This is a genomic window from Fictibacillus nanhaiensis, from assembly GCF_023715445.1.
Taxonomy (GTDB): Bacteria; Bacillota; Bacilli; order Bacillales; family Fictibacillaceae; genus Fictibacillus; species Fictibacillus nanhaiensis_D.
The window spans coordinates 1-49065 of record NZ_JAMBOD010000012.1; the positions used below are offsets into that span (position 1 = coordinate 1).

Below are 49065 nucleotides of genomic sequence, written 5' to 3' on the forward strand. Positions count from 1 at the left end.
AAGAAAATGATGAAAGAGTGTTAGTGGAGGGATATCCCTCCACTAACACTCTACCCTACAACCATATATACGGACGAAGAGAGATGCTTTGGATATTGTTCGTTTACACAGACTATTTGACATAACCAGATTCAAGGAAAAACTCGTGAGATTATGGTAGATTCTCGTGAGAATATCTGTAAAATCCGTGAGATTAAGCCTTCACCTGGGCTCACCCATTTCGAAAAACCACCTTGAAAACGGCTCACTCGATCATGAAAACCAATAAAGAACAGCTTTGTACCAAAACTGCACCTTATCTTATAAAAAAGAGGACAACCTGGTCCGAATCCAGGTCATCCTCAGCCCCCAATAGTAGGCCAATCTTTAAACTTCCAAAGAATATTCACTGAATTTCAAGTCTATACTGCATACTATTGACTTATTCATAGAAGGAAGATTGATGCAATATGGCAGAATCACCTAGTGAGTTTCTTACTGCTGATTTAACTCAAAATTTAAGAATAATAGAAGAAATGAATCAAACAGCGGATTTAAAACGAAGAAAATTAACCTTTCATCATAAAACGATTATCCTTTTATACCTCGATACGATCACGGATAAGGAATCGATTGAGCTCCATATTATCGGTCCGATAAACAAGCAAGTCTCTGAAAGTATTGAGAATACATTAAGCACCAAACAATTTTCTATCATGACAACGTATAAGGACATCAGTGTTTCATTAACAGAGGGTAATACTGTTTTACTAATGGAAGATTGTAATATTGCCTACTCCATTCCGACATTAACGGATGAAAAACGTGCGATCAATGAATCTCTGAACGAAAAAGTAACCATGGGGTCACATGATGGATTTGTGGAAAGCGCCAGTGCAAACATATCTTTGCTACGGAAAAGGCTTAGAACACCAGAATTTAAAGTGGAATATCAAAAGTACGGAACTTTATCAAATGTTGAAGTCGCGATTTGTTATCTCGAGTCAAAAGTGGATCCGACAGTCCTCCATACGATTAAAAGCAGATTAGAAAAAATCAATGATGATGATCTCATCATGTCCCGGCAGATACAAGAAGCACTTGAAGATTATCCATATTCGCCCTTCCCCCAATCCTTAAGAACGGAAAGACCGGATCGGGCAGCCTTTAACCTATTAAATGGGAATACGGTCATTTTTCTTGAGCATGAACCTTCTGCTTTAATTACGCCTATTTCTTTTTATTCTTTTTTAAGAAGTCCTGAAGATTATAACTCCCGTTGGTTTGTTAACTTTTTTTATTATTCACTAAGAATCCTTGCATTTATCTTATCCGTAACACTACCGGCTTTTTATATCGCCGTTAATGCGTATCATTCTGCGATCTTACCGGTCAGTACCTTTTATACACTTAAACTTTCCGTTTTGAATGTCCCGTTTCATCCTTTTGTTGAAGCCGCCATGATGCAGATTGTTTTGGAATTGTTGAAGGAAGCATCGGTCAGACTCCCTTCAGCGGTTGCACAGACGATTGGTACAGTAGGGGCTATTGTGATCGGTTCAGCAATTGTTCAAACCAATTTCATTTCCAACACCATGGTTGTAGTCATTGCGATTACAGCAGTTTCATCCTTTGTGATTCCAATCGGGGAAATGAGCACCACTATGCGGCTAATGAGTTTTCCATTAATTTTCCTGGCAGCTATGTTTGGTTTTATTGGAATTGCATTCGGGTTAATGGTCTATACGACACACCTTGTTAAGCTGACTTCCGCAGGAAAAGCTTATGTTGAGGCACCTAAAATATTTCAACAATTTCTAAACAAGCAACCTAAACAAGGAAAGGGTTAGGATACGAATGCTCACAAATAAGAATTTATTTTTCTTAATTATTCAAGCCCAGATCGGTATCGGTATCCTCGGTCTGCCCTACATCCTGTATAACGATGTACAGCAAGACGGCTGGATTTCTCTTCTTGTCGCTGGAGCTTTGGCCCAAGGGATCATAATTATTCTTGTCGGATTAAGCAGAACTTCACCGAAGGAAACGTTTTATGAACTCAATCTTAGACTTTTAGGGAATTTTTTAGGAAAAATCGTAAACATAAGTTATGTACTGTATTTTATATCGTTTTCAATGCTCTTAATGATACTTGTCACAGATGTTATCAACACATGGATCCTTCATCGAACCCCAAGATGGGCGATTATCTTGATGTTGCTGATCGCAACATCTTATATTGCAAAGGAAAAAATATTAACCATATCAAGAACTTTTCTCTTTTTTTCGATCCTATTTTTCGGTCTGATTTTTTTACTCATACTTGTCTATCAGCAAGATATACATTTCGGCAGGCTGCAGCCTATTGGTTCAAAAAATTTTATGGAAATAGTAAAAGCAAGTCCAGATGCATTCGTATCACTTATTGGTTTCGAGCTCATTCTATTTATCATGCCGTTTCTAAAAAACCCAAAGAAAAGTTTAATGGTTCTCTCATTCGCAAATTTGTTTACCGTAACACTGTATATATTCTTATTCATCACTTGTGTGATTTCCTTTAGTGGCGTGCAATTCAGCCTCATACAAGAGCCTTTATTATATCTTTTCCGAGGTCTATCATTTGAATTTATCGAAAGAATCGATATTATCTTTCTTTCCTTTTGGATTGTGCCTATATCCACTACACTTGTTATTCAGCTTTTTAATGCAAGCCTTGGCATCCAGAAATTATTTTCGATCCAGAGAAAGAAATCGGTTTATCTACTTTCTTGTATTTTATTAGTCATAGGTTTGTTGCCCATAAGCTTTACAGTTGAAGAATCACTATCAAAAATCATGATCTATTTAAATATCATTTTTGTATTTATTTTTCCGACTTTATTGTTAGTGATCGCAAAACTAAAGGGGATAAAGGGATGAAGGATACTTCTCGAAAAATAATCATTATACTGATCATTTTTCCTCTGCTGACTGGCTGTTGGGATCAAAAATTAATTGTAGACCAAGAAGTGATGAACGGTGTAAGTTTTGATGTAGAGGATGACAAGATTAAGACCACAATCGTAGTTCTTAACATCATACCGAAGGGAACAGGCTTTTTTGACTTTAAAAATCAGATGTCTTCTGCTACTGGTTATTCTTTAGAAGATACATACCGTGAATTAAGAACGTATTATACGGGTCCTTTAACCGCTTCAAAGTCACGAATCATTTTGCTTGGAGAAAGTTTTGCAAAGAAAAACTTAAACGCCTATCTCGATTTTTTCTATCGTGTTCCTGATCCCTATTTAGGGAGTAAAGTAGCGATTGTAAAGGGTGTGGAAGCGAGTAAACTCTTATCAACAAAAGAGATCGGCACAAACCCTGTTGCCTTTGGCTTATATGAAATTATTGAAGCTGCGGAAGATAATTCTACGGTTACTAAAGGAACCCTGAACACATTATTTACTTATTTTAATGAAGACGGTAAAGATTTTATCCTCCCCATCCTGGAGCAAAAAGAGGGGAATATATTAGTTTCAGGAGCAGGTTTAATGAGTCATAACGGTTATTCTGGAGAGATGATTTCACTAAAAGAAGGTTCTCTTCTTTTATTGATTATGGACAATTATGGGGACAGAGTCGATCTGGAAACCCATATGAATGGTAAAAAGAGATTAAACAATCAAGTTGCCTATCGGATTTTGAAGGCTAAGCGAAAGTTAAATATAAAGAAAGATGCTTCAAAAAAACCAATGGTTGATATTCATTTAAACCTTGAAGTTATGATTCACCAATATCCCAGAACCGAAAAAATCAGTTCAAAGCAACTAAAAGAATTAGAAAAAACGATATCACGGGATTTAACAAAAAAATCTCAATCCATTATGAAAAAAACACAGAAAGCCAACAGTGATGTATTAGGAATTGGACGAGAACTAAAAGAAACAGATCCAGCAGCTTGGAAAGCTCTTGACTGGAGAAAAACGTATCCCTCCATAAAGATAAATACGCAGGTTGAAGTCAGCATTGAAAAGACGGGGATACTGAAATAACGAACAAAAAAGCACGCTGATGTGTGCTTTTTTGATGGGAATTTAAACACATGTTTAAAAAAGAGTCGGTTACTCGCTTAGAACGATCACTTCTGATTTGTGCACTAATATCACGCGCGGCACATAACGTTCGCTGATTTTTCTTATTTCTATATAATCTGACGTATAGACGTGCAGTACAATATGTGGTTCTTCCTGATAGCTAACGATATTTCCTTTTTGAATACTCATGCTCTCACCCTAGATAGTCGTTTATATAGTTAATTATACCTAAAATCAACCGCTTAAAAATTGGGAAACATAGAGGATTAACGAGGACTAATTACGGGAAAATGAGCGTTGTTTCCCAACCCGTCTTTCCTCCCCTTTTACTTATTCATTTAGATTAGGTATTTTTGCTACTCTATTAAATGATAAAATGAAAAAAATGAAGGGAGGATAACAGACATGCATCTCGGCGAAAAGATTCGGTACTTTCGAAAAGTCAAAAACTTATCTCAACAAGAACTGGCCGCTGGTATCTGCTCCATTCCGTATTTAAGCAAAATTGAAAACGGAGTGACCAAACCTTCAGATGAAATCAAACAGCATTTAGCCGATCGATTAGAAATAAGATTAGATTCCATAAACGAAAACGAGATTATACAGAACTATGTTGACCTTTTTTATTCGTTATATCAAAGAGATTATGAGTCTGCAGAGCAAAAGTTTAATGGTTTGAAAGATTCCCCTTTAAAATCTGTCGATGAAGATATATTGTACAAAATATTTAAAAGCATCTATATTATGATGACCACGCAAAAAACGCTGGGAGTTCACGCTTTGTTAAATGAAGTTTCATACATAGACAAAGTGATCAAAGGGGAAAAAGCTTTCTATTACTTACTTGCCAAAGGGCAACTTAGCTATTTTTCAAATGAATTTGAGGACGCTTTTCACTATTTTCTATGGGCGGAAAAACAGTTAGGGGATAAAAGTTTTCAAGAGTGGGAAAAGGGATATTTGCTGTACATGATTGGTCTCTCAGCTAACCAGTTGTATAGAAATATAGTTGCTTTGGAATACACTAAACAGGCATTAGAGATATTTGAGAAAAACTATTTCTTTAACAGATGTGCTGATTGCAGAGTTATACTTGCTATTATTCATCTGCGGATAAAAAATTTCGATGAATCTACTAATCAATTATTACTAGCTGAAACCATTGCGACGGCCTTTGATGATGATGTGTTACAGGGAGTGATTTATCATAACTTAGGAAGTATCGCCACGCATAAAGGTGAAAAAGAAAAAGCTATCGAACTATTTTCTCGAAGCCTGGAAGCAAAAGAAAAAGAGCCCCTATCCGCAAAAATTATGACAATCCATGCTCTGGTGAAAGAATATCAAAAGACCAACCAACCTGAAAAAGGCTTGGATCTCATAGATACATGGCTGGAACAGGTTCAAGATGACCCGCTCAACCGCGGATTCGAACTGCATTTTATGTATTACAAGTACTTATTTACATACGGAGGCAATCATAAAGAACTCATTCAGTTTATGATCAACGAGCTCATCCCTTATTTCGAGCAAAGGAAAGAATGGATCCATCTGGCCGATTATTATCCGATCCTCGGAAAATACTTTGAGAACCACCAGAAGTACAAACAAGCGAGTCAGTATTATGCGCTAGGAATTGAGGCGTTGAAAAATATGCATCAAGTAGGGGTTACGTATGTTTAATGAAGGGCAACTAAAATCATTTTGTTGCCCTTCTTTTTATTAGATAACGTCTTTTACGGTACGTGTTCTTTTATTTATTACACGTTCGCTCAAAAAAAGCCCACTACGCTCAGAAATCTTCATCTACGCTCAAAATGCCTCAAGTTTCGCTCAAACTAGATGAGTATCGCTCAAGATCCCTCCCGTTTCGCTCAAACCTAAAAAAAAGTGCCTCATCAAGAGGCACCTGACTCTACTATTTCCACATTAAACAGGAAATTCTCACTTCAAAATGTTTTTTCTGCAAAATATGCCCGCCTAACCCAACCGAAACACGATCCCATGTCCGCCTTTAGGATATTCCCATTTAATATTCTGGTGCGGGCAGCCGATCCGGCAGCTTCCGCACTCGTGGCAACCTTCGTATCCTACATGCATCCTGATCTCTTCCCACTTATACACCTCTGCCGGACAAAAGATCGTACAGATTTTATCTGGGCACTTCGTCAAACAAATATCGGCATCCATAACGGTGAGATGTGATTTCGTGTCTGCGTTAAAACGAACGAGATACTGCTTTTCTTCGATGGTCTGACACTTCTTTTCGCTCATTTACTTCATCACCTTCCACGCCCGGTATGCGTCACGAGCCAATTTGAGTTTCTCTCCAGCCGTTCCCACATCGCGCCAAATCTTCTTTTGCTTCTCCCATTTTGACGCGCCATCAACCGTAAACATCTGACTCATCGCTTTATTCATCATCGGAATATACTTATCAAAGTACTGCGGGAACTTATCAAAATGATGAGTAGAATCCTTATATTTTTTCATATCCTGGCCGACAAAACTGCTCATGAGTCTTGTTTTGTAGTGATTAAGAGTTGCTTCTGAATAATCTTCACGTTCTTTTGCGAGCAGCACAGCTTCAGCCGCAAACTGACCCGATTTCATCGCGAGATTTGAGCCTTCACGATGGATCGCGTTTACGAGCTGGGCCGCATCCCCAACAACTAAAACCCCATTCCCTGCCACTTTTGGCATGGACTTATAGCCACCTTCTGGAATCATGTGTGCCAAATACTCAACCGGCTCCCCGCCAGCAATATATGGACGGATCATCGGATGGTTCTTCACATACTCTAAAAGTTCGTACGGTTTAATTTTATGCTTTATTAGTCCAGATAGAAGTGAACCAACCCCAAGACTCAGTGTGTCTTTGTTCGTATATAAAAACCCAGTACCCAAAATCCCTTTTGTTGCGTCACCAAAAAGCTCAATCGTCGTGCCCTGGTTCTCTTCCAAATTAAAACGGTCCTCAATCGTCTTTTTATCAAGCTTGATGATTTCCATTGTGGCGAGTGCCACTTCATCAGGCCGGAACTCTTTATGGAAACCAAGTGACTTTGCTAAAAGTGAGTTCACCCCGTCTGCCAGTACCACAACATCCGCGTAGAGATCTCCATCTGGCCGATCAGTCCGTACCCCGACCACTTTTCCGTTCTCGACAATACATTCCAATACTACCGTTTCATTAACTAAAAGTGCCCCTTGCTCAACGGCCTTCCCCGCAAACCACTGATCAAATTTCGCGCGCAGCACGGTAAAGTTGTTGTACGGCTCCTGTCCCCATTCCATGCCTTTGTATCCAAAGGTGACCGCAGATTCCTTATCCATCATCATGAACCGCTGTTCTACGATCGGCCGCTCGAGAGGTGCTTCCTTCCAAAAGTCCGGGATTACATCCTCCATCATCTTGCGGTAAAGGACGCCTCCCATTACGTTTTTCGAACCTGGATATTCACCGCGTTCAATTAATAAAACATTTACTCCTGCTTTTGCCAGCTCGTACGCGCAAGAAATGCCGGCAGGACCTGCCCCGACAACGATAACATCAAATTTTTCAGACATGGTCGACCACCTCACTGTTAAACACTTGTTTAAATTGTTCAATTAAAAGTGGCACAATTTCAAAGGCATCCCCAACAATTCCGTAATGACTGGATTGGAAAATTGCTGCATTCGGGTCATTGTTGATCGCAATAATGAGACCTGAGTTTTGCATGCCAACAATATGTTGAATAGCGCCTGAGATTCCGATCGCAAAATAAATTTTTGGTGTCACCGTAACACCTGTCTGTCCTACTTGATGATGGTGTTCGATCCACCCTGCTTCAACCACATCACGGCTCGCGCCAACAGCTCCGCCTAACGTTTCCGCTAACTGATGAACAAGCTGAAAACCATTTGGACTTCCTAACCCTTTTCCGCCAGCGACAATAATATCCGCTTCATCAATCTTCACTTTTTGAGTAGTGTGCCGGACGATCTCGAGTACCTTTGTACGGATATCTTCTTCCTTGAGAGAAGCTGTTTCTTCTACTAACTTACCTGTTCGACCTGGTTCTGGAGTGAGAGCTTTCATCACTTTAGGTCTGACCGTCGCCATTTGCGGCCGGTATTTTTTACAAAGAATCGTAGCCATGATGTTCCCGCCAAACGCCGGACGGCTCGCAAGCAATAAGCCTGTATCTTCTTCAATGTCCAAAATGGTAGAATCCGCCGTAAGTCCCGTCGGAAGATCTGTCGCAACCGCGCTTGCCAAGTCTTTCCCCGTCGAAGTAGCCCCATATAAAATCACTTCCGGCTTGTACTTTTGACAGCACTCCAGCAATGCCTTCATGTACGACTCTGTCCGGTAATCTTTAAAGATCGGATCATCATACACATAGACGGTGTCCGCACCGTATTCATAAAGAGTGTCTGCTAGATGTGTCACGTCGTCTCCGATCAAAACGCCAGCGAGCTCCGTCCCCCGCTTATCCGCAAGCTCCTTCCCCGCTCCCAATAATTCCAGCGAAACCGGCACAACTTCCCCGTCCTTCACCTCAATAAAAACCCAAATGCCTGAATAGTCCTCGAAATTCAACTTTTGTCCCCTCCCTTCACCGAAAAAAGTTCTTTTTTCTCTAGCAAAATATTTAAAAGTTTCTCTGTCTGCTGAGCTGCTTCGCCTTCCAGCATCGTTCCCCCTCTCGGCTTCGTTGGCGCCCACACTTTAGAAACGATCGTCGGCGAGCCCTTCAATCCGAGCTGCGTCCTCTCAACATCCTCCAGATCCGCGACCGCCCAAATGATCGGCTGGTACCTGGCCGCCTTTAGCATGTTTGCCATCGATGAATACGGAACTTCGTTGATCTCTTTTTCCACCGACATCAAACAAGGCATCGTCGATTGAATGACTTCATATCCGTCTTCGAGCTTCCGGTGAACGACCGCATAGCCTTCTTCCACGTTGATCTCTTTTACTTTGTTGACGGAAGTAAGAGGAGGCATGTCTAACCGGCGTGCGATCCCAGGTCCAACTTGTCCGGTGTCACCATCGATCGTCATCTTCCCGCATATAATCAAGTCTACTGGTTTAATCTTTGAAATTTTTTCAATGGCTTTTGTGAGCGCATAGCTTGTTGCGAGTGTATCTGCTCCAGCAAAAGCCCGGTCGGAAATCATGTAGCCTTCATCTGCACCAATCTCGATGCACTTTTTGATCGCTTTTACAGCTGGCGGCGGTCCCATCGTCAAAACCGAAACCGTTCCTCCATACCTTTTTTTCAAACGCACCGCCTCTTCCACTGCATGCGCATCATAAGGATTCAAGATGGCAGGCGCGCTCGCCCGGTCCATCGTATTCGTCTTCGGGTTCATCTTGATGATCTTCGTATCCGGCACCTGCTTAATACAAGCCACAATATGAAGCATTCAACCCCTCCTCTAATCACAGGCCATTCTTTTTAAAAAGCCACTATTATGATGATTACTACTATCTATATGGAGGGCTTATCCGATACATGACGGTTTTCTTAGAATCTTCAATAACAATAGAAAAATGATAACTTTTAATAGGAAAACTAAATTAAAAATGATAAAAATACTGGTCAATGCGGTTTTTTTTGTTTTTCATGACGTTGAAGCAACTTCTTTCACCGAATAACAGGCAGAAAAAATCTTCTTTGAGCGAAACGAGATGTAGTTTGAGCGAAACTTGAGGCATTTTGAGCGTAGATGAAGATTTCTGAGCGTAGCGGGCTTTTCTTGAGCGAACGTATAATAGATAAAAGAACTCTTACCGTAACGCTTATAAAACTTGCCTACAATTTATTATTGCTACACCCTTTTAAATAGGTTACCATTACAAGGGTAACTTTTTTGAAAGTTGGTGAATAGATTTGAATAAACGTGTTTATTTATTGACGATCGTTTCGTTTGTTGTCGGAATGGTCGAGTTGATTATAGGTGGAATTCTGGACCTTGTGGCAGAGGATCTCGGAGTTGGTTTAGGAAAAGCCGGATTTCTGATCACCGTCTTTTCTCTCGTGTTTGCTATTGCTGCTCCAATTTTGCTGACGATAACCGCTAAAATTGAAAGAAAGCGTTTGACTCTAATAGCTCTCGTATTATTCTTTGTAGGAAATCTACTCGCGATTTTAAGCCAAACATATACGATGTTGTTGCTGGCTAGAATTTTGTCTGCAGCCAGTGGCTCGTTACTCGTCGTATTATGTGTGACGATCGCATCCAACATCGTAGAAGAAAAATATCGTGCCCGTGCGATCGGCGTGGTGTTTATGGGGATTAGTGCTTCCCTCGTGCTAGGCATTCCGATCGGCTTAATGCTCGGTAATGCATTCGGCTGGCGAGCACCATTTATTTTGATCGGAGCTTTAACCGTTTTATCGATACTCGGCGTGTATTTCTTTATGGGACGTATCGATCCAAAACCGGCGATCCCAATCCGACAGCAGTTGCGTACGCTAAAAGACCGGACAGTTTTGTTTGCTCAATTGACTTCGTTTCTGTTCCTGGCCGGTCATCTTACGTTATACGGCTATTTAACGCCTTTTTTAAAAATGACACTTGGGCTTAATGGAACATGGGTAAGCATTGTGTATCTAATCTTTGGTGTGGCAGCCGTATTTGGCGGCGGTTTCGGAGGCATGCTCGCTGACCGATTTGGCACAAAACCTACTATTTTAGGTGTTACAATAATCTTTGGCATTTCAATCTTTATGATTCCTTATACAACCTTTGCTTTCCCGTTATTTTTAATGGTCATGATCATTTGGAGCATGCTCAGCTGGGCAATCACACCGGCTATGCAAAGCTATCTTATTGAGTCCGCTCCTGAAACATCCGATATTCAGCAAAGCTTGAACAACTCTGCGCTGCACTTCGGCATTGCTTTCGGATCCATGATCGGCGGAATCGTGATTGAACAGGCATCTGTAGAGATGAATGCAACAGTTGGCGGATTTTTGGTCATACTGGCTTTAGGTACAGCTGTTCTGTCCATGAGTAAAAAAGAACGCTCCTCGAGTCAGGCACATACCATTAGCTAGGCAGTTAAAACTATGGCATGATGAAGGTAGAGAATATTTTGAGGTAAGCTATCAATTTCTAAGGAGGTGAAACCATTACAACTGTTTTTACAGGTTGTAATGGTGAACAAATGAGTATTCATATCGGTGCAAAACAAGGTGAAATTGCAGAAAGCATTCTATTACCAGGAGATCCGCTTCGCGCAAAATATATTGCAGAAACGTTCCTAGAAAACGTAACATGCTACAACGAAGTCCGCGGCATGCTTGGATTCACAGGGACTTACAAAGGTAAGCGCGTATCCGTTCAGGGAACAGGCATGGGGATTCCTTCTATTGGGATATACGTAAACGAGTTAATCCGTGAATATGGTGTAAAGAACTTAATTCGTGTAGGAACATGCGGTGCGATCCAACAAGATGTTAAAGTTCGTGACGTAATCTTAGCAATGACTGCTTCTACAGATTCACGAATGAACCACTTAGCGTTCCCAGGCATCGACTTCGCACCATGCGCAAACTTCGATCTATTGAAAAAAGCATATGAAGCTGGAACAGCAAAAGGCTTGAAAATCAAAGCAGGTAATGTGTTAACGGCTGACCTGTTCTACCGTGACAGCATGGATATCGTTAAAAAGCTCGCGGATAACGGCGTATTAGCTATTGAAATGGAAACAACAGCATTGTACTCAATCGCAGCAAAATACGGTGTGAACGCACTCTCCATCCTGACAGTAAGTGATCACATCTTTACAGGTGAGGAAACTTCAGCAGAAGAACGCCAAACAACATTCAATGACATGATTGAAATGGCTTTGGAAGTTGTGAGCTCAGAAGAAAAATAAATAGAAGTAAAGGGGCATGACTTTTATCGGTCATGCTCCTTTTTCATTTCGTTGTTTGGCTCATAGTTATCTTGCTATAGCGAATCCACCAAACAAGAAACTATTACATTAGATAATGATGTTCAGCCGTTGAATGAAAATGCTTTTTAGAGATGAAAATGGAATTATTCCTCTTGTTTATTAACATGATATTCATTAACTTTTAATTGCTCAAGTTCCCATTTTGGATTGGAAATATAAATTACATCATCCTTCTCAGCTACAATCATTCCCTTAATTTTCTTATTTTCCCCTGAAAAATTTTTAATCCAGATGGATTCATATTGAATATTATCACTAGGAATATAAGATCGAATTAATTGAGCAGTAGAAATTAAAAATTTAGGAATTAACATGTATGCAATCATAGTAACTGTAATAAGTATTAGAACTGCACTTTTATGAGTCTTACTGTTAGTGATCCCCATTAGTAAGTCAGATAGTGAACTAAGGAAGGTAATTTTCTTTGAAGACTTATCATTCTTAGAAGACGAATACTTCTCCTTTAACCATTCTTTTTTAGCATATGATAGGTAAATACTCACGAAAATTGGTGCAATAAAAAAACTTAAGGTTAAATATAAATTGGGAGTAATAGAATGAAACTCATTTACAATTAAAAGTAAGATAGCTTCACCTAATAAGAAATATGGTATAAGCAGAAAAACATTAGTCATTTTGTTATTTGGTATTAGGTAAAATAAATTACCTACAGCAAAAAGGAGTAAATATAAAAAGATATAATAACTCTCAGGTACGACAACATTTGTGATTTGTAATAGAGCACCTATTAATACTCCTCCATATAAAAAACCGCTTATGACGTTAAGTAAGTTTCTCATTATAAGTATAAAAAACATAATCATAATTCCAATTACAAAAGGTAACAACCATATTATTCCAAAGTAAAATATATTATGAAACGTTAAATTCGGAATAAAAAAGATTGCAATAATGGTATGGTATACACCCATGGATACGACGCCAACTCCTATGCCCCATAAAACCCCATTTTCTTTTATTAAATTTATAGTATAAGCTATTAATGTTATTGAGAGCGATAATAATAAATATGTAAATGTAAAAGTATTAATGTGAAAAGGAACAAATCTTCGAAAAAGTTCAAAGTTTGAAATTGAATGATTAATATCTCCTCCAAAATAGTAGCCATATAAAAAAGAGTAAGTTATTAAAAATGATAATGCTGAGAAAACTCCTGCTATAACAGTAATTAATCCAATCTTTTGATGAAGTTTCACCGTATTTCCCACAAAAATTTCAGCAATATTCTTCTTTATGATTTCAGTGGAATTCATTTCTCTTACCCTCCTAGTCTTATTTATCTTTTTAAAATAAATATCCCAATTTATGAATAAGGAAACAATTAAAGAAAAAATAAAACTATTAGTATATATTTAAATCACATACTAACCTCCTATGAGATCAAACTATAAGAATACTTAGGAAGATAGGAAAAAAAATTTAAAATTACTTACATAGAAAGGTCTATTCCCGCGTTAGAAACTGAGAAAATAAAAATCGCAACATATAAGGTTGCGATTCATCAATCTTTTGTTTTGACTAAACTTTTAATACCGTAGCTTCAACAGAACACTTCTGATCTCTTCATCATTCATCAACAGTTCCGAATGCTTTTCATTAATTTTGGCCAGTGCCACATCGTGATAAAAGAATTCGATAAACACTTTGATAAACGGGCGAGATTTTGTTTTCATCGCCTGCCAGCTTTGATTTTCCAACCCTGCAAAAATAACTTCTTCCTCATCTACTACCACTAATCGGAATCGTTCTAGTGAATGATGCTCCTGTGCCGGAATTAGTGTATGTACGTTCGTTAGCGAAGACTCCAGTTCTCCAACCACCAGTACTTCCACATCGATTCCCTGCTTTTCTTTTTCCTCAAGTATCGGCAAGTAATCACATACATCATCTTGCCAAGCGGAAACCTTTATCGATTTCTCGGCCGCTTGCAAAATCTGCTTCGTCTGTGCCCGAATCGATGAATCCACTTTCAAACTCCAAACGTGTTCATCATAGAACTTTCTTTTAGACGTGCTGTTTTTTAACTGCTGTACGTTTTCCTGAAATTCAGTCGTCAGCTTCTCGATTACGATAGACAGCGGTAGCGCAGAATACAGCTTTTTCTTCTCCGACACCGAATCTAGGACCATCCCTTTTTCAATCATGCGCGTGAGCACTTCGTATATTTTTGATTTCGGTACACCCGAATATTTAACAATGTTCGTCGCGTCCATAGGCTCCTCACTCGATGCAAGGACTTCGAACACCTGACTTTCATACTGTGAAAAACCGAATTTTTGTAGCATGGTTCCTCCTAAAAATAACTTCTATAAAAAATAGATTATCTCTCATTCTTGCCGATTCTCTATCCAATCAATTCTTTTTTTGATATTTTTGGGTTTCCCTCCTCTATCTTAAAACAAGTATGTACGTTTAACCAGGACACGCTTTTATAATCAAAAACTTTTAATTAAAATATTTTTCAGCATACTTCCATACACATACCAGCCAAAAGATTGCAGTCGCGGGTCTTGGATCGTTAAATATTAACTTTTCCAATCTTTCATTTTTTTCAAGATTGACAATAAACATATCTCTTTTTACTAAGATCACAAAGTAAGTGTGCATCGCAATAACGATTAAAGGAAGGATTAAGGTGATGAAAATCAAGTAAGGTTTGTGAAGCGACTCCCAAACTTCAATTTCAAAGATTAATAAAAGCACTGGTATGGTAATTGTAAAAATAATAAGAGAAAAATTAGATAGAAAGACGTAATAATAACCCTCTCTTCTTTTCCATTTAAATTGTATAAACATGATAAACGGAAGTGCTGTGAGAAGAAATAGTAAACCTGTAAAGATTTTATCCAAAGTATCCATAGACATGATGCTAACCTCTTTCAAGTACCGCTATTACTTATATTTTCCTTTTATTGCTTACTGTGGTCAATAACTATTCATCTATTACTTTTGTTTTAGTCATAATATTTTTCTTTAGGTACATGTATTCAACTTCATGACAAAATCACAATGTAACTTGATAAAATAATTTGTCATGTAATAATGTAATTAAAACGCTTACATGGAAGGAGAATACAATGCAGAAAATTTTTCAAATTTTTATCGCTTTGATACTTATGGTTGCGGTTCCCACTCAGGCAGATGCAGCTGAAACTCAAACCTCTCTCGTAAATCTTGATCACTTAGATTTTTTAAATGAAGAAGTCACGATCGACGGTAAAGAGATGCTGATCACGCACATCTATTCAGAGTATCCTGACTACGAATGGGTGGATGATGCGGACGAAGGAATTGCTTGTGTGGATGATGTAGCACGAGCTGCTGTTGTGTATTTAAATCATTACGAACAAACGAAGAATAAAGATTCATTGGACAAAGCAAAGAAAGCTTTAAATTTTGTCATGTACATGCAAGTGGAAGATGGCGAATTTTATAACTTTATCTTTGAGGATTATTCCATAAACACAGACGGTCCGACGAGTAAGAAGTCGTTTGACTGGTGGGCGGCGAGAGCAATGTGGTCGATTGGTCATGGTTACAAGGTTTTTTCTGAAACAGACCCTACCTACGCAAAAGAGTTAAAAGACAGTTTCTTACTAGCGAACAAAGCCTTACAAAAGAAAGTGAACGAAAAATACGGAGAGTACAACATAGTTAACGGCTACAAGGTTCCAGCGTGGATCGGCGGTTTTGACGCGATGTCCAATGCCTTACTTGGTCTCTCGGAATATTACGAGGTGCAAAAAGACCCAGTAGTAAAAGATTCGATGTTAAAGCTCGGAAAAGGATTATCGGAGTACCAATTCGGATCCTACACGAAATATCCGTTCGGGGCGCACCTTGACTGGGACGGCTCCCCTACCCTTTGGCACGCTTGGGGCAGCGGGCAATCCATGGCCCTCGCCAAAGCTGGCAATCTGTTGAACAAAGAAGATTGGATTGAATCGGCACAGCAAGAAGCCGACCAGCTGTTCACTCACATTCTCGTGACTGGCATGATCAAAGAGATGGCACCAACACCAACAAAAGACGAACAGATTGCATACGGCGTGAACATGCTGACGCAAGCTTTCACTGAACTGTACCACGCAACACATGAGAAAAAATACGCTCAATATGCTGGAATCGCCTCCTCCTGGTACACAGGAAACAATGACGCGAACTTCCAGATGTACCATCCTGAAACCGGCAGAGGCTATGATGGGTTAAACGGCGTTTCAGGAAAAGTGAATATGAACTCAGGTGCGGAGTCTACGATTGAAGCCTTGATGTCGATTCAAGCGATTCAACAAATTCCTGAAGCGATGGCTACTTTTAACGTTAAAACAAAAGAACGACATACTTCAACCATCCATGAAGCTGAAACGTTCACTGCGAAAAGTGGCAATCCGTTCATCGAAACACCGGAAAGCGCCTGGACCGGTGACGCACTCTTTAGTAATCAGATTGTGAAAATGAACAATGGAGATTCGATTGAAAAGGCAGTGAACATTGAGAAAAAAGGCTTGTACCTCATCTACGGTGCACTTGAGAAAGCACCAGCATTAGGCGGCAAACTAAAACTAGAATTAAAGATTGATGGGCGAAAAGTAAGTTCAACAGACGTTTCTGCTGCTAACAAGTACCTTACTCTAGTAAACTTGAACAGAGTGAACTATCTAACAGCCAGAAAGCACACCATCTCACTAACAGCTAAGACTTCATACAACGAAACACTTACTCTCGATAATGTTGTAGTGCAGCCGGTGAATGAGTATGCGGTGTTTAAAGATGAAAAAGGCAATACATTCAATCTAAAGCGGGATTTAATCAAAGGAAAAAATAAACTGAGATAAGAAAAATAAAGGGTAAAAAGACCGAATTCATTTCGGTCTTTTTCCTTTTCTACTTATTGGCTCATAGACTCTTCGTAACGGATCATAGAACTTTCCTTTTGATTCATAGACTCTTGAGTTTGACGCATAGAACTATCACTTTGGTGCATAGAACTCCTTTTTCGAGGAATAGAGCTCTAATTTCAGTGGTTAGCCGTATTAAAACAAAACATCCTGCACCTCAAAAACGACCAATTCAGGCGTGTAATACAAACTAGGAAAATATGCCGAGATTGGTAAAGTGTAAATATTACATTCGATGTAAATTTTTTGTTAATTTCGACATTTTTCGACTTAACTTTGTATTATTACATGCTAAATTAATATCGTATGACAAAATTGAAGGGAATGTGATGGGATGGTTTTAATTAAAAAGTTTAAAAGTTTACTAGCTTCCACACTTGCCGTTGGGTTAATTTCTTCCTCATTGGCAATGCCGGCTTTTGCTGAATCAAATAGTGTTGAAAAAAAGCCAAAAGATCCTACATTTAATTTATCGCTTATGCATACAAACGACACGCATGCTCACCTAGATAACGTTGCACAGCGTATTACAGCGATCAAAGAAGTTCGTGCTGAAAAGCCAAGCGCTCTTCTACTTGACGCTGGAGATGTTTTCTCTGGAACGCTTTATTTCAACGAATTCCAAGGACAAGCTGATCTGGAGTTCATGAATCTAGCAGGCTATGACCTTATGACATTCGGTAACCATGAGTTTGATCTTGGATCTAGTGCTGAAGGCCACCAGGCTCTAGCTGATTTTGTAAAAAATGCAGATTTCCCATTCGTTAGTACAAACGTTGATTTTTCTAAAGACACAAACATGAATTCATTATTTAAAAACCAAGTGAAACACACGCCAAAAGACAGCACGATCTACCCTGCTGTTGTAAAGTGGGTTGATAAACAGCGCGTTGGATTTATCGGACTTACAACGGAAGAGACTTCTGACATCTCCAGCCCTGAGAGTGTAGAATTCAAAAACTACATCAGTGAAGCTAGAAAAGCAGTTAAAGCTCTAGAGCGCCGCGGCGTTAACAAAATTGTTGCCATCACACACCTTGGATATGATGATAACGCTGCCTATGACAACGACCTTGAGCTAGCAAAATACGTGGACGGCCTTGATGTAATCGTAGGCGGGCACAGCCATACAAAACTTACTGAGCCTGTAGTGATTACGAAGGACGAGCACGGAAAAGACAAAGATGCTACTGTCATCGTTCAAGCTTCTCAATATGGAGATTTCTTAGGAACTCTTGATGTTGAGTTTGACAAGAAAGGTAAAGTTGTTGGACAAACAGGAGCATTAATTGAAGTAAAAACAAAAGTAGCGGACCCTGAAGCGGCAAAATTACTTGAAAAGTACTCCAGCAAGATCGCTGAGTTGAAGAACACACCAACAGGCGGCGTGGCTGAAAAAGAACTCGCTAACCCTCGTTCAGAAGGCGACGGATCCAGTGTCCGCAGCAACGAAACAGAACTTGGAAACCTGATCACTGATGGTATGTTAGATAAAGCACGAGAGTTCAACCCGAATGTAGCCATGGCATTCCAAAACGGTGGCGGAATCCGTGCGCCAATCGATGCAGGCGAAATCACATACGGTGATGTGTTAACAACACTTCCATTCGGAAACACACTTGCAACAATGAAATTGACTGGTGCTGAAATCAAGACAGCTCTTGAGCACAGTGTTAGCCAATCTCCGAAAGAAAGTGGCGGTTTCCTTCATGTGTCTGGTATGAAGTTTACCTTTGACAGCACGAAAGCAGCAGGCAGCCGTGTTGTAACAATGGAAGTAAAGAATGCTGATGGAACATACACAGCAATCGATACGGCAAAAGAATATGTAATCGCAACAAACGCCTTTACTGCTAAAGGTGGAGATGGATTTACAGTATTTAAAAACGCGTATGAGCAAGGCCGAGTTACAGACTTAGGAGCTTCTGACTGGGAGAACCTAAGAGACTATGTTGCAGAATTAAAAACAGTGAATCCGCAAATCGAAGGTCGTATTGTGGATGTAGCTAAAAAGTAAATAAGTGATTTAAAGGGGCTGACTTGAGAGTGTAAAAGCTTTTGGGTCGGCTTCTTTTTTATGATTGGAAAGAGGTTCGGTGCATAGGATAGCTGTTTCGGTGCATAGACTCTTCGTTTTGGTGCATAGGATATCGTTTTGTGCATAGAACCTTCACTTTGGCGCATAGAGCTTTAACTTTGATGCATAGACCTTGGATTTCTACGCATAGACTCTCCACTTCAGTGCATAGACATTGCGTTTGCCCACTTCCCAGACGACTAAAAGAGGAAACAGGCGTTTCAAACATTTCTCTGCCATCACAAATGGCATCTAGTATTACAAACCATACTACTATAATGCCCATACCTATTATTTTGTACAGATTAACCATGAAATCCTAGCAAAATTAACATCAGATAATGCGCTCAATGATAATAAACCAGCCAAAGATCGCCATCCACAGTGGAACACTGAACAAAACACCCCAGAACAAACCTATGAAGAAGTTCCCTTGGTCTTCCATGTTTGATTCTCCTGACTATTAAAACTAGATTAATAGTCAGTGTTAACGAATTTACCCATAAACATACATAAAAAGCATCCTACCATCATTGGTAAGATGCGTTTCTATGAACGTACCATTTTTAACCCTCTATATTTATTATTTTATTAGTTTTATAGTTACTCCATCACAGTAAACAAATACTTCGTAGTGGAACGGTAAACCTCACCTTTATCCAGAATACTAGATGGAAAATGAGGATGATGAATGCTGTCTGGTAGTCCTTGGGTTTCCAAGCATAGACCCAGGTATTTTCGGGATTGCACGCCCCGAATGGTAAAGTCGGAGGCCATCTGTGTCCCGGTGTATAACACGACGCTTGGCTGATCGGTTTCAATCGTCAAAACCCGGCCGCTTTCATCGTCTTTCAAAATAATTTCCTTCTTCTCATTTTCTGTAAGCAGGAACGGATGGTCATACCCCTTGCCAGCTAATATATTCTGAGCATGCTCGGATTCTACTCCGCTTTTTATGGTTCTACCTTCTCTGAAATCAAAAAACGGGATATCTTTTACAGAAAGAATTTCACCGGTAGGAATCAGTTCTTCATCCAGTTCTAGAAATGATTCGCTTTTTAATGTCAGTTCATGGTCCAGAATATCCCGCTTCAAGTCTCCGGATAAGTTGAAATAAGAGTGGTTGGTCACGTTGATCAACGTTTTTTTGTCTGAAACGGCTTCGTAGGAAATGGAAAATTCATTCGTATGTGATAAGGTATACGTTACTTTCATCTCCAGATTCCCTGGGTACCCTTCTTCTCCATCACCGCTGAGATACGAGTATACAACACTAATGGCATTTTCATCTGTAATCACTTGAGAATTCCAGATCACTTTATCGAACCCTCTTAAACCTCCGTGAAGATGATTACCATTATTGTTTTTTTCTAGCTGGTACGTCTGGCCGTCCAATTCAAAATGTCCGCCCTTAATCCTTCCTGCAAATCGCCCGACGACAGCTCCAAAATAAGGAGAATGCATTTTATATTCTTCCATGGAGTCAAAGCCAAGCACTACATTTTCCATATTTCCTTTTTCGTCAGGTACGGTAATTTTTGTTATGATACAGCCGTAATCGATGCTCACCACTTCCATACCCTGATTATTTACTAGAGTCGTAGAGGTTACCGGTTGACCGTTAACTTCGCCAAATTTCTCCTGCGAAACCTTCATTTTCTCACTCTCCTTGATAAAAAATGGGCATCCGCCAATCCATCGACGAATGCCTGATTGCTATAAAATTACTCATTCAATGAATGAATGAACCGCTGAAAGGCTTCTTGTCCGGTTTTGTCACGCTTAAAAACACCTGCATCTTCAAGAACACGCAGAAACTTAAGACCAACTTCTTTCTTCAGGACCTCTTCAACAGAATCGCGCGTTATTTCCGTTCCATAACGTTCCTTGATCCCATTCGCCCACGGCAAATGATATTTCGCACACTCATATTTTTCACCGAGCAGATATTTTTTTACATCTTCTAATTCATTCTTTAATCTGGCCGGCAAGACAGCGAGGCCCATTACTTCAATCAAGCCGATGTTTTCCTTCTTAATATGATGTACATCTTGATGTGGATGAAAAATACCAAGAGGATACTCATCGGTAGTCCGATTGTTTCTTAGCACAAGATCCATCTCAAATTCCCCATTTCTGAAACGGGCAATCGGGGTGATCGTGTTATGCCTTGTACCTTCTGTATAAGCCTCAATGCCGACACTTGGATCGCTGTACGGAATCCATTTGTTTAGGATAAATTCAGCAGCATCTGTAAGTTCAGCTATATGACTTCCTCTTAACCGGATAACCGGCATCGGCCATTTGATGGAAGCTCCCTTTACCGAGGAGAAACGGTTCATCGAAAAGGTACATTCATCTTCTGCTTTCGCCATTGCAAAATCGTAATGACCACCCTGATAATGATCATGGCTTAAGATCGAACCGCCAACAATGGGAAGATCTGCATTGGATCCTGCAAAATAATGCGGGAATTGCTCTACGAAAGTGAGTAGTCTTTCAAAAGTCTCCCTATTGATTTTCATGTCCCTGTGTTCACCTGAGAGCAATATACAATGCTCGTTATAATAAACGTATGGTGAGTACTGAAGATACCATTGCTCCCCTTTAAGATCCAAATGAATTAACCTGTGGTTTGAACGGGCAGGGTGTCCGATCCTTCCTTCATATCCCTCGTTTTCTATGCACAACAGGCATTTTGGATAATCGGACATTGAAGTAACCTTCATCCTTTTTTCGAGTTCGATTTCATTTGGATCTTTTTCAGGCTTGGATAAGTTAATCGTAATATCGAGTTCGCCATAAGGAGTATCCGTTTTATAGCTTAAATTCCTGGCAATCCTTTTAGTTTGGATATAGTTGCTGTTTCTGCTTAATTCATAAAAGAATGAGGTTGCTTTCTCAGGATTCTCATTGTATTTGCCAAAAAAAGTTCTGTTTAAGTCTGATGGGCGGGGCATAAAAACATCCATCAGCTTACTCGAAAAAATTTCTTTCTCATCTAGTAAGTCTCTGATCAAACCTTTATCCACTGCATATATCTCAAGCTGCTCTAAAAGATCAGGGATCTCTTCCGACCCATTACGGTCACTTTCTTCGACAAACGTGTCCAACCCAAGAAGCGCCATCAGTTGGTTTCGGGCATAGATTTCATCTTGCTTCTGTATAATCTCTAAAGCGATCGCTTTATTCACAAGCTTCTGTATGACAGAATAGATTTCCATCGTCTTCCCTCCTACTGGTTATAACCATTCGGGTGTTCTTGGTGCCATTTCCAGGCATCTTCAATGATTCGCTTGATCTGAGTGCGTTTAGGCTCCCATCCGAGGATTTCCTTTGCCTTTTTTGAAGAGGCTACAAGGGCTTTCGGGTCCCCTGCTCTTCTCGGTGTTACTTTTGCAGGAATAGGATGGCCGGTTACCTTTCTGGCAGTATCGATTATTTGACGAACCGAACAGCCTTCGCTGCTTCCAAGGTTGAACGTATCGCTATCTCCCCCATTTTGAAGGTGATGAAGAGCAAAGATGTGAGCATCGATCAAATCTTCAACATGGATATAGTCTCGGATACACGTACCATCTTCTGTATCGTAGTCATCACCGTATATCGAGATAAATTCTCTTTTTCCAAGAGCGACCTGCAAGACAAGAGGGATCAAGTGAGTTTCAGGATTGTGGTCCTCTCCTATTCCTCCAGCAGAACGAGCTCCTGCAACATTGAAATACCTTAGTGATACATATTTCAGACCATGTGCAACATCACACCATTTCATCAGTTTTTCCATGATCAATTTGGTGTCACCATAGGTACTCGCAGGGTTTGTCGGCATTTCCTCTGTGATCGGCATCACTTCCTGATCTCCATACGTTGCGGCGGATGAAGAGAATACAATATGCTTCACACCAAACTCCATCATGACTTCTAGCAGAACTTGTGTGCCATATACATTGTTATCAAAGTACTTGATCGGCTGTTCCATCGATTCCCCTACAAGGGAATTTGCTGCGAAATGAAGGACTCCGGTAATTTCTTCATTCGAAAAAACAGTCCGGAGAAACGCTTTATCACGGATGTCCCCTTCATAATAAGTGGCATCAGGATGAATCGCTCCTTTATGGCCCGTTTGAAGGTTATCTACCACTACAACGTCATTGTTTTGTTCAATCAGCTGGTATACCGCATGAGAACCAATGTAACCCGCTCCACCGAGAACAAGAATACTCATTACACGACCTCCTTGGTAATCTCTTTCGTTCCATCACCGATGCTTGCTACGTAAAAGTCAGCCCCGTATCCGATCTTCTCCTGATACTCTCTTCCAACTTTACGAATAAATTCTTCCACTTTATCTGATGCAATGATCGCAATGGCACATCCCCCAAATCCAGCACCCGTCATTCGCGCACCTAGCGCTCCATCCTGCTTCCAGGCTGCTTCAACCAGAGTATCAAGTTCCTTGCCGGTCACTTCATAGTCTTCTCTTAAACTATGATGAGAATCATTCATCAATTTTCCGAAAGTCTTCATTTCGCCTTTACGCAGTGCTTGAAGCGCCTTCAGCGTCCGCTGGTTCTCATAGACAGCATGTCGTGCACGTTTGATTAACGTCTCATCCGCAATCAGCTTTTTGTTCGCTTCAAATTCCTCTTCTGAAAGATCACCGAGTTCCTGAATATCAAGAACCGTTTTCAGGCGGCTTAATGCCTTCTCACATTCACTTCGTCTTTCATTGTATTTGGAATCCGCCAGCTCCCTGCGTTTGTTCGTGTTCATGATCACGATTTTATAACCATCCAACGCAAGAGGTGCATATTCATACTTCAACGTGTTGCAATCCAAAAGAATGCCACTGTCCGCTTTCCCCATCCCGACAGCAAACTGATCCATTATTCCGCTGTTCACGCCAATAAACTCGTTTTCCACCTTCTTGCCAAGCTTGATCAGTTCAATACGGTCCATTTTCAAGTCGAACATTTCACTTACGATAACTCCGATCAGCATTTCGAGTGAAGCAGAAGATGACAAGCCTGCACCATTCGGAATGTTGCCATTTATCAGGATATCAAGCCCGCCCGGCAATGCACCGTATGCATCTTGAATGTATCGGATCATCCCTTTCGGATAGTTAGCCCAGTCATGTTCTTTTCGGTAATCTAAATCGTTCAAGGGAAATTCAATGACACCTTTATCCGAGAAGTTCATGGAATATAACTTGATCATTTGATCATCTCGTCTCCTGGCAACCCCATAAGTCCCGTAGGTAATAGCACTCGGAAATACATGCCCTCCGTTGTAATCCGTGTGCTCTCCGATTAGATTAATTCGACCCGGAGAAAAGAACAGCCTGACATCTCCTTTTCCATCTACAGGGAAAATCTCGTGAAATTTACTGATTAATCGCTGTATATCCATCGTATCGTTCCTCTCATTCCATTTCAGAGTGAGTGGCGCCAGTCCCTTTCCCGCTTAAATAACTCCAGGATGCCACATATCATTGATTTCTTTGATCTTTTGAAGCTCACATTTTGGTTTCCGGTCATATGTCAGCAATCCATTTATCTCTTGTTCAACATCTGTTAACTGCGTATAGCAAAACCCAAATAAAGCTTTGGAACTGTAGACCGCTTCCATGATCCGCCTGTAATCTTCAATAAAATCCTCGGTATTGGTTACAGATGTATATCCCCAGCCTGAATCGTCTCCTACTTTAAATCCGATTCCGCCGAACTCGGTGAGCAGGATTGGCACTCCCTCGTGCTCAAATCCGTTTGCATAAATCGAACGTCTGGCAGGTTTGGAAGCTAGAATACCTTCCAACGTCCCAAGGTCTTCTTTGTATTTTTCATACTTTACCGTTTCATTCTTGTTTCCGTGGTTATAGTTATGCACCGCACAAATGTCTGTTTTTGTAAGTTCCCAGCCATCATTCGAGATTACAAGCCTTGTCTGATCAAGGGAATGGATAAGATGATACATGGCCAGTGAGTGGTGCTGCTGCTGGCGGTTATCACGAACATTCGGGATCCCCCAGCTTTCGTTAAGCGGAACCCAGGCAACCACGGATGGATGGTTGTAATCACGCTCAATGATTTCGATCCATTCCTTCGTGAGGCGTGCGGCTGCATTCTCGCTGAATGAAGGAGACGCAGCACATTCCCCCCACACCAAGTAGCCAAGCTGGTCAGCCCAGTATAGGAAACGAGGATCTTCCACCTTTTGATGTTTGCGGCAGCCATTGAATCCTAATTGTTTGGAAAGCTCAATGTCTTTCTTTAAATCTCCATCAGAAGGAGCCGTGAGAAGACCCTCTGGCCAATATCCCTGGTCCAGTACAAGCTTTTGATAATAGGGACGGTTGTTCAGATAGACCATGCCATTTTCAGTGTGGATCTTTCTCATCCCAAAATAGGAATCAATCTTGTCCATTACCTTGCCTTTTTCCATAACCGTTATGTTTACATCAAAAAGATTTGGATTTTCAGGTGTCCAGTTCCACCCATCATGATGAAAGCCCGTACGGAAAATTTTCTTGTTGTACAGATTGAAGCTTCTTCTGTTGTAACGTTCATGAACCACTACCGTGTCTTTTACAATCCCTTCCCCTTTAAATCGGATATCAAATTGTACTTCAGCATCGGTAAGGTCACCCTCTAATTCAAATTCCACACCAATCTCCCCACGGTCTACATCAGGAGTAAACCGGAGTTTTGAGATGTGCAACGGATGGATGGCTTCCAACCAGACAGTTTGCCAGATTCCTGTTGTTCGGGTGTACCAGATACCATCAGACTCTTCAATCCAATATTGTTTTCCTCTTGGAATCGTTTCATCTGTCGAAGGGTCTTCTACTTTTACGACGACCGTCTGTGTACCCTCTGTCAACTGTTCTGTAATATCAAAAGAAAAGTTCGTGTTTCCTCCTTCATGAAAACCTACAAATCTCTCATTTATATACACCCATGCACGATAATCAACAGCTCCGAAGTGAAGGATAACCCGCTTATTCTTCCAATGATCCGGAACGGTAAATTCCCGCTTATACCAAACAAGATCATGAAAAGTTGGGTCTGCAATGCCGCTTCGTTCTGTCTGATAGGCAAAAGGAACATTGATTTCTTTATCGAACGCTGTACTGTCAGTAAGGAACCATTTTTGTTTCGTTCCTTCGTTTCTGTCATCAAAGGCAAAATCCCATACTCCATTCAAGTTTTGCCATTCTTTACGCACTAATTGCGGACGCGGATATTCTTGACGATCCATCATGATATCTCTCCCTTTTTAGGCCTTATAATCGCACTCGTGAAAACGCTTTACATTCATTTTAGTAGAAGGGTAAAATAGCGTCAATGTTTTTACTAAAATTTTAACTAAATATTTAACTCAATTCATTGTGTATCGACTATCACTTCGATAAAATGACAATATAAGCATTTGTTTGAATTTTCTAAGAAATAGGAGGTTTTTACTTGAAACTAGCAAAAAAGCTGCTGCCCTTCGTTGCAGCAAGCCTTGTGTTCATTAACGCCTGTTCCAATGATGAGGCCGACAGCGGCAAACCAACATTTCAAAACCCAGTGTTTGAACCTGTGCTTGCCGATCCTTCCATCATTAAGGGGCAAGACGGAAACTATTATGCGTATGGCACCGAGGATGATTGGGGTGATGGTGAAGGAGCAAAATACATTCCTATCTTAAAATCTTCTAATCTGACAGACTGGAAATATGTCGGGAACGCCTTTACAGACAAAGACCGTCCAACGTGGAAACAGGGTGGTTTATGGGCTCCGGATATCCAGCGCTATAACGGGAAGTATTATCTCTATTACTCTCTCTCTACGTGGGGAGACTTCGATCCTGGTATTGGTGTAGCTACGAGTGATTCTCCAGAAGGTCCTTTTGAGGATCACGGGCAGGTGTTCAGAAGCAGTGAAATTGGTGTGGAGAATTCCATTGATCCCTTCTTTATCGAGGATAACGGCGTTCCTTATTTATTCTGGGGAAGCTTTCATGGTATTTATGGTGTTGGACTCTCAGAAGACGGGATGAAACCAAAAGGTGAACCTTTTCAAGTTGCCGGAAATGCCTATGAGGCGCCATACATCATCAAACGCGATGGTTATTACTACTTCTTCGGATCTCTCGGATCATGCTGTGAAGGTGAAAATAGCACATACAGGGTTTCTGTTGCCAGGTCTAAATCTATAAAAGGGCCTTATGTTGATAAAAAGGGAGTGGATATTCTCGTATCTGAAGGAACACCTGTTTTAACAAGAGGAGAACAATTTGTTGGACCCGGGCACAATGCAATCGTTACGGATGACAAGGATAAAGACTGGATCATCTATCACGCCATCGACAAAAATAAACCCAAGCTGGATAACGGCGCAACTCGCCGCCCTCTTCTCATCGATCCCATCATTTGGAACGAAGGCTGGCCTAGCGTAAAAGACTTCGTTCCTGGGAAAGGAATGCAGACCCCACCTTCCATCCATAAAAAATGATCATTCGGCAGTAAAAAAAGGTGGCTATAAAATAAAATCACAATTCTATGAACCAAAGTCGAAAGGCTATGAACCAAACCAGACAGTCTATGAATCAAACAGTGAACTCTATGAACCAAACAGTGAACTCTATGAACCAAACGTTTTTCTATGAACCAAAATGGATACTCTATGAACCAAAACTGCAGTCCTATGAACCAAACACCCTTACACATAAAAAGAAGGTGCCTCATTTATGAGCCACCCTCTTTTTACGTGCTGCTTCCGCGTATTTCAAGTTTTGTAGCAATGACTACTTTTTTCGCAATCTGGCGATCAGCCAGCCTCTCTACGAGCAGATCCACCGCCGTTTCTCCCATCAGCTCTGTATAAATTTTAACGGTGCTTAATGGCGGATAGATATATTTGGAAACGCTGATATCATTAACCCCGATTATATTAACCTGATCCGGCACAGAGATTCCTTCTTCGTGCAGTGCCCTCAAGGCCCCGATCGCAATCGAATCATTGGCTGCGAAAAAGGCGGTGGGCAGTCTGTCACCATGCTCAACGACAGCTTTTTTCATCAAGGAATAACCATCCTCAACTGAAAACCTTCCCATATATACCTTGGTTTCATCAAATAAGCCTCTTTGCGAAAGAAAATGCTCAAAACCTATTCTGCGAGGATCTTCAATTACCTCTGTTTGGTCGTCATAAATTTCTCGGCCGCCGATATATCCAATATTAGTATGGCCGTTTTCAAGGAAGCGCTGAAGGACATTTTCAGTCGCTTTGTAAAAGTCGCTAAGAACAGAATCATATTGATCCTCATCAGGCGAACTATCTACAAACACAATATTTTCTGTCTGTTTGCGAAGCTCTTCAGCTTGTCTTTTGTTATACTTTCCGATCGCAATAATCCCGTGAATTTCTTCATTCTGCTGGGGACTGTCTTTATACATTTTAACGACTTGGATGCCCAGTGCTTCACATCGGTTCTCAATCCCGAGACGGATGGACATGTAATAAAGATCATCCAGCTCTTCTTTTTCCGTATACCAGTGAATAATCGCCAGCTTATAAGCAGCTGTGCGCTTTGCCGATTTTTTTCGATAAGACAGCTCTTCGGCGACTTCGAAAATCTTTTTCTTTGTTTCATCGCCTACAGAAAGCTTAGAATCGTAGTTTAATACCCTCGATACGGTGGCAATAGAAACCCCAACACGTTCAGCGATATCTTTTATCGTTGCCATCGTTTTCCCTCATCTCTTTTTGCTTTTAAAACTAATCTTTTATAATCACAATTCCGTTTTCGATTTCTTCTACTTGTATAAAAAGCGGTCTTTCGCTTCCATGTGGTGTATCAGGATAATGCGTACAGATATAAAGCTGTCCCTTTAAATCACGAAACAAACTAGAATGCCCGGCGTTCCGGTCCAGAAGCAGCTTCTTATCGTGTGTCCATTCCCCTTCTATCATGCCATTAGCAGACCTGGCCACTGCAACCGTGTATCCGCCAAGGCCAGCATCCCCGTAGTTCGGAACAGAGTAGCTTGACCAGAGCATGACAAGCTCACCGTTTTGGGCTTTGTACATAAATGGCGCATCTGTTAAGTAGCCTGTTTTCTCAATACGCGGATCACCAAAATGTCTGATCCACGGCATTTTGGCTGCGTTTAGGATCTCGATTGGTTCACCATATGAGTATTTTAAATCGTCACTCAAGCGAAGGGCTTTGATTCTTCCCTCATAAATTTCCGTCCATTCATGACAATAGATGATCCACTTTTGTCCCTCACTGTCTTCATAATACGTTCCATCCAGGCATTCGGAATCAAGAGGCGTTACGGGCCCTTCACTGTGCGGAACATAGGGTCCAGCCGGGTGATCAGCAACCAATATACCGGTTCCTCGATGCTCGCCAATTCCGCCTTTGAACGAGGCAAACATAAAATATCGTCCACTAATCTCAAATACTTCAGGCGCCCAGTAATGTCTTACTCCCCAGAATCCTTTTGGAGGCTGGAACGCCACAAAAGGTCCTTCCCAGTCAACAAGGTTATCACTGCAGTATACCTCAAAAATGGGGTCCTTGTCTCCGCATCCATCAGCAAAGGTCGTTCCGAACAAATAGTACCTGTTCTCTTTCCGGGAAGTGAAAACAAAAGGATCTCTCATATGAATATCGTCAGTTTTTACTCTTTTTATTGTACGAAATCCTGGTTTCATCATACTCTCCAGTTCATTATATTTGTTTTTACAGAATTAATAAAACATCTGATAAAGACGAACGGAATTACTTAATCCCTGTGTTCGTTACACTTTTTACGATATATTTGTTTGCGATCAGGAAGACAATGATGGCCGGAATTGTGGCGATAACCGTTGAAGCCATCATTTTTGCCGGATTAACGAAGTTTGCACCCTGGATTAACGTAGCAATCCCAAGTGTGATGGTTTTCATATCATTCGAGTTCGTGACCAGTGATGGCCATAGAAAATCGTTATAAATCCCAAGGAATGTAATCACTCCAAGTGTCATGGCTACTGGTTTAATCGACGGAAAAATAACATGATACAAGATCTGCCACTGTGTTGCACCATCGATGTAAGCCGCTTCCTCCAGATCTTTAGGAAACGAGATCAGGAAATTGTACATTAAAAACACACCCATGGTACTCGCTGTATATGGCAGAATTAGCGGAACATACGTATCGAGAAGACCTGCCGTTTTGAACATGTAGAACGCAGGGAACAACGTAACGATTCCCGGAATGGCAAGCGCTGCAAATACCATTCCCATAATCATTTTCTTCCCTGGTACTTTCAGTCTGGCCAATGAATAGGCTGCCAAGATATCAACAATGACGACCAGCACCGTCCCAACAGCTGTAATGAAGGCCGTATTGAACAGCCATCTTAAAATAGGAGCTTCCGAAACGGATGAGAAAACGCTCAAATAATTTTCCATTGTCCAGGCAGATGGGAGTATGCTTGAACTTGCCATGGATTCGCTTAGCGTTTTAAAAGATGTAAACACCATCCAGACCAAAGGCAGCAGGAACAAAAACGCAATGATGGTTGCCACTATTAAGATTGGAAGGCTTTTTCGCGTTGATTTTTTCATCTTTGTCACTTCCTTTACTCTTTGTTCCGATAAGAAAGCCAATATTGAAAAACAATTATGACCATCATGATAAGTCCCATAATAATGGCCATTGCTGAACCGATCCCAAGCTGGTTCATACCGAACACAGAAGTTTGGATATTCATGATAAGCGAGTTGGTGGATTGCTCTGGCCCTCCGCCAGTGATCAATTTTGTTTGTCCATAAAGGTTAAAGGAAGCAATCACCGTCATGATGATGATAAAAAAGGCAACATTACGGATCTGTGGCCAAGTGACCGAGATGAACTTAGAGAACGCTCCAGCCCCGTCCAAATCTGCTGCTTCATATAAAGCCACATCTACTTCATCCAATGCATTGATAAACAGCATCATATTAAAACCAATGGTCCACCAGACTGTCGTAATCAGGATGGTTAACCAGGCGTAAGGCTGTTCACCCAGCCAGTTGATCGGCTCCCTTATGATCCCTATGGACTCTAGAACATTATTAAAATAACCGCCATTTCCGTTAAACAGCCAAAGGAAAATAGCAGATACCGCTGTTACGGATATTGAATAAGAGATAAAGAAAATCGTACGGTAAATCGGCTTAAATCTTTTTGGCAGATTATCAATGACTAACGCCAAGCCGAGACTGATTAGAACAAGCGGCGGAACACTGATCACAACAAAATATAAAGTGTTTTTCAAGCCTTTCATAAAAAGGTCATAGTATAGAGTGCCAGGAGTAAGAATAGACTTATAGTTTTCCAGGCTAACAAACCCCAAATTTCCGGAAGAAACATTCCAGTTATGAAGACTGATCCAAACACCCAATCCAAGTGGAAGCGCCCAAAACAGCAAAAAGAATACAACAAATGGGGATACCATAAGTATGGACCAAATTTTATGGGAAGCTCCTTTATACATCTTGACCTCCATCCGAAAGAACATGTTGTCCTCTCTCTGTTTCTGAGTAATTCTTTTTATAAATGAAGAGTGGCTGCCTTAAAAAGGCGAATCCACTCTTTATTTTTTTCTTACTAATTCTGTTATTATTTTTTTGGAGCAGTCGCTGCTACTTGTTCAGCAAGTTTTGTCGCTTTTTCAAGTTCTTTCATTAAATCTTTTTTAGTAAAATTCTCCGTTGTTACGAGTTTACTAAATACCGTCTCGTTCATGTATCGTATTTGCTCCCCGAATTGGTAAACCTGTGGAGGGCTTACATAGTTTTCAAACTGCTTTGAGTTCTGGTAGGCAATCTGATACTTTTCTTGCTCCGCTTCAATTTTCTCAAGTGTAGCAAGGTGAACCGGAGCTTGTCCGCCGTCCGCCCAGTTGATGAGGTTCTCAGGCGTAAACATGAACTTTAAGTATTCCGCAATTCCTTCTTTTACTTTTTCATCCTCTACTTTTGCAGAAAGAGCAATGGTATGTGCATTTCCGTAAGAAGCAAGTTCAGAACCGATCTGCGGAATTGGAGCAACACCAAGCTTATCGGCATATTTTTCTTTTGCAGCACCATAGAACCAAGGTCCAGTAAGTGCTACTGCAGTCTGATAAGCCTTTCCTTCTTTCGCTTCTTTCATGAAGGTCTGGAACTCGCCATCAAGGCCTAGCTTAGGAGGGGATACTTTGTCTTCCCACACCATATCGTGGAACTGCATCAATGCATCCGCATATTTATCTTGTGCAAAGTTTAATTTTTCTCCATCTTTTAAATCAACGCCGTTTTGTGCAGCAATCATGAGCATGTAGAATTCTACTAATCCGCTTGATGGAACACCAAGCGCATAAAGGTCTTCGCTTTGAGCTTGAAGCTTCGTATTGAGAGATTTTAAATCTTCATATGTCTTTGGAGCTTCAGCAATCAAATCTTTATTGTAGAACATGGTTAAAGGGTGAATATCAAGTGGAACCGCATACATTCCACCTTCAAGTTTAGCAATATCTAACCCAGCCTGGTGAAAATCAGATTCTTTTATTCCCGCCTTTTCAATGACAGGACCAATATCCTGGATAAGACCGTCTTGTTTATATGTTTCAAGGTTGTTTCCATGGATGACGACAAGATCATAATTACCTGATTTGAACTTGGTATAGTGGTCTTTTTCTTGTAATTCCGTAACCACATATTTGTCTTGAGAAGCATTGAAGGCTTTTGTGATCTTTTTCATATAAGCACCGTCTCCGCCAGTAAAACCGTTAATAAAGGAAATCTTAATCTTTCCATCTTCAGTCTTTTCAGGACCAGATGAAGAGCCGTTCGAACAGCCAGCCAGCAACAGAAAAACCGAAACTACTAAAGCCAAAAACTTCGTAAATTTCATGAATCGTTTCCCCTTTCATTTTCCCTCTTTGTTAGCACTCGCATGAAAGCGCCTTCAAGAAAATACTATAACACTACGAATTATCAGTCAATTATTTTTTACTAAAATTTTAACTAAAATTTTTAGATATACTTTTAGTATGCAATTTGCAAATTAAAGTGCGCATTATGGATGTAGCCAAACCATAATAAAAAGACCCAAGAAACCCTTGGGTCTTTTTCGATTCATGACTTAGATTGTCAAGATAAGATATAGATGATCGTGTTCACATCTGCGGAAAGCTGTTCTTTTGCAGCCTTAGAAATGTGTTTTTGTAAACCTTTGTTGTTCATGTGCTTAATAAAATCCTCTAGGTGCTCTACTGCTTTGTCATCGTCACCTTTTTCTTCATGATGAATAGCTTGCTTTAGTTTGTTGGTAAGCAGCGCTTTCATTGGGCCGTTCAAATCACCCGTTTTCACATAACTTTCCATCTGTTTTTTTACTTGATTTAAATTCTCTGAAACGTTCACTCCTAGAAGTTCCAGCTCAGCAAGGGACGTAGATCCCCCACCGCCATTTTCTGTCACTTCTAATTTATAGTACTTATACTTACCTGGCTTTTCTAGTTGAAATGCTCTTGTATAGAGGCGCCATTTGAACGATTCATTCATTCTATTATCCAGCTCTGTCCACTTTTCCCCATCGTTAGAACCTTTTAGAACCCAGCTTTTTGGATCCTCGTTCTGCTCACCATTGGCTGATGTGACCGTATACATCTTGACTCTTTGTTTTTTCTCTTTGAATTCATACTGAATGGACGGATTCTTGCTCTGTAAAGTTAATCTCGTATTAGATGTATTATCAAATAGAATGCTAGGATCTCCACCCTCACTGTCTGTTGCCGTTCCTTTGCCCGATGAAATTAATGTATCGGTTAAGTCTCTTAATGGCTGTGCTGGAATCGATGTACCGTCCGTTGATTCAGGTGTAATAGAATCAGGCAATGCCTCTTTACCTGTTCCCCACTTTGATGGCTTTGGACCCATCTCAAAATCTAGTGTTGCTCCCTTTAATAAATCAGAATGGGAAATGGTTGTTTTGTTATATGACTTCCCGTTTACTTTTAGGCTTTGAATGTATTTGTTTTCATCGTTTACTTTTGGTGCATGAATAACGAGATCCTTTCCATTCTCTAAATGAATGGTCATCTTTTCAAAGAAAGGAGCACCAATCGCATATTCAGGAGTTCCCATTTGAAGCGGGTAGATGCCTGCCGCACTGAGGATATACCATGCAGACATTTCACCATTGTCTTCATCTCCTGCATACCCTTGCCCAATCTCACTTCCAAGGTAAAGTCTTGATAGAACTTCTCGAACTTTTTCTTGTGTCTTCCATGGCTGACCAGCGTAATTGTACATATAAATAATGTGGTGGGAAGGTTGATTGCTGTGGCCATACATTCCCATCCTTACATCGCGGGCTTCTCTCATCTCATGAATGGTACCGCCATAATGGCCAGGATGTAAGGCTGTCTCTGGAGTACTGAAGAATTTGTCCAGTTTATCTGCCAGCCCATCTTTTCCTCCATAAAGGTTAGCCAATCCCTGTCCATCTTGCGGAGCGTGAAACGCCATATTCCAGGCATTCGTTTCCGTATAATCACCGCCCCATTCACGCGGGTCATATTCTTCTGCAGATGAACGCCATTCTCCAGAGGCTTTTCTTCCCATAAAAAAGTCCGTTTCAGGATTGAACATGTTGATGTAGTTCTTAGCACGATTCATGTAATATTTATAGTCATCCGCATAGTTTGATAGATAAGGATCGGACGTTTCACCTTTCTCCGCAAGCTCTTTGGCTACGTTCGCGATACCGTAATCGTTGATATAGCCGTCCATCGCCCATGACATGCCCTCACCTGTTGAGTTATTCGTAAAACCGTCAAAAACAGAAGTGTTCATGCCTTTTCTGCCTGTTCCTGCATTTGGAGAAACAACGGCTGCATTTTTAACAGCTGATTGATAGAAACTTTCAACATCAAAATTGGTTACACCTTTTAAGTAAGCATCTGCAAAAGCAATATCAGAGCTTGTTCCTACCATCAGGTTGGCATAACCTGGTGAAGACCATCTAGAGATCCAGCCCCCGTCTTTATACTGTTGAACGAATCCATCGATCATTTCCCCTGTCATAGTTGGAGTAAGCAGCGTATACGCAGGCCATGACGTTCGGTACGTATCCCAGAATCCGTTATTGACATACGTTTTGCCGTCTACAATCTTAGCACCCGTCTCAACAGGTGAATTCTGTCCGACAGCTGCCGAGAACGGACTCGCATACTTATATTCTGGATTCTCAACGGTTCCGACGTTTTCAAATCCTGAGTTTGGATATAAAAATAACCGGTACATATTAGAATATAAGGTAATCAGCTTATCTTCATTTGCGCCTTCAACCTCAATGATCCCAAGCTTTTCATCCCACTGCTTTTGAGCTTTCTCTTTGATAGTCTCAAATGTGTCAGAAGGTTTGATTTCCTGCTCCAAGTTTTTCTTTGCTTGGTCAACACTGATGAACGACGTAGCGATTTTCATCGTTACCGTCTTATCACTCTCTTTACTCGTGTCAAAACGTAAATATCCAGACACATTATCTCTGCCTTCTCCTGTTAATTTTCCACCGGCGAGAACGGGCTGGTCAAATTCTGCATAAACGAACATCCTTGTAGCACCAGTCGATAAACCACTTTTCACATCAGAAAATCCTGATATCGTTCCCTTTTCTTTATCGAGCGTCAGTCCACCCTGATTATTTACGTTGTCAAAAATAAGGTTGGATGTGTCACCTTTGAAGGTAAATCGGAACATCGCTGCGTGATCGGTAGGAGTCATCTCCGTTTGTATGCCATTTTCAAACTTCACGCTGTAATAATGAGCCTTTGCCACTTCATTTGAATGTTTGAATGGTAATGCTCTTTTTTCACGATTTGCACTTGGTACGTTTTCTTGAGAATCGGAAGGCATGACTTGGAACGTTTGACGATCACCCATCCATGGACTTGGTTCATGGGAGATCGAAAATGCCTGAAGCTGCGGCAGATTGTCCTTGTTATTATTTTGATTATAACTATAGAGCCAGCTTGTGGAACCTGCATTTGTAACAGGGGTCCAGAAATTAAATCCATGCGGAACAGCTAATGCAGGAAAATTGTTTCCTCGTGAAAAAGTGCTGTTTGATTGCGTTCCTCTAAGAATGTTGATGTAATCGGAAGGACTTGAATAATTGGCTTGCGCCGGATTTCCTTCAATTTTAATATCATCAATAGTTCCTCTAAAAGAGGATGGTCCCTTTGGATTGTCATACGCAACAAGAATGCGGTCTATCGTTTTCCCCGCCGCTATTTTTCCAATAACAGTTTCTTTGTAATTCCACTGATTCACTGACAGTGTTTTGGATTTCCCCTGATCTTGAGGGTTAACCTTAATACCGTGCTGATCCACGGCATCCAGATCATGCAGGTATGTCCCATCAGAGAACGCTAGGTCGACGGAAGCATATGTACTTGAATAATCATTATGCTCCGTATCCGTAAACTCAGGATGAATGAAATAAGAAAGCTCTGTATCCGGCGTTACTTTAATGTTTACATCATATATTTTATTGTAGGAATAAGCCCTGTCTTCTGAAAGATGGGAACCTGAGTATTCAAACGCCTTTAACCCCGTCCATCCCACTTTTGTTTTAGCGGTATAAGAATTGGTCGGTCCATCAACAACATAGGATTTCATATCCGCAGGCGGCGGTGGTGGAACATCTATTCCGTTTGACAATGCGATCTCAGCCAGCTGCGTGATGTTATCACCAGCATTTTTTGTAATATCAAATCGGTAGTACAGATATTTAGTCTCGTTCTCCAATTCATACAAGTTGCGATGGAAACGCTTACTAAAATCTTCATTCGCTCTTTCATCAAGCTTTGTCCAGCTTTCTCCGTCGTTCGATCCTGATAATGACCAGTCTTTTGGATCTCTTCCATCAAAATCATTTGCTGACGTTAAGGCATACTTTACGACGGCTTCAGGTTCAGTAAGTTTAAGTTCAACCCATGCTGTATTTTCAAAAGCAAGCCATTTCGTATTTACATCTTTATCAATTAATTTTTGATCAATTTCATTCGGTGGATTATTTGCGCTTGCCGTGATTTGTTCGACCTTATGGGTGATATCACCTTGGATGCCCTGAAAAGGTATGTTTCCGTCAATGCCTGATGTCATCTTTTTTCCATCATCATCCGTTTCCACGGTATTCTCCCAATTAGGTTGTGGTTGATCTTTTTCGAAAGAAGTAGAAAAGTCTGTTTGGTTTTCTTCTTGAGCCGTTACGAATGGACTAGATGGGACATACAAACTTCCGGCTAGTAAAGCTGTACATATACCAAGATTTAAGGCTTTAAATGTGTGTCTTTTTTTCAAAGTGGTGGCACCTCCAAAATTTAATTTTTTCAAGTGGCACTTAGAAAAGAATTGATTTGGTATGTGAGCTCTCCCACACCACCCCCTTAAACGAATGTTCTCACCCTTTCACTGACCCCGCCAATAAACCTTTCACAAAGAATTTGCCTAAGAAAATATAAACGAGTAAGGTCGGTAATGCGGCAAGAAGGGCACCCGCCATTTGTACGTTCCACTGTACGATCTGGCTGCCAGAAAGATTTTGAAGAGCGACCATAATGGGTTGCTGGTCGGAAGTGGTAATCGTTACGGCAAACAAAAATTCATTCCAGATGTTCGTGAACTGCCAGATAGCCACCACGACAAAACCAGTAATAGACAATGGGATCATAATATGGCGGAAAATTCTTAAGAATCCGGCTCCATCAATCTTAGCCGACTCGATCATCTCATCCGGAATGCTTGCGTAAAAGTTGCGGAACATGAGTGTCGTTATCGGTATCCCATAGACAACATGAACGAAAATCAAACCTGGAATCGTGTTGTATAAACCGATCTCACGCAAAAATTGAATCAAAGGAATCAATATACTTTGGTAAGGGATGAACATCCCAAATAGAATGAGCGTGAAAAGCGTGTCAGAGCCTTTAAATCTCCATTTGGATAACACGTAGCCGTTTAATGAACCAAGCAACGCGGATAAGAGAGTCGCTGGAATAACAAGATAGAAAGAGTTCATTAAGTTAGGTGCCAATCTTTCAAAAGCTGTAACATAACTGCTAACATCAATGGTTCCAGGAAGCTTCCACATCTCACTCAGGGTAACCTGGTCAAGCGGCTTCAAGCTTGTTACCAGCATGACGTATACAGGCATAAGAAATAACAGACTTAATCCGATCAAAAGGAAGTAAAGAAGAGGTTTCGTTAAGGTTCTGATCGCCATTACGATTCCGCCTTTCTTCTGCTAAAAATAAGGTAAGGGACAATAAATACCGCAACCGATACCAGCATGATCACCGCGATTGCTGCTCCATTCGCATAATAGTTGCCGCGGAAAGTAGCCTCAAACATGTAAACCCCCGGAACATCTGTTACAAAGTTCGCGCCAGGTCCCGTCATCGCATAGATCAAATCAAAAATCTTCAATGAAATATGTGCCATGATGATGACGACACTTACTGTGATTGGACGAAGCAGCGGGATGATGACCTTTCGATAAATCTGAAACTCAGTAGCCCCATCCATCCTTGCAGCCTCTCGTACTTCATCGGGAATCCCTCTCAGACCCGCAAGATACATCGCAACCGCAAAACCTGTCATTTGCCAGACAGCCGCAATAACGACAGCCGTAATCGCGACCGGAACCCCAAATTCAATCTTGCCCCATTTAAAGCCGGCCAGGATATTTGTGTCTGTGTACCACATGGATTCCAATCCGATCTTGCTCAAGAACAGGTTTACCCCTGTGGAAGGGTTCAGCAGCCATTGCCATACGACTCCCGTCACAACAAAAGATAAGGCCATCGGGAAAAAGAAGATGTTACGGAATAAGGACTCGGCTCTTATTTTCTGATCTAATAAAACGGCAAGGAACTGACCGAAAATAATGATGGTCCCAATAAATAGAACGGTGAATACAACCGTATTACGCAAATCTGCCTGGAAACGAAAATCTGAAAACAGGAACACATAGTTCTTCAATCCAGCAAACGAAAAATCAGGTACAAGTGAGTTCCAGTTGCTAAGTGATACATAACCCGTCCAACTGATAAAGCCATAAACGAATACAGCGATCAAAAGAATGGAAGGCAGCAAAAAACCAATGGCAAGCAGCTGGTCACTGGATAGCATCCTTTTTTTCGTGGTTTTGATAGATGACTTCACCGTTTTGGTTTTTTTGATGATAACCGGCTCCATCTCTTAGCCTCCTTTGACGTATAAAAGAAAAGAGGAAGAGAGTGATCTCGACCTCTTTTTCCGTGCTTACTTCAGTTCTGTTGCTGCGGATTTCAAACTATCCACGAACTGATTGGCATCTTTCTGTGTAACAAAGATGTTTACAGCCTGATTGACCTTGGTTAAGAAACCTTCAGAAGCCGCTGAACCATGCGCTAAACTTGCCGCCAACTTCGCTTCTTTAAAATCTTCAATGGTATCTTTTCCATATTGGTCATATTTCGTTACATCTGCATCAATACGGGCTGGAATGGATCCTTTTAATGGGTTAAACGCATCCTGACCCTCTACAGACCCTAGAACAGCCAAGAATTTTTTCACATCATCCGCATTGTTCACACCTTTTGGAAGCCCAAACGTATCAGTGATCACCATGAACTGCCCTTCCGTCTCAGGTGTAGGAACATAGCCAAAGTCTTCGTTTACTTTTAGTTTTAAATCATTTACGAAGTAACCTTTTGCCCAGTCACCCATCACGTTCATCGCTGCTTCACCTTTTGCTACTAATTGTGAAGCGTCCTGCCAGTTACGGGAACTATGATCTTCATTGATATAGCCCAGCATCTTCTTATACGTTTCAACCGCATCTTTTACTTTTGCATCATCAAATGAAAGACCACCCGTCCAAAGCTTACTATAGTCCTCTGCGCCTAATTTACCGAGCAATACGGTTTCAAACAGGTGTGTAGCGGTCCAAGGTTCTTTATCTCCGAGTGCTAATGGAGTAATTCCTTTTGCTTTTAGTTTCTCAGCAGCCTCGAAGAACGCCTCAAATGTTGTCGGAGCCTCTAAGCCGTTCTCTTCAAAGATTTTTTTGTTATACCACAGAACATTCCCTCTATGGATGTTTACAGGCACAGAGTAGATGTTTCCATCCTTGCTAACCAAGTCAATAAGGTCTTTTGGAAACTTGTCATTCCATCCTTCTTTCTCATAGAGGTCGTTAAGAGTCTCCATCTTATCAGCAGCTACCCAACCTTCATTGAGTTCCGCCCCTCCATGAACCTGAAAAGTGGCAGGAGGATCATTTCCTTGCATACGGCTCGCCAAAACAGCCTTAGCGTTTGTACCAGCACCGCCTGCTACTGCTGCATTTTCGATCGGTACATCCGGATACTTATCTTCAAATAATTTAATTAATGCTTTCAGTCCATCTTCTTCACCTGCTCCGGTCCACCAGCTAAAAATCTCTAGTTTGTCCGAGCCCTTTTTGTCTCCTCCATCACCGCTAGAGCTTGAACTGCTGCAGGCAGATAGAACTAAGGAAAAAATCAAAACAATAGATACCCAAATACTTTTCTTCAATTTGTATCCCCCTCGCCTCGTTTTGAAAACGTTTACAATTTCATTATAAAAAATCCCCTTGTTCCTAAGTGACCTCTTTTTCTGCACATTCTTATGAATTTCTGTACATTTTTATCTTCAGAGCCAGAAGTAGAATTTTACTAAAACAAAAATCCCCTATTCAAACGATAAGGGATTATAAAATGCTCCTATTTTTCAATGAGGAAGGTTTGTTTTTGAAATTGTTTTGGGGATTGATTATAGTGTTTTTTAAATACCCGGCTAAAATAATTCGGGTCCTTATACCCGACCATAAAGCTGATTTCTTTTAAACTTAATTGATTTTCCAGAAGCATCTGTCTTGCTTTTCCTAATCGAACTTCTGTCAAAAAATCAATAAATGTAATGTTCGTTGTTTCTCTAAATAGTTTTGTAAAATAGGTAGGACTCAAGTGAACCATTTCTGAGACTTGTTCTAAAGTAATCGTTTCGTGGAAATGGCGGTAGATATACTGTTTCGCTCTCTCAATCGGATCATTTGCTTGATGGATCTCAGACACTTTTAAACAAATCTTATGAACGAAGCCTTTCCATTGAGGCAGATTTTCTGGAAGATACAGTTGATGCATAGAAATACCTTCCTGAACAAGCTTTTCTCTTATTCTTACATAGAGTTCTGTTTGATCAACCTTATCTAATAACTCTTTTGTGATCATCCAAGCCGTTTGGAAATCTCCCTGAATCAAGGGCAAAAAAAGTTCCTCGTCATTCACGCCATCAGCTTCCCTCTGGGTAAGAAGTGGCAGACTATATTGCACTCTCTTGTTTTTCTTCAAGATATGGAGAGTCTTCAAAGCCTCATGATAGGACTTATACAGCTGATCTACAAGTGAATACGAATAACCGATCCCAATCCATAGTTTATTTTCATAGGCAATCTGTAGTTTCTTGGCTAATAGAAGGGCATCCAGCTTGCTCTGTTCTTTTGTACTAACAAAGAGCGACACCATATAATTTCCGTTCAGCACGGTAATGCTTTGAAAGGGAGATAATCGTTCAATGTGCTGTTTTAGGATATCAACTTCTTTCCCACCCACCAGTTCCATGACAAAGAAGAATCCGCATTTCATCTCGGGAAAAAGCTCCCTTTGCTGCTTTTCTGTCACTGTTCCTTGTTCTTGCTGAAGAATTTTCAAAAGAAAATTCTCTCTTTCAATATGTAAGGAGTCCAGCTGTTTCTGATGGGCTGTCTTCTCTCTTTTTATTTCTTGGCAGACCCTTGTGATCGCTTCTATCGCTTCTTCCTTATTATTTGGTTTTAAGAGGTATTCCTTTACCCCTTCTTTCATCGCTTTCTTTGCATAGTCAAACGAGTCATAAGCGGAAACGATAATGAACTTGATTTGAGGCTTTTTCTCTCGAATCCTCTGAACAGCCTCTAAACCGTTTATTCCTGGCATTTTAATATCGATGAACATGAGGTCAGGTTCTAATTGCTCAGCGAGTTCAATCGCATTCCTTCCATTCGAAGCTTCTCCAACCACTTCGATGTCTTTGAAGTTTTCATTCAAAAACTTTCTCATCGCTTTTCGCTCCAGCATCTCATCATCCGTGATTACGACTCTCATGATTATCCTCCTTATAAGGCAGAATTAATGTTACCGTAGTCCCCTTGTTTACAACCGACCGGATGTCAACCACATGCTCGGTTTGATAAAATAGCTGCAGTCTCCTTATCACATTATGAATGCCCAATCCTGTCGAATGGCCGATATGATCTTCTCCCTGCTTCTCTTGATCAGCATCTGATGGATGTAAAAGTGAATGTACCTGTTCTTTCGTCATACCGATCCCATTGTCCCGGATTTCTATCATCACCTTGTTTTCCATGGAATAGATAAATAGTCCGATTTCCCCGCCTTCTTCTTTACCTTCTACACCGTGAATAAATGCGTTCTCTACTAATGGCTGTAGAATCAGACTGGGTATAGGTATGTGTAGACATCTTTCATCTATGTTCACCGTAAATGTGATCCGTTCAGAAAAACGGGTCTGCTGAATATGGAAGTAATCCTTTACCACCTTTACTTCTTCCCTCAATTGAACGGATTTACTTACATCTCTTAAACTATATCGCAGTAAAGTAGAAACAGAGTGGATCAGTGAGGACGTTTTTTCGGCATCTTCCAAATAGGCCATTCTAGAGATCGTATTTAATGTATTAAATAAAAAGTGAGGATTGATCTGATTTTGTAGATGCTTTAATTCAAGTTCCTTGAATAGCCGGTCGAGCTCCGATTTCTTTTCCAGCTCAATGATGTATTCCCTTATATTCTCACGCATCACATTAAACGTATTGCCCAACAGCTTTAATTCATCATTGGACTGGATGCTTAGATCAGCTCCATTAAACGTTCCGCTTGCGATCTCCTGAGCGGCTTTTGACAGACTTTGAATCGGACGGTTGATACTCCGTGAAAACCAAAGGGCAAAATAGACAGCAAGCAGAACAGTCGTATTAAACAAAAATAGAATAAACCATTTGAAGGAATCATTTCGCTGCTCCATATCCGCAAAAAAAGATTGGTAGTTGGTCAGCTCGATGTCAATTAAAGCAAGCGTCGTCTCTTGAAGATAAGATGAGGTATTCCTTGCCTCTCGTAAATGTTTCGTGTACTGATCAATGTCATCTCTCAGCATGAAGCCGATGGTCATTTCACACTCTTGCACAAGCGTTTTTATCATTTGCATATACTTTTTCCGTTGTATATCATCCATGCTATCTTTGTTCTTCTGCAGCTGTTCTACATCATCCTCGAGCTGATGGCGAATTTCATGAAATTCCATAATGGTCTTCTGATTCTTCTCTACCACATATTCGTTGGCCTTCTCATATAAAAGATTCGACGTTTGCGAGATTCGGTTCAGCAATAAAAACTCTTCAAAACTTGCATCATATTTTAATAAAAGTGAACGGCTGCTAAAGTAGATCGAGATGGAAACCACATTAAAGAGAACAACAAATACAAAAAAGTAGATTAAGAGCTTGCTGCGTATGGTCTTCATCATTCCCCTCCCTTCAGCGGAGCTTTTTTGGAGTGGACATGTTCTGGACGAACCAATTTTGTTTTCGTAAACTGAAGTTCATCCGGGTGTTCACCACGCTCCAAACGGAGGAGCAACTCAATAGCCTGGTAGCCCATCTCATAAGGATACTGAGCCACAGTAGCATCAATCGAGCCTTTTTCCAGAAGCTTTATCGTTTGAGGCAAGATATCAAATGAAATGATGGTTGGATCAAGTTGAAGCTGGTTCACAACCTGAGAAATACCTGTTCCATCTAAAGCGCTCGTCCCGTAAAAAGCTGTCACGTCTGGATGTTCCCTCAATAAATCATATGTCGCTTGTACAGCACCGCTCTTGGTAATATTTGATTCTTTTATGGCCACTACTTCCATTCTCCTATTTTGCTGGATGGTGTCTTTAAAACCTCGGATGCGAAGCTGCTGACTCGAGGAGTCAAGTCTTCCCGTTACAATTCCAACATTCTGCTCGCCTTGGGTACCTTTAATTAGCGCTTCCCCGGCCAGCACGCCGGCACGGTAATTATCAGAACCAACATAAAAAGCCCTATCACTCTCAGGTGCATCTGTATCAACCGTGACGAAAGGTATTCCTTTTTCAAATGCTTTATTCACAAGCTGGTCGAATCGCTTACTTGTAATCCCTTGAGCAATCAATCCATCTACGTTCCCAGCAATAGATTGATCCATATATTTAAGCTGTTCGGAATTATCCACTTGTTTGGGCCCGAGGTACTCTAAATAAACATTATTTTTTTCCGCTGCATCACGTGCCCCTTTTTCGATCAATCGCCAATAGGGGTTATCTTCTTCCTCACTAATTAACACGAAATGATAGTCATACTTGACCGCTGTTGCAGGCTTATTTTTGATCTGAAACGTTTCTTTTCCAAAGAAGAGCATCATCATGAAATTTATTGCAAGCAATACGAATAGAATCACATATATACTGCGCTTTAGGATCATAGTATCACCCATAGTAAGAATATTTTTTATTTTCATAATATAGGAAAATGCTAGACTCGTATACAAAAACGCCAATGGATTTGGTAATGTATGAATGACTATATAGAAGAGGTGTTTTATGATTATTGTTCTAATTTTATTTGCACTCATTGCAGGCATGGCACTACCAACACAATTCAGCATCAATGCACAGTTAAGGACTTTAGTCGGTTCTCCTATCCTGGCATCTATGATCTCCTTTATTGTGGGATCGATCGCATTATTGATTATTTCATTCTTTAATCACGGGATAAAAGTTAGTAAAGGCTGGATAGAGGCACCTTGGTGGGTTTGGACCGGTGGCTTATTAGGGGCTTTTTATGTAGTTGCCACCATTGTATTAATACCTCGAATCGGTGCAGCATCAACAGTAGCATTCATTCTAACTGGACAGATCATAGCTTCTGTACTGATTGATCATTTCGGACTTCTCGGGGTGCATGTTCAGCCGATCAATCAATTTAAACTTATTGGTGTTTCCCTTATTATTATAGGAGTGTATTTTGTGCAGAAATATTAATAAATAAGATCATATAGCAAAGCGATTTACAACAAGGCATGATTTCGGTACCACCGGGCTCATGCCTTATTTGTATCGGATTTCGGGCATTACAAATCTACCATTCTCCTCTTAAGGAATTTTAACCAGTTTCATAGATACCGGGATATCATTCTAGGTTCAGTTGCCTATTTATTCGACAAAAAGGGTGTTATTGATTCTAGTCTATTTGTTTTTATGCTAATTTTAAAAATAATCAAAAAATTAAATTTTAGGAGGAAGACTATGAAAAAAGTCTTTCGCGCAACTTCTATGGCCGTCGTGCTTTCTCTTACCGCCGGGTTAGCCAGTCCTATACCGGGGTGGGTCGCAGCATCTTCAGCTGCCGAACAGGAAAAAGAATTTATCCCTTACTATGGAACCGGTCCAAGCTACGTTCAACCGGACAACATTTCTTACCTCTTCCCAAAGTCTGATGTAACTTTCAACACCCCTGCTTTTCAAAAAGATAAAGTACCTTTTACAAGCCAAGAAGAAATGATGGGGCTCTTACAGAAGCTTGCCTACAAAAATAAGAACGCTAAACTGACCATACTCGGCAAATCCCAAGAAGGTCGGGATATTCCACTCTTGCTCTTCAGTAAAGATCACCATAAAAAAGGAAAAAGCCATAAGAAAAAGCCGCTCGTCTGGGTACAGAGCCAAATTCATGGTAATGAACCTGCAGCAGGAGAATCCGCTCTCGTCCTGGCCCAGTGGCTGGCAGAAGGTAAATTAGGAAATGTACTGGACAAGGTGGATGTCGCCATCGTACCAAGGGTGAACCCCGACGGCTCCTATTACTTCAAGCGTACGGTCGCAAACAATAATGACGCAAACCGCGATTTTATGAAGGTCGAATACCCAGAGGTACAGTTGATACATAAAGCAATCAATGCGTATCAGCCTGAGGTCGTACTCGATGCCCATGAATATACGGTGAATCCATCCCCATTGAAACAGTTTGGAGAAAAAGGCTCCATCGCTTCCTACGACTTGTTGATTTCTTCTGCCAAAAACCTAAATATACCGGAAAAGCTGCGCAAGGAGTCGGACAACCTTTTGCTTCCAAAAGTAAATAAAACGCTGGATAAAGAAAACCTTAGCCACCACGATTACTATACACTTGCGATGGAGGGAGATAAACTCGTCGCCACGGAAGGAAGCACGGAAACAAGGATTGGACGAAATGCACTATGATTGAAAAACACATTCACTTATCTAATTGAAACCCGTGGGATCAATATCGGCCGTGCTGACTTTGAACGGCGTGTATATGCACAGGTCGTAGCGCAGTCTTCCTTTATAAAAAATACGGCCGACAATGCAGATAAAGTGCAAAAAGCTGTTGAAGAGGCACGTGCTGAAGTAACCATAAAAGGAAAAAGAGCGAATGATGATGATAAAATTGTCGTGACAAGCGGAAACAAACAGATTTCAGACCAAAAGCTTGAAGTTGTAGATCTGGCTAAGGCTGCCAAAACAGACATTCCGATCGTATGGGAAGATTCAACCGAAGCTTATCCAACATTAGAGCGTGAACGGCCAACGGCTTATATCCTCTCCCCTGGTCCTGGACACGATGATGTCGCAAAGAAACTTCAGATACTGGGTGTGCGTGTTGAAAAGCTTAAAAAACCAACCGTTCTTCCTGTTGAGAGCTATGAGGTGACCAGCAGCACGGTTTCAGACGGTACAAATACAGTAACAACAGAAGTAAACGAAAAAACACATTCCTTCCCAGCAGGCAGTTATGTGTTCTCGATGGCTCAACAAAACGCTAACTTTATCGCCCTTGCCCTTGAACCGGAATCAGTCGACAGCTATGTAACCTATAACTTCATTTCTGCAAAAAAAGGCGATGAGCTTCCTGTTTACCGGTATATGCAAGGAAAACAGCCGAAAACGAACTAATTGAATTCGTGTCAGCCAGAGGACAAAAGAGCGATTACAGTGATCGCTCTTTTTTGTGATGTTGTCCTAAAAAGTTAAACAGATGTTTAAAAAATTTTAGAAATGACATATTAAATGCAACATTAATCCTGCGTTTCCAAAGGCATCTTTACTAAAACGTAAAAAACGATACCAAACCTTTATGATCTAAAGAAAATATTTAGTTGACAGTCGTTAAACATTTACATTCCTTTGCTATTCTTTTCTTGTACAACCAATTCTAAGGGAGGGAATACACTTGAAAAAAGTATTACGTCATTGATCTTGTTAACATTTGCATTCTTATTGTTTGGGAGTACCTATTCTACTTCACAAGAGGCGCTTGCTTCAGAACAAAAAGGACAAGCTTCCACGATGGATTTAAAAGTCATGACGTACAATTTGAGATACTTAAATACCACTGACCCATCACCGCACGCCTGGGCAGAACGCCGCCCTGCTGTAAAGAAGCTCATCGAAATGGAAAGACCTGATATATTTGGAACCCAAGAAGCCGTTTACCAACAAGTAAAAGAAGTGGATGAAGATCTAAAGGATTACGAATGGATTGGTTTAGGCCGTGAAGGGGGAAGCAAAGGAGAATTCATGGCGGTTTACTATAACAAAGATCGTTTTTCACCTGTAGAATACGACCACTACTGGTTATCCGATACTCCGGACGAAATTGGTTCTATGTCATGGGGGAATACCATTCCGCGAATGGTCACTTGGGTAAAGTTCCTTGATAAAAAGACGAATCAACAATTTTACTTTGTGAACACACACTTTGATCATCGTTCCGTGGAAGCACGAGAGAAAAGTGCGGGATTGATCGCAGAAAAAACAAAAGAATTTGATCCAGCATTGCCGGTATTGTTAACAGGTGACTTTAATACAGGTCCTGGCAGCACACCACATCAAACCCTTATAAAAGAAGGATCTTTTGTTGATACAATGGATGCAGCAGCCCAGAAAATCAATGACCATCTCGGTACATTCAATGGATTCAAAGATTCTACTGGAGGAGGTCCAGACAGTCGGATAGACTGGATCATGACTAAAGGGAATGTGACAACTCATAAAACAGATATCCTCGATTACCAAAAGAACAGTCAATTCCCAAGTGATCATTACCCTGTACTTAGCGATTTGACATTACATTATTAACCTGTAGGAACTACTAAGCCCCCGGAGGTTCCGAGGGCTTTTTAGCACTGTTTTTTCAGACGGAAAAAGCTAATTTTTAATCAGGTGCTTTTATACTTTTACTTTTATATTAACGCTTTTTCCCCACTTCCTTAAATCCCTCAACGATAATACTAGAATCCCCTTTCTCCACAGCTGCCTGTAGTTGATGCTTATACACTTTGTTCTTTTTCTCCATTAAGGGGGGCCGCTGTTTATATACATATTTCTTTTTCAGTACTTTCGTTTTTTGATTATAAAAAAGAACAAATTGCTTCTGGGGTAAATCAGGATTTGTATTAAACCAGCGAATTTTAAAGCTTGGTGCATCCTCCCATTCCTCTACCTTTAGCATATCTGTTAATACTTTTAGCTGAATCAGGTTGAATTCAGGAGTTAGTCTGAATCCCCTTTTGAGCAATAAGGTTGTCTCATCAACTATGGGTTTCTCCTTGAAATAAAGACCTTTATCATTGATTTCCCTTTCAAATAGTATAAAACTAATGAGCGGAAACATCTTAACAAACGATTTTTCATACGATTCGGCATCTATGTTAAAGCCGATGTTAAAATCACCAATATAGCCGGAATAAAAATCCCCATCTAAAATAGAACCATAGGTTTGAGAGGAGCTATGGTTCATGATTACCAGAGGGGATTTTTTTATGATCAAAGATATGTTTAAAAGAGGAATGTCTATTTCATCAATTGCTA

General features: G+C 40.7%; 38 protein-coding genes. 13 read left to right on the forward strand and 25 right to left on the reverse strand.

Annotation, left to right across the window (positions count from 1 at the left end; all coding sequences use genetic code 11):
* Positions 1–449 precede the first annotated feature (449 nt).
* The 4 genes from M3196_RS19615 (at position 450) to M3196_RS19630 (ending at position 5738) form a co-directional block, all read left to right on the forward strand.
* Positions 450–1829: a spore germination protein gene (locus M3196_RS19615; protein ID WP_251324033.1), complete on the forward strand. Its 1380-nt coding sequence runs from the start codon at positions 450–452 to the stop codon at positions 1827–1829.
* A 7-nt stretch (positions 1830–1836) separates the two neighbouring features.
* Positions 1837–2898: a GerAB/ArcD/ProY family transporter gene (locus tag M3196_RS19620; protein ID WP_251324034.1), complete on the forward strand. Its 1062-nt coding sequence runs from the start codon at positions 1837–1839 to the stop codon at positions 2896–2898.
* Complete coding sequence (locus tag M3196_RS19625; protein WP_251324035.1) at positions 2895–4013, forward strand: Ger(x)C family spore germination protein; 1119 nt, start codon at positions 2895–2897, stop codon at positions 4011–4013. Before M3196_RS19620 ends, M3196_RS19625 begins: the two co-directional genes overlap by 4 nt.
* 447 nt (positions 4014–4460) lie before the next feature.
* Positions 4461–5738, forward strand: coding sequence for a helix-turn-helix domain-containing protein (locus M3196_RS19630; protein WP_251324036.1), 1278 nt, complete (start codon positions 4461–4463; stop codon positions 5736–5738).
* Positions 5739–6035: 297 nt separating this feature from the next.
* Here M3196_RS19630 and M3196_RS19635 read toward each other — a convergent pair whose 3' ends face one another.
* The 4 genes from M3196_RS19635 to M3196_RS19650 are packed head-to-tail and all read right to left on the reverse strand — an operon-like array spanning position 6036 to position 9473.
* Entirely contained in the window at positions 6036–6329 is a 294-nt protein-coding gene (locus M3196_RS19635; RefSeq protein ID WP_188400902.1) for a ferredoxin family protein, read from the reverse strand.
* Complete coding sequence (locus M3196_RS19640) at positions 6330–7625, reverse strand: FAD-dependent oxidoreductase (protein ID WP_251324037.1); 1296 nt, start codon at positions 7623–7625, stop codon at positions 6330–6332.
* Positions 7618–8643, reverse strand: a complete 1026-nt coding sequence (locus M3196_RS19645) for an electron transfer flavoprotein subunit alpha/FixB family protein (protein WP_251324038.1) — start codon at positions 8641–8643, stop codon at positions 7618–7620. The genes M3196_RS19640 and M3196_RS19645 overlap by 8 nt, the downstream gene beginning before the upstream one ends.
* Complete coding sequence (locus M3196_RS19650) at positions 8640–9473, reverse strand: electron transfer flavoprotein subunit beta/FixA family protein (RefSeq protein WP_251324039.1); 834 nt, start codon at positions 9471–9473, stop codon at positions 8640–8642. The genes M3196_RS19645 and M3196_RS19650 overlap by 4 nt, the downstream gene beginning before the upstream one ends.
* Before the next feature lie 467 nt (positions 9474–9940).
* Between M3196_RS19650 and M3196_RS19655 the strand changes: the two genes are divergently transcribed.
* Positions 9941–11110, forward strand: a complete 1170-nt coding sequence (locus M3196_RS19655) for an MFS transporter (protein ID WP_251324040.1) — start codon at positions 9941–9943, stop codon at positions 11108–11110.
* 110 nt (positions 11111–11220) lie between these two features.
* Complete coding sequence (gene deoD / locus M3196_RS19660) at positions 11221–11934, forward strand: purine-nucleoside phosphorylase (protein ID WP_251324041.1); 714 nt, start codon at positions 11221–11223, stop codon at positions 11932–11934.
* A 164-nt stretch (positions 11935–12098) separates the two neighbouring features.
* Here deoD and M3196_RS19665 read toward each other — a convergent pair whose 3' ends face one another.
* The 3 genes from M3196_RS19665 to M3196_RS19675 form a co-directional block, all read right to left on the reverse strand.
* Positions 12099–13289 (reverse strand): hypothetical protein, encoded by a 1191-nt coding sequence (locus M3196_RS19665; protein ID WP_251324042.1) that lies wholly within the window; start codon positions 13287–13289, stop codon positions 12099–12101.
* 273 nt (positions 13290–13562) lie between these two features.
* Complete coding sequence (locus M3196_RS19670; protein WP_251324043.1) at positions 13563–14321, reverse strand: TrmB family transcriptional regulator; 759 nt, start codon at positions 14319–14321, stop codon at positions 13563–13565.
* A gap of 160 nt (positions 14322–14481) precedes the next feature.
* The gene (locus M3196_RS19675) at positions 14482–14901 is read right to left on the reverse strand and encodes a hypothetical protein (protein ID WP_251324044.1); all 420 of its coding nucleotides are present in this window, start codon (positions 14899–14901) and stop codon (positions 14482–14484) included.
* 212 nt (positions 14902–15113) lie between these two features.
* Here M3196_RS19675 and M3196_RS19680 point away from each other — a divergent pair, with 212 nt between their 5' ends.
* Both M3196_RS19680 and M3196_RS19685 read left to right on the forward strand, forming a co-directional pair.
* Positions 15114–16871, forward strand: coding sequence for a hypothetical protein (locus M3196_RS19680; RefSeq protein ID WP_251324045.1), 1758 nt, complete (start codon positions 15114–15116; stop codon positions 16869–16871).
* 397 nt (positions 16872–17268) lie between these two features.
* A complete protein-coding gene (locus M3196_RS19685) occupies positions 17269–18951 on the forward strand; it encodes a bifunctional metallophosphatase/5'-nucleotidase (RefSeq protein ID WP_251324046.1) in 1683 nt (560 codons plus the stop codon).
* 663 nt (positions 18952–19614) lie between these two features.
* Here the strand turns inward: M3196_RS19685 and M3196_RS19690 are convergent.
* The 5 genes from M3196_RS19690 to M3196_RS19710 all read right to left on the reverse strand — a co-directional run bounded on the left by M3196_RS19690 (position 19615) and on the right by M3196_RS19710 (position 26274).
* Positions 19615–20667, reverse strand: a complete 1053-nt coding sequence (locus tag M3196_RS19690; RefSeq protein ID WP_251324047.1) for an aldose epimerase family protein — start codon at positions 20665–20667, stop codon at positions 19615–19617.
* 68 nt (positions 20668–20735) lie between these two features.
* The gene (gene galT, locus M3196_RS19695; protein ID WP_251324048.1) at positions 20736–22235 is read right to left on the reverse strand and encodes a UDP-glucose--hexose-1-phosphate uridylyltransferase; all 1500 of its coding nucleotides are present in this window, start codon (positions 22233–22235) and stop codon (positions 20736–20738) included.
* An 11-nt stretch (positions 22236–22246) separates the two neighbouring features.
* Positions 22247–23236 carry a UDP-glucose 4-epimerase GalE gene (gene galE, locus M3196_RS19700; RefSeq protein ID WP_251324049.1) on the reverse strand — a complete coding sequence of 330 codons (990 nt, stop codon included), beginning with the start codon at positions 23234–23236 and terminating at the stop codon, positions 22247–22249.
* Entirely contained in the window at positions 23236–24423 is a 1188-nt protein-coding gene (locus tag M3196_RS19705; RefSeq protein WP_251324050.1) for a galactokinase, read from the reverse strand. The genes galE and M3196_RS19705 overlap by 1 nt, the downstream gene beginning before the upstream one ends.
* 54 nt (positions 24424–24477) lie before the next feature.
* The gene (locus tag M3196_RS19710; protein ID WP_251324051.1) at positions 24478–26274 is read right to left on the reverse strand and encodes a glycoside hydrolase family 2 protein; all 1797 of its coding nucleotides are present in this window, start codon (positions 26272–26274) and stop codon (positions 24478–24480) included.
* A gap of 203 nt (positions 26275–26477) precedes the next feature.
* On the opposite strand from M3196_RS19710, the gene M3196_RS19715 reads away from it, so the two are divergent.
* Positions 26478–27512, forward strand: a complete 1035-nt coding sequence (locus tag M3196_RS19715) for a family 43 glycosylhydrolase (protein ID WP_251324052.1) — start codon at positions 26478–26480, stop codon at positions 27510–27512.
* Positions 27513–27763: 251 nt separating this feature from the next.
* Here M3196_RS19715 and M3196_RS19720 read toward each other — a convergent pair whose 3' ends face one another.
* The 12 genes from M3196_RS19720 to M3196_RS19775 form a co-directional block, all read right to left on the reverse strand.
* On the reverse strand, positions 27764–28747 hold the full coding sequence (locus M3196_RS19720; RefSeq protein WP_251324053.1) for a LacI family DNA-binding transcriptional regulator: 984 nt from the start codon (positions 28745–28747) through the stop codon (positions 27764–27766).
* Positions 28748–28778: 31 nt separating this feature from the next.
* Complete coding sequence (locus tag M3196_RS19725) at positions 28779–29723, reverse strand: glycoside hydrolase family 43 protein (RefSeq protein ID WP_251324054.1); 945 nt, start codon at positions 29721–29723, stop codon at positions 28779–28781.
* Between the two features lie 67 nt (positions 29724–29790).
* Entirely contained in the window at positions 29791–30621 is an 831-nt protein-coding gene (locus M3196_RS19730) for a carbohydrate ABC transporter permease (protein ID WP_251324055.1), read from the reverse strand.
* A gap of 14 nt (positions 30622–30635) precedes the next feature.
* The gene (locus M3196_RS19735; protein WP_251324056.1) at positions 30636–31532 is read right to left on the reverse strand and encodes a carbohydrate ABC transporter permease; all 897 of its coding nucleotides are present in this window, start codon (positions 31530–31532) and stop codon (positions 30636–30638) included.
* Positions 31533–31657: 125 nt separating this feature from the next.
* Entirely contained in the window at positions 31658–32932 is a 1275-nt protein-coding gene (locus M3196_RS19740; RefSeq protein ID WP_251324057.1) for an ABC transporter substrate-binding protein, read from the reverse strand.
* 239 nt (positions 32933–33171) lie between these two features.
* Positions 33172–37389, reverse strand: coding sequence for a GH92 family glycosyl hydrolase (locus tag M3196_RS19745; RefSeq protein ID WP_251324058.1), 4218 nt, complete (start codon positions 37387–37389; stop codon positions 33172–33174).
* Between the two features lie 100 nt (positions 37390–37489).
* Positions 37490–38311 (reverse strand): carbohydrate ABC transporter permease, encoded by an 822-nt coding sequence (locus M3196_RS19750; protein ID WP_251324059.1) that lies wholly within the window; start codon positions 38309–38311, stop codon positions 37490–37492.
* Positions 38311–39285: a carbohydrate ABC transporter permease gene (locus M3196_RS19755; RefSeq protein ID WP_251324060.1), complete on the reverse strand. Its 975-nt coding sequence runs from the start codon at positions 39283–39285 to the stop codon at positions 38311–38313. The genes M3196_RS19750 and M3196_RS19755 overlap by 1 nt, the downstream gene beginning before the upstream one ends.
* Before the next feature lie 66 nt (positions 39286–39351).
* Positions 39352–40629 carry an ABC transporter substrate-binding protein gene (locus M3196_RS19760; RefSeq protein ID WP_251324061.1) on the reverse strand — a complete coding sequence of 426 codons (1278 nt, stop codon included), beginning with the start codon at positions 40627–40629 and terminating at the stop codon, positions 39352–39354.
* Positions 40630–40817: 188 nt separating this feature from the next.
* On the reverse strand, positions 40818–42236 hold the full coding sequence (locus M3196_RS19765; protein WP_251324062.1) for a response regulator: 1419 nt from the start codon (positions 42234–42236) through the stop codon (positions 40818–40820).
* Positions 42214–43674 carry a sensor histidine kinase gene (locus tag M3196_RS19770; protein WP_251324063.1) on the reverse strand — a complete coding sequence of 487 codons (1461 nt, stop codon included), beginning with the start codon at positions 43672–43674 and terminating at the stop codon, positions 42214–42216. The genes M3196_RS19765 and M3196_RS19770 overlap by 23 nt, the downstream gene beginning before the upstream one ends.
* Positions 43674–44657, reverse strand: a complete 984-nt coding sequence (locus tag M3196_RS19775) for a sugar-binding protein (RefSeq protein WP_251324064.1) — start codon at positions 44655–44657, stop codon at positions 43674–43676. Before M3196_RS19775 ends, M3196_RS19770 begins: the two co-directional genes overlap by 1 nt.
* Before the next feature lie 118 nt (positions 44658–44775).
* Here M3196_RS19775 and M3196_RS19780 point away from each other — a divergent pair, with 118 nt between their 5' ends.
* From M3196_RS19780 to M3196_RS19795, 4 genes are all read left to right on the forward strand, one after another.
* A complete protein-coding gene (locus M3196_RS19780; protein WP_251324065.1) occupies positions 44776–45216 on the forward strand; it encodes a DMT family transporter in 441 nt (146 codons plus the stop codon).
* A 264-nt stretch (positions 45217–45480) separates the two neighbouring features.
* Positions 45481–46434 carry a DUF2817 domain-containing protein gene (locus tag M3196_RS19785; RefSeq protein WP_251324066.1) on the forward strand — a complete coding sequence of 318 codons (954 nt, stop codon included), beginning with the start codon at positions 45481–45483 and terminating at the stop codon, positions 46432–46434.
* On the forward strand, positions 46435–47148 hold the full coding sequence (locus M3196_RS19790) for a hypothetical protein (RefSeq protein WP_251324067.1): 714 nt from the start codon (positions 46435–46437) through the stop codon (positions 47146–47148).
* A 297-nt stretch (positions 47149–47445) separates the two neighbouring features.
* On the forward strand, positions 47446–48333 hold the full coding sequence (locus tag M3196_RS19795) for an endonuclease/exonuclease/phosphatase family protein (RefSeq protein ID WP_251324068.1): 888 nt from the start codon (positions 47446–47448) through the stop codon (positions 48331–48333).
* Positions 48334–48442: 109 nt separating this feature from the next.
* On the opposite strand, the gene M3196_RS19800 is transcribed toward M3196_RS19795, so the two are convergent.
* Positions 48443–49065: hypothetical protein (locus tag M3196_RS19800; protein ID WP_251324069.1), on the reverse strand; the 623-nt coding region annotated here is incomplete at its 5' end.

What these genes read in the sequence shown, in the direction of transcription:
- M3196_RS19615 (WP_251324033.1), top strand. Translation starts at nt 450, where the DNA reads ATGGCAGAATCACCTAGTGAGTTTCTTACTGCTGATTTAACTCAAAAT.
- M3196_RS19620 (WP_251324034.1), top strand. Translation starts at nt 1,837, where the DNA reads ATGCTCACAAATAAGAATTTATTTTTCTTAATTATTCAAGCCCAGATC.
- M3196_RS19625 (WP_251324035.1), top strand. Translation starts at nt 2,895, where the DNA reads ATGAAGGATACTTCTCGAAAAATAATCATTATACTGATCATTTTTCCT.
- M3196_RS19630 (WP_251324036.1), top strand. Translation starts at nt 4,461, where the DNA reads ATGCATCTCGGCGAAAAGATTCGGTACTTTCGAAAAGTCAAAAACTTA.
- M3196_RS19635 (WP_188400902.1), bottom strand. Translation starts at nt 6,329, where the DNA reads ATGAGCGAAAAGAAGTGTCAGACCATCGAAGAAAAGCAGTATCTCGTT.
- M3196_RS19640 (WP_251324037.1), bottom strand. Translation starts at nt 7,625, where the DNA reads ATGTCTGAAAAATTTGATGTTATCGTTGTCGGGGCAGGTCCTGCCGGC.
- M3196_RS19650 (WP_251324039.1), bottom strand. Translation starts at nt 9,473, where the DNA reads ATGCTTCATATTGTGGCTTGTATTAAGCAGGTGCCGGATACGAAGATC.
- deoD (WP_251324041.1), top strand. Translation starts at nt 11,221, where the DNA reads ATGAGTATTCATATCGGTGCAAAACAAGGTGAAATTGCAGAAAGCATT.
- M3196_RS19665 (WP_251324042.1), bottom strand. Translation starts at nt 13,289, where the DNA reads ATGAATTCCACTGAAATCATAAAGAAGAATATTGCTGAAATTTTTGTG.
- M3196_RS19670 (WP_251324043.1), bottom strand. Translation starts at nt 14,321, where the DNA reads ATGCTACAAAAATTCGGTTTTTCACAGTATGAAAGTCAGGTGTTCGAA.
- M3196_RS19675 (WP_251324044.1), bottom strand. Translation starts at nt 14,901, where the DNA reads ATGTCTATGGATACTTTGGATAAAATCTTTACAGGTTTACTATTTCTT.
- M3196_RS19680 (WP_251324045.1), top strand. Translation starts at nt 15,114, where the DNA reads ATGCAGAAAATTTTTCAAATTTTTATCGCTTTGATACTTATGGTTGCG.
- M3196_RS19685 (WP_251324046.1), top strand. Translation starts at nt 17,269, where the DNA reads ATGGTTTTAATTAAAAAGTTTAAAAGTTTACTAGCTTCCACACTTGCC.
- M3196_RS19690 (WP_251324047.1), bottom strand. Translation starts at nt 20,667, where the DNA reads ATGAAGGTTTCGCAGGAGAAATTTGGCGAAGTTAACGGTCAACCGGTA.
- galT (WP_251324048.1), bottom strand. Translation starts at nt 22,235, where the DNA reads ATGGAAATCTATTCTGTCATACAGAAGCTTGTGAATAAAGCGATCGCT.
- galE (WP_251324049.1), bottom strand. Translation starts at nt 23,236, where the DNA reads ATGAGTATTCTTGTTCTCGGTGGAGCGGGTTACATTGGTTCTCATGCG.
- M3196_RS19705 (WP_251324050.1), bottom strand. Translation starts at nt 24,423, where the DNA reads ATGGATATACAGCGATTAATCAGTAAATTTCACGAGATTTTCCCTGTA.
- M3196_RS19710 (WP_251324051.1), bottom strand. Translation starts at nt 26,274, where the DNA reads ATGATGGATCGTCAAGAATATCCGCGTCCGCAATTAGTGCGTAAAGAA.
- M3196_RS19720 (WP_251324053.1), bottom strand. Translation starts at nt 28,747, where the DNA reads ATGGCAACGATAAAAGATATCGCTGAACGTGTTGGGGTTTCTATTGCC.
- M3196_RS19725 (WP_251324054.1), bottom strand. Translation starts at nt 29,723, where the DNA reads ATGAAACCAGGATTTCGTACAATAAAAAGAGTAAAAACTGACGATATT.
- M3196_RS19730 (WP_251324055.1), bottom strand. Translation starts at nt 30,621, where the DNA reads ATGAAAAAATCAACGCGAAAAAGCCTTCCAATCTTAATAGTGGCAACC.
- M3196_RS19735 (WP_251324056.1), bottom strand. Translation starts at nt 31,532, where the DNA reads ATGTATAAAGGAGCTTCCCATAAAATTTGGTCCATACTTATGGTATCC.
- M3196_RS19740 (WP_251324057.1), bottom strand. Translation starts at nt 32,932, where the DNA reads ATGAAATTTACGAAGTTTTTGGCTTTAGTAGTTTCGGTTTTTCTGTTG.
- M3196_RS19750 (WP_251324059.1), bottom strand. Translation starts at nt 38,311, where the DNA reads ATGGCGATCAGAACCTTAACGAAACCTCTTCTTTACTTCCTTTTGATC.
- M3196_RS19755 (WP_251324060.1), bottom strand. Translation starts at nt 39,285, where the DNA reads ATGGAGCCGGTTATCATCAAAAAAACCAAAACGGTGAAGTCATCTATC.
- M3196_RS19765 (WP_251324062.1), bottom strand. Translation starts at nt 42,236, where the DNA reads ATGAGAGTCGTAATCACGGATGATGAGATGCTGGAGCGAAAAGCGATG.
- M3196_RS19770 (WP_251324063.1), bottom strand. Translation starts at nt 43,674, where the DNA reads ATGAAGACCATACGCAGCAAGCTCTTAATCTACTTTTTTGTATTTGTT.
- M3196_RS19775 (WP_251324064.1), bottom strand. Translation starts at nt 44,657, where the DNA reads ATGATCCTAAAGCGCAGTATATATGTGATTCTATTCGTATTGCTTGCA.
- M3196_RS19780 (WP_251324065.1), top strand. Translation starts at nt 44,776, where the DNA reads ATGATTATTGTTCTAATTTTATTTGCACTCATTGCAGGCATGGCACTA.
- M3196_RS19785 (WP_251324066.1), top strand. Translation starts at nt 45,481, where the DNA reads ATGAAAAAAGTCTTTCGCGCAACTTCTATGGCCGTCGTGCTTTCTCTT.